The 56,860-nt window shown below is 70.3% G+C and carries 51 protein-coding genes, 1 pseudogene and 1 riboswitch; of the genes and pseudogenes, 45 read left to right on the top strand and 7 right to left on the bottom strand.

The window, feature by feature from the left end; translation table 11 throughout:
* Window positions 1–56 precede the first annotated feature (56 nt).
* Window positions 57–557 (bottom strand): transcriptional regulator BldD, encoded by a 501-nt coding sequence (bldD, locus tag ACFWP7_RS33925; protein WP_067366005.1) that lies wholly within the window; start codon window positions 555–557, stop codon window positions 57–59.
* Window positions 558–810: 253 nt separating this feature from the next.
* Here bldD and pyrR point away from each other — a divergent pair, with 253 nt between their 5' ends.
* From pyrR to ACFWP7_RS33855, 14 genes are all read left to right on the top strand, one after another.
* Window positions 811–1,401, top strand: a complete 591-nt coding sequence (gene pyrR, locus ACFWP7_RS33920; RefSeq protein WP_384389522.1) for a bifunctional pyr operon transcriptional regulator/uracil phosphoribosyltransferase PyrR — start codon at window positions 811–813, stop codon at window positions 1,399–1,401.
* A gap of 92 nt (window positions 1,402–1,493) precedes the next feature.
* Window positions 1,494–2,471 carry an aspartate carbamoyltransferase catalytic subunit gene (locus ACFWP7_RS33915; RefSeq protein WP_384389519.1) on the top strand — a complete coding sequence of 326 codons (978 nt, stop codon included), beginning with the start codon at window positions 1,494–1,496 and terminating at the stop codon, window positions 2,469–2,471.
* Window positions 2,472–2,475: 4 nt separating this feature from the next.
* Window positions 2,476–3,762: a dihydroorotase gene (locus ACFWP7_RS33910; protein WP_384389516.1), complete on the top strand. Its 1,287-nt coding sequence runs from the start codon at window positions 2,476–2,478 to the stop codon at window positions 3,760–3,762.
* Window positions 3,759–4,346 (top strand): hypothetical protein, encoded by a 588-nt coding sequence (locus ACFWP7_RS33905; RefSeq protein ID WP_384389513.1) that lies wholly within the window; start codon window positions 3,759–3,761, stop codon window positions 4,344–4,346. Before ACFWP7_RS33910 ends, ACFWP7_RS33905 begins: the two co-directional genes overlap by 4 nt.
* On the top strand, window positions 4,343–5,485 hold the full coding sequence (gene carA, locus ACFWP7_RS33900) for a glutamine-hydrolyzing carbamoyl-phosphate synthase small subunit (protein ID WP_384389510.1): 1,143 nt from the start codon (window positions 4,343–4,345) through the stop codon (window positions 5,483–5,485). Before ACFWP7_RS33905 ends, carA begins: the two co-directional genes overlap by 4 nt.
* The gene (gene carB / locus ACFWP7_RS33895; RefSeq protein ID WP_384389508.1) at window positions 5,478–8,786 is read left to right on the top strand and encodes a carbamoyl-phosphate synthase large subunit; all 3,309 of its coding nucleotides are present in this window, start codon (window positions 5,478–5,480) and stop codon (window positions 8,784–8,786) included. Before carA ends, carB begins: the two co-directional genes overlap by 8 nt.
* 66 nt (window positions 8,787–8,852) lie before the next feature.
* Window positions 8,853–9,959 carry a quinone-dependent dihydroorotate dehydrogenase gene (locus tag ACFWP7_RS33890; protein WP_384389505.1) on the top strand — a complete coding sequence of 369 codons (1,107 nt, stop codon included), beginning with the start codon at window positions 8,853–8,855 and terminating at the stop codon, window positions 9,957–9,959.
* Window positions 9,956–10,798 (top strand): orotidine-5'-phosphate decarboxylase, encoded by an 843-nt coding sequence (pyrF, locus tag ACFWP7_RS33885; RefSeq protein WP_384389502.1) that lies wholly within the window; start codon window positions 9,956–9,958, stop codon window positions 10,796–10,798. Before ACFWP7_RS33890 ends, pyrF begins: the two co-directional genes overlap by 4 nt.
* Before the next feature lie 309 nt (window positions 10,799–11,107).
* Complete coding sequence (locus tag ACFWP7_RS33880) at window positions 11,108–11,431, top strand: integration host factor (RefSeq protein ID WP_384389499.1); 324 nt, start codon at window positions 11,108–11,110, stop codon at window positions 11,429–11,431.
* Window positions 11,432–11,468: 37 nt separating this feature from the next.
* The gene (gene gmk / locus ACFWP7_RS33875; protein WP_384389496.1) at window positions 11,469–12,026 is read left to right on the top strand and encodes a guanylate kinase; all 558 of its coding nucleotides are present in this window, start codon (window positions 11,469–11,471) and stop codon (window positions 12,024–12,026) included.
* Between the two features lie 36 nt (window positions 12,027–12,062).
* A complete protein-coding gene (gene rpoZ, locus ACFWP7_RS33870) occupies window positions 12,063–12,335 on the top strand; it encodes a DNA-directed RNA polymerase subunit omega (protein ID WP_003982715.1) in 273 nt (90 codons plus the stop codon).
* A 157-nt stretch (window positions 12,336–12,492) separates the two neighbouring features.
* Window positions 12,493–13,695 carry a bifunctional phosphopantothenoylcysteine decarboxylase/phosphopantothenate--cysteine ligase CoaBC gene (gene coaBC, locus ACFWP7_RS33865; RefSeq protein ID WP_384389493.1) on the top strand — a complete coding sequence of 401 codons (1,203 nt, stop codon included), beginning with the start codon at window positions 12,493–12,495 and terminating at the stop codon, window positions 13,693–13,695.
* 349 nt (window positions 13,696–14,044) lie between these two features.
* Window positions 14,045–15,253: a methionine adenosyltransferase gene (gene metK / locus ACFWP7_RS33860; protein ID WP_384389490.1), complete on the top strand. Its 1,209-nt coding sequence runs from the start codon at window positions 14,045–14,047 to the stop codon at window positions 15,251–15,253.
* 120 nt (window positions 15,254–15,373) lie between these two features.
* On the top strand, window positions 15,374–17,521 hold the full coding sequence (locus ACFWP7_RS33855) for a primosomal protein N' (RefSeq protein WP_384389488.1): 2,148 nt from the start codon (window positions 15,374–15,376) through the stop codon (window positions 17,519–17,521).
* Between the two features lie 76 nt (window positions 17,522–17,597).
* Here ACFWP7_RS33855 and ACFWP7_RS33850 read toward each other — a convergent pair whose 3' ends face one another.
* Window positions 17,598–18,146, bottom strand: coding sequence for a hypothetical protein (locus ACFWP7_RS33850; protein WP_384389485.1), 549 nt, complete (start codon window positions 18,144–18,146; stop codon window positions 17,598–17,600).
* A gap of 418 nt (window positions 18,147–18,564) precedes the next feature.
* Between ACFWP7_RS33850 and fmt the strand changes: the two genes are divergently transcribed.
* Both fmt and ACFWP7_RS33840 read left to right on the top strand, forming a co-directional pair.
* Entirely contained in the window at window positions 18,565–19,497 is a 933-nt protein-coding gene (gene fmt / locus ACFWP7_RS33845) for a methionyl-tRNA formyltransferase (RefSeq protein WP_384389482.1), read from the top strand.
* Between the two features lie 219 nt (window positions 19,498–19,716).
* Window positions 19,717–21,141 (top strand): RsmB/NOP family class I SAM-dependent RNA methyltransferase, encoded by a 1,425-nt coding sequence (locus ACFWP7_RS33840; RefSeq protein ID WP_384389479.1) that lies wholly within the window; start codon window positions 19,717–19,719, stop codon window positions 21,139–21,141.
* A 230-nt stretch (window positions 21,142–21,371) separates the two neighbouring features.
* Here ACFWP7_RS33840 and ACFWP7_RS33835 read toward each other — a convergent pair whose 3' ends face one another.
* A complete protein-coding gene (locus ACFWP7_RS33835; protein WP_384389476.1) occupies window positions 21,372–23,543 on the bottom strand; it encodes an MMPL family transporter in 2,172 nt (723 codons plus the stop codon).
* Between the two features lie 134 nt (window positions 23,544–23,677).
* On the opposite strand from ACFWP7_RS33835, the gene rpe reads away from it, so the two are divergent.
* The 9 genes and pseudogenes from rpe to ACFWP7_RS33790 all read left to right on the top strand — a co-directional run bounded on the left by rpe (window position 23,678) and on the right by ACFWP7_RS33790 (window position 31,278).
* Window positions 23,678–24,364 (top strand): ribulose-phosphate 3-epimerase, encoded by a 687-nt coding sequence (rpe, locus tag ACFWP7_RS33830; RefSeq protein WP_384389474.1) that lies wholly within the window; start codon window positions 23,678–23,680, stop codon window positions 24,362–24,364.
* A gap of 78 nt (window positions 24,365–24,442) precedes the next feature.
* A complete protein-coding gene (locus tag ACFWP7_RS33825; RefSeq protein ID WP_384389471.1) occupies window positions 24,443–25,486 on the top strand; it encodes a sugar-binding transcriptional regulator in 1,044 nt (347 codons plus the stop codon).
* 149 nt (window positions 25,487–25,635) lie between these two features.
* On the top strand, window positions 25,636–26,292 hold the full coding sequence (locus tag ACFWP7_RS33820) for a maleylpyruvate isomerase N-terminal domain-containing protein (protein WP_384389469.1): 657 nt from the start codon (window positions 25,636–25,638) through the stop codon (window positions 26,290–26,292).
* Between the two features lie 31 nt (window positions 26,293–26,323).
* Window positions 26,324–26,431, top strand: a pseudogene (locus tag ACFWP7_RS33815) (ribonuclease N); the annotation flags it as partial.
* The gene (locus ACFWP7_RS33810) at window positions 26,428–26,853 is read left to right on the top strand and encodes a barstar family protein (RefSeq protein ID WP_384389467.1); all 426 of its coding nucleotides are present in this window, start codon (window positions 26,428–26,430) and stop codon (window positions 26,851–26,853) included. The pseudogene ACFWP7_RS33815 and the gene ACFWP7_RS33810, both read left to right, overlap by 4 nt.
* Before the next feature lie 168 nt (window positions 26,854–27,021).
* Complete coding sequence (locus ACFWP7_RS33805) at window positions 27,022–28,461, top strand: GuaB1 family IMP dehydrogenase-related protein (protein WP_384389464.1); 1,440 nt, start codon at window positions 27,022–27,024, stop codon at window positions 28,459–28,461.
* A gap of 120 nt (window positions 28,462–28,581) precedes the next feature.
* The gene (locus ACFWP7_RS33800) at window positions 28,582–28,977 is read left to right on the top strand and encodes a hypothetical protein (RefSeq protein ID WP_384389461.1); all 396 of its coding nucleotides are present in this window, start codon (window positions 28,582–28,584) and stop codon (window positions 28,975–28,977) included.
* Window positions 28,978–29,348: 371 nt separating this feature from the next.
* Window positions 29,349–30,815, top strand: a complete 1,467-nt coding sequence (locus ACFWP7_RS33795; protein WP_384389459.1) for an amino acid permease — start codon at window positions 29,349–29,351, stop codon at window positions 30,813–30,815.
* Window positions 30,816–30,825: 10 nt separating this feature from the next.
* Window positions 30,826–31,278 carry an Lrp/AsnC family transcriptional regulator gene (locus tag ACFWP7_RS33790; protein ID WP_365438506.1) on the top strand — a complete coding sequence of 151 codons (453 nt, stop codon included), beginning with the start codon at window positions 30,826–30,828 and terminating at the stop codon, window positions 31,276–31,278.
* 88 nt (window positions 31,279–31,366) lie between these two features.
* On the opposite strand, the gene ACFWP7_RS33785 is transcribed toward ACFWP7_RS33790, so the two are convergent.
* A complete protein-coding gene (locus ACFWP7_RS33785) occupies window positions 31,367–32,107 on the bottom strand; it encodes a GntR family transcriptional regulator (RefSeq protein ID WP_384389457.1) in 741 nt (246 codons plus the stop codon).
* A 211-nt stretch (window positions 32,108–32,318) separates the two neighbouring features.
* Here ACFWP7_RS33785 and ACFWP7_RS33780 point away from each other — a divergent pair, with 211 nt between their 5' ends.
* The 7 genes from ACFWP7_RS33780 (at window position 32,319) to ACFWP7_RS33750 (ending at window position 40,665) form a co-directional block, all read left to right on the top strand.
* Window positions 32,319–33,473 (top strand): ABC transporter substrate-binding protein, encoded by a 1,155-nt coding sequence (locus ACFWP7_RS33780; RefSeq protein WP_384389455.1) that lies wholly within the window; start codon window positions 32,319–32,321, stop codon window positions 33,471–33,473.
* A complete protein-coding gene (locus tag ACFWP7_RS33775) occupies window positions 33,470–34,366 on the top strand; it encodes an ABC transporter permease (RefSeq protein ID WP_384389453.1) in 897 nt (298 codons plus the stop codon). Before ACFWP7_RS33780 ends, ACFWP7_RS33775 begins: the two co-directional genes overlap by 4 nt.
* A complete protein-coding gene (locus ACFWP7_RS33770) occupies window positions 34,354–35,178 on the top strand; it encodes an ABC transporter permease (protein ID WP_384389450.1) in 825 nt (274 codons plus the stop codon). The genes ACFWP7_RS33775 and ACFWP7_RS33770 overlap by 13 nt, the downstream gene beginning before the upstream one ends.
* A 4-nt stretch (window positions 35,179–35,182) precedes the next feature.
* Window positions 35,183–36,274: an ABC transporter ATP-binding protein gene (locus ACFWP7_RS33765; RefSeq protein WP_384389448.1), complete on the top strand. Its 1,092-nt coding sequence runs from the start codon at window positions 35,183–35,185 to the stop codon at window positions 36,272–36,274.
* A gap of 59 nt (window positions 36,275–36,333) precedes the next feature.
* Entirely contained in the window at window positions 36,334–37,809 is a 1,476-nt protein-coding gene (locus ACFWP7_RS33760) for an HAD-IA family hydrolase (RefSeq protein WP_384389446.1), read from the top strand.
* 320 nt (window positions 37,810–38,129) lie between these two features.
* Window positions 38,130–38,918: a carbon-nitrogen hydrolase family protein gene (locus tag ACFWP7_RS33755; RefSeq protein WP_384389443.1), complete on the top strand. Its 789-nt coding sequence runs from the start codon at window positions 38,130–38,132 to the stop codon at window positions 38,916–38,918.
* Window positions 38,919–38,970: 52 nt separating this feature from the next.
* The gene (locus tag ACFWP7_RS33750) at window positions 38,971–40,665 is read left to right on the top strand and encodes a flavin monoamine oxidase family protein (RefSeq protein WP_384389441.1); all 1,695 of its coding nucleotides are present in this window, start codon (window positions 38,971–38,973) and stop codon (window positions 40,663–40,665) included.
* 17 nt (window positions 40,666–40,682) lie between these two features.
* Here the strand turns inward: ACFWP7_RS33750 and ACFWP7_RS33745 are convergent, their stop codons facing one another.
* Window positions 40,683–41,366, bottom strand: a complete 684-nt coding sequence (locus ACFWP7_RS33745) for a DUF5995 family protein (protein ID WP_384389439.1) — start codon at window positions 41,364–41,366, stop codon at window positions 40,683–40,685.
* 173 nt (window positions 41,367–41,539) lie between these two features.
* On the opposite strand from ACFWP7_RS33745, the gene ACFWP7_RS33740 reads away from it, so the two are divergent.
* On the top strand, window positions 41,540–42,664 hold the full coding sequence (locus tag ACFWP7_RS33740; RefSeq protein ID WP_384389524.1) for a glycoside hydrolase family 6 protein: 1,125 nt from the start codon (window positions 41,540–41,542) through the stop codon (window positions 42,662–42,664).
* On the opposite strand, the gene ACFWP7_RS33735 is transcribed toward ACFWP7_RS33740, so the two are convergent.
* Window positions 42,646–44,049 carry a uracil-xanthine permease family protein gene (locus ACFWP7_RS33735; RefSeq protein WP_384389436.1) on the bottom strand — a complete coding sequence of 468 codons (1,404 nt, stop codon included), beginning with the start codon at window positions 44,047–44,049 and terminating at the stop codon, window positions 42,646–42,648. The genes ACFWP7_RS33740 and ACFWP7_RS33735 overlap by 19 nt on opposite strands.
* Before the next feature lie 121 nt (window positions 44,050–44,170).
* Between ACFWP7_RS33735 and ACFWP7_RS33730 the strand changes: the two genes are divergently transcribed.
* Window positions 44,171–45,436, top strand: a complete 1,266-nt coding sequence (locus tag ACFWP7_RS33730; RefSeq protein WP_384389434.1) for an alginate lyase family protein — start codon at window positions 44,171–44,173, stop codon at window positions 45,434–45,436.
* 97 nt (window positions 45,437–45,533) lie between these two features.
* Window positions 45,534–45,995 carry an acyl-CoA thioesterase gene (locus tag ACFWP7_RS33725; protein ID WP_384389431.1) on the top strand — a complete coding sequence of 154 codons (462 nt, stop codon included), beginning with the start codon at window positions 45,534–45,536 and terminating at the stop codon, window positions 45,993–45,995.
* Here ACFWP7_RS33725 and ACFWP7_RS33720 read toward each other — a convergent pair.
* Window positions 45,955–47,166 carry an MFS transporter gene (locus ACFWP7_RS33720; protein ID WP_384389429.1) on the bottom strand — a complete coding sequence of 404 codons (1,212 nt, stop codon included), beginning with the start codon at window positions 47,164–47,166 and terminating at the stop codon, window positions 45,955–45,957. The genes ACFWP7_RS33725 and ACFWP7_RS33720 overlap by 41 nt on opposite strands.
* 137 nt (window positions 47,167–47,303) lie before the next feature.
* On the opposite strand from ACFWP7_RS33720, the gene ACFWP7_RS33715 reads away from it, so the two are divergent.
* The 10 genes from ACFWP7_RS33715 to ACFWP7_RS33670 all read left to right on the top strand — a co-directional run bounded on the left by ACFWP7_RS33715 (window position 47,304) and on the right by ACFWP7_RS33670 (window position 56,823).
* Complete coding sequence (locus ACFWP7_RS33715; RefSeq protein ID WP_384389426.1) at window positions 47,304–48,569, top strand: ROK family transcriptional regulator; 1,266 nt, start codon at window positions 47,304–47,306, stop codon at window positions 48,567–48,569.
* Window positions 48,570–49,173: 604 nt separating this feature from the next.
* Window positions 49,174–49,304: riboswitch (FMN riboswitch) on the top strand.
* Between the two features lie 153 nt (window positions 49,305–49,457).
* The gene (locus ACFWP7_RS33710; protein WP_384389423.1) at window positions 49,458–50,060 is read left to right on the top strand and encodes a riboflavin synthase; all 603 of its coding nucleotides are present in this window, start codon (window positions 49,458–49,460) and stop codon (window positions 50,058–50,060) included.
* Window positions 50,057–50,701 carry a nicotinamide riboside transporter PnuC gene (locus ACFWP7_RS33705; RefSeq protein ID WP_384389420.1) on the top strand — a complete coding sequence of 215 codons (645 nt, stop codon included), beginning with the start codon at window positions 50,057–50,059 and terminating at the stop codon, window positions 50,699–50,701. The genes ACFWP7_RS33710 and ACFWP7_RS33705 overlap by 4 nt, the downstream gene beginning before the upstream one ends.
* The gene (locus tag ACFWP7_RS33700) at window positions 50,698–51,996 is read left to right on the top strand and encodes a bifunctional 3,4-dihydroxy-2-butanone-4-phosphate synthase/GTP cyclohydrolase II (RefSeq protein WP_384389417.1); all 1,299 of its coding nucleotides are present in this window, start codon (window positions 50,698–50,700) and stop codon (window positions 51,994–51,996) included. The genes ACFWP7_RS33705 and ACFWP7_RS33700 overlap by 4 nt, the downstream gene beginning before the upstream one ends.
* A gap of 28 nt (window positions 51,997–52,024) precedes the next feature.
* Window positions 52,025–52,510 carry a 6,7-dimethyl-8-ribityllumazine synthase gene (gene ribH, locus ACFWP7_RS33695; protein ID WP_384389414.1) on the top strand — a complete coding sequence of 162 codons (486 nt, stop codon included), beginning with the start codon at window positions 52,025–52,027 and terminating at the stop codon, window positions 52,508–52,510.
* Window positions 52,511–52,544: 34 nt separating this feature from the next.
* Window positions 52,545–52,817 (top strand): phosphoribosyl-ATP diphosphatase, encoded by a 273-nt coding sequence (locus tag ACFWP7_RS33690; RefSeq protein WP_006378313.1) that lies wholly within the window; start codon window positions 52,545–52,547, stop codon window positions 52,815–52,817.
* A 59-nt stretch (window positions 52,818–52,876) separates the two neighbouring features.
* A complete protein-coding gene (gene hisG / locus ACFWP7_RS33685; RefSeq protein ID WP_384389411.1) occupies window positions 52,877–53,734 on the top strand; it encodes an ATP phosphoribosyltransferase in 858 nt (285 codons plus the stop codon).
* A 14-nt stretch (window positions 53,735–53,748) separates the two neighbouring features.
* Entirely contained in the window at window positions 53,749–54,204 is a 456-nt protein-coding gene (locus ACFWP7_RS33680; RefSeq protein ID WP_384389408.1) for a PH domain-containing protein, read from the top strand.
* Window positions 54,205–54,403: 199 nt separating this feature from the next.
* Window positions 54,404–55,729 (top strand): hemolysin family protein, encoded by a 1,326-nt coding sequence (locus ACFWP7_RS33675; protein WP_384389405.1) that lies wholly within the window; start codon window positions 54,404–54,406, stop codon window positions 55,727–55,729.
* Window positions 55,726–56,823: a hemolysin family protein gene (locus ACFWP7_RS33670; RefSeq protein WP_384389403.1), complete on the top strand. Its 1,098-nt coding sequence runs from the start codon at window positions 55,726–55,728 to the stop codon at window positions 56,821–56,823. Before ACFWP7_RS33675 ends, ACFWP7_RS33670 begins: the two co-directional genes overlap by 4 nt.
* Window positions 56,824–56,860: the final 37 nt, after the last annotated feature.

The following is a 56,860-nucleotide window of genomic DNA, read 5'->3' as shown; positions in this document are numbered from 1 at the left end:
GAACGATGTGTTCCGGCCACCCCGGCGGCACGTTTCTGCTCAAGTGCCGACTGGGATCAGCCCTCGTCGTGGGAGACCGCGCGGCGCGCATCCGCGTCCAGGACGCCCCAGCTGATGAGCTGCTCGGTGAGGACCGAGGGCGACTGGTCGTAGATGACGGCGAGCGTGCGCAGGTCGTCCTGGCGGATCGACAGCACCTTGCCGTTGTAGTCACCGCGCTGCGACTGGATCGTCGCCGCGTAGCGCTGCAGGGGGCCCGCCTTCTCGGCCGGCACGTGGGCCAGGCGCTCAAGGTCCAGGACCAGCTTCGGCGGCGGCTCGGCGGCCCCGCCCGGAGTGGTGCCCGGCAGCAGCTCCTGCACCGGAACCCCGTAGAAGTCCGCGAGCTCGGCAAGACGCTGCACGGTGACGGCGCGGTCTCCGCGCTCGTACGAACCGACCACGACCGCCTTCCAGCGTCCCTGGGACTTCTCCTCGACGCCGTGGAGGGAAAGGCCCTGCTGGGTGCGGATGGCCCGGAGCTTGGCCCCGAGCTGTTTGGCGTATTCGCTGGACATATAGCTCCCCGGACGCTGTATCAACGTGCGGCTCGGCCGCGCGGCTTGTGACTCTGGTGACTCACTGTGAGGTTACGCAGCGTTACTCTCCCCCGTCAAGCCGAATGGTCCGGACCGACCCTTCCGTGGGTGTCACCGGCCATGGCTTGAAGGGGGGTGATCAGGCGCGTTGCCGGGCTGGTAGCGTGGATGGCGCAATTCCGACGTCCTTTAATGATCCGTCCCGTGAGGCGGAGAAGGAGGTCCGTTTCCTATGGACACCGAGCATGACAAGCAGCAGTACGAGGCCGATGCGCGGCCCGTTCTCGAAGGCCCCGACATCGCGCGGGTGCTGACCCGCATCGCCCACGAGATCGTCGAGCGCGCCAAGGGCGCCGACGACGTGGTGCTTCTCGGCATCCCGACCCGGGGCGTCTTCCTCGCCCGGCGGCTCGCCGTGAAGCTGGCGGAGATCACCGGCCGCAAGATCCCGGTCGGCTCCCTCGACATCACCATGTACCGCGACGACCTGCGCATGCATCCACCGCGCGCGCTGGCCCGCACCGAGATCCCCGCCGACGGCATCGACGGCCGCCTGGTCGTCCTCGTCGACGACGTGCTCTTCTCCGGCCGCACGATCCGCGCGGCGCTCGACGCCCTGAACGACATCGGCCGCCCGCGCGCCGTACAGCTCGCGGTTCTCGTCGACCGCGGTCACCGTGAACTGCCCATCCGCGCCGACTACGTCGGCAAGAACCTCCCCACGTCGTTGCGGGAGACGGTCAAGGTCCAGCTCGCCGAGGAGGACGGTCGCGACACCGTGCTGCTCGGTGCGAAGCGGACCTCCACGGGCGGCGAGCAGTAGCCACGCGCAGGCGTACGTCCCTTTCGTACGCCCTCGCACAGCCGCGCGCCCGAAATCTCCCGCGAACTGAACTTCCTTACGGAGCCTGAAAGATGCAGCGTCATCTCATCTCGGCCGCCGACCTCACCCGCGACGACGCCGTCCTGATCCTCGACACCGCCGAGGAGATGGCCCGGGTCGCCGACCGGCCGATCAAGAAGTTGCCGACCCTGCGCGGCCGCACCGTCGTCAACCTCTTCTTCGAGGACTCGACCCGTACCCGGATCTCCTTCGAAGCCGCCGAGAAGCGTCTCTCCGCGGACGTCATCAACTTCACGGCCAAGGGGTCGAGCGTCTCCAAGGGCGAGTCCCTCAAGGACACCGCCCAGACACTCGAAGCCATGGGCGTCGACGCCGTCGTCATCCGGCACGGCGCCTCCGGAGCCCCCTACCGGCTCGCGACGTCCGGCTGGATCGACGCAGTCGTCATCAACGCCGGTGACGGCACCCACCAGCACCCCACCCAGGCCCTGCTCGACGCCTTCACCATGCGCCGCCGACTCGTCGGCCGGGACGCAGGGATAGGGCAGGACCTGGCCGGCAAGCGGATCACGCTCGTCGGCGACATCCTGCACAGCCGCGTCGCCCGCTCCAACGTCGACCTGCTGCACACCCTCGGCGCCGAGGTCACCCTCGTCGCCCCGCCCACGCTGGTGCCGGTCGGCGTCGAGGCATGGCCCTGCGAGGTCTCGTACGACCTGGACAGCACGCTCTCCAAGTCCGATGCCGTGATGCTGCTGCGTGTGCAGCGCGAGCGGATGAACGCGGCGTTCTTCCCGACCGAGCGCGAGTACTCGCGGCGCTACGGCCTGGACGGCGACCGCATGGCGCGGATGCCGGAGCACGCCATCGTGATGCACCCCGGCCCCATGGTCCGCGGCATGGAGATCACCGCCGAGGTCGCCGACTCGGACCGCTGCACCGTCGTCGAGCAGGTCACCAACGGCGTCTCGATCCGAATGGCCGTCCTGTACCTGCTCCTTGGCGGCAACGAGCCCGCCGTCACCCACACCCGTACCGAGGAGAAGTAAGCACATGAGCAAGATCCTTATCCGCGGTGCGCGGGTGCTCGGCGGCGAGCCGCAGGACGTACTCGTCGACGGCCCGGTCATCGAGGCGGTCGGCACCGGGCTCTTTGACGAGGGCGCGGAGGTGTTCGAGGCCGAGGGCAAGGTGCTGCTGCCGGGGCTCGTCGATCTGCACACCCATCTGCGTGAGCCGGGCCGCGAGGACTCCGAGACCGTGCTGACCGGCACGCGGGCGGCGGCGAGCGGTGGCTACACCGCCGTGTTCGCCATGGCCAACACCTTCCCGGTAGCCGACACCGCCGGTGTCGTCGAGCAGGTCTACCGGCTCGGCCAGGAGCACGGCTACTGCGACGTACAGCCCATCGGCGCCGTCACCGTCGGCCTGGAGGGCAAGAAGCTCGCCGAACTGGGCGCCATGCACGAGTCCGCCGCCGGGGTCACGGTCTTCTCGGACGACGGCAAGTGCGTGGACGACGCGGTGATCATGCGCCGGGCGCTGGAGTACGTGAAGGCGTTCGGCGGGGTCGTCGCGCAGCACGCGCAGGAGCCGCGGCTGACCGAGGGCGCCCAGATGAACGAGGGCGTCGTCTCCGCCGAACTCGGGCTCGGCGGCTGGCCGGCGGTGGCCGAGGAGTCGATCATCGCCCGGGACGTCCTGCTCGCCGAGCACGTCGGCTCCCGCGTCCACATCTGCCACCTGTCGACCGCCGGATCCGTCGAGATCGTCCGCTGGGCCAAGTCCCGCGGCATCGACGTCACCGCCGAGGTCACCCCGCACCACCTGCTCCTCACCGACGAACTGGCACGCACGTACAACCCGGTCTACAAGGTCAACCCCCCGCTGCGCACCGAGCGTGACGTGCTGGCCCTGCGTCAGGCGCTCGCCGACGGCACGATCGACATCGTCGCCACCGACCACGCCCCGCACCCGCACGAGGACAAGGACTGCGAGTGGGCCGCGGCCGCCATGGGCATGGTGGGGCTCGAAACCGCGCTGTCCGTCGTCCAGCAGACGATGGTCGAGACCGGACTGCTCGACTGGGCCGGTGTCGCGGACCGGATGTCCGCCAAGCCCGCCGAGATCGGCCGGGCCACCGGTCACGGCCGTCCCGTCTCGGCAGGTGAGCCCGCCAACCTCACGCTGGTCGACACGGAATACCGTGGGACCGTGGACCCCGCGGGCTTCGCCTCGCGCAGCCGCAACACCCCGTACGAGGGCCGTGAGCTGCCGGGCCGTGTCACGCACACCTGGCTCCGGGGCAAGGCCACCCTCGTGGACGGGAAGCTCGCGTGACACCTCAGCTGATGATCGCCGCCGAACAGAAGTCGGCGGAAGTGACCGACTGGGCCGCCCGCGTCGGCTGGCTCGTCGGTCTCGCCCTCTTCGTCGCGCTCCTCTACTGGCTGATGCGCGAGGGCTGGAAGTGGCGCGGCACCCTCCAGGGCGACCTGCCCGAGCTGCCCACCGCGCCGTCGGACCTCGGTCCGGTGAGACTTGAACTGACCGGTCGCTACCACGGCTCCACCACCGCCGGGCAGTGGCTGGACCGCATCGTCGCGCACGGCCTGGGCACCCGCAGCAGGGTCGAGCTCACGCTGACGGACGCGGGCCTTGACGTCGTACGCCCGGGAGCGGCCGACTTCTTCGTCCCGGCCGCGCAGCTCCGCGAGGCCAGGCTCGACAAGGGCATCGCGGGCAAGGTCCTCACCGAGGGCGGCCTGCTCGTCGTCACCTGGGCGCACGGCGACCGGCTGATCGACTCGGGGTTCCGCTCCGACCGCGCGGCCGAGCACAACGAATGGGTCGACCCCCTGAACGACATGATCGACAAGAGCCACAAGGGCGACATGAGCAACGACACGGAAGGCGCACGATGACGACCTCCACCAAGGGAACCGTGAAGATTCCCGCCGTACTCGTCCTGGAGGACGGCCGGGTCTTCCGCGGCCGTGCCTACGGGGCCGTGGGGGAGACCTTCGGCGAAGCGGTGTTCTCCACCGGCATGACCGGCTACCAGGAGACCCTCACCGACCCGTCGTACCACCGCCAGGTCGTCGTGATGACCTCCCCGCACGTCGGCAACACCGGCGTGAACGACGAGGACCCCGAGTCGAAGCGGATCTGGGTCGCCGGTTATGTCGTACGGGATCCCGCGCGCGTGTCCTCCAACTGGCGCTCCCGGCGCTCGCTGGACGAGGAACTGCGCGACCAGGGTGTCGTCGGCATCAGCGGCATCGACACCCGTGCCCTGACCCGCCACCTGCGTGAGCGCGGCGCCATGCGCGTCGGCATCTTCTCCGGCAACGCGCTGCCTGACGAGGGCACCATGCTCGCCGAGGTCCGGCAGGCGCCCGAGATGAAGGGCGCGAACCTTGCCGCCGAGGTCGCGACCAAGGAAACGTACGTAGTCCCCGCGATCGGCGACAAGAAGTTCACCGTCGCCGCCGTCGACCTGGGCATCAAGGGCATGACCCCGCGCCGGATGGCCGAGCGCGGCATCGAGGTGCATGTGCTGCCCGCGACGGCCACGGCCGAGGACGTGTTCGCGGTGAACCCCGACGGGGTGTTCTTCTCGAACGGTCCCGGCGACCCGGCGACCGCCGACGGCCCGGTCGCCGTCATGCAGGAAGTGCTGGCGCGCAGGACGCCGCTCTTCGGCATCTGCTTCGGCAACCAGATCCTGGGCCGCGCGCTCGGCTTCGGCACGTACAAGCTGAAGTACGGCCACCGCGGCATCAACCAGCCGGTGCAGGACCGTACGACCGGCAAGGTCGAGGTCACCGCGCACAACCACGGCTTCGCCGTCGACGCGCCGCTCGACAAGGTGTCCGACACCCCCTACGGCCGCGCCGAGGTCTCCCACGTCTGCCTGAACGACCAGGTCGTCGAGGGGCTTCAGCTGCTCGACCAGCCGGCCTTCAGCGTCCAGTACCACCCCGAGGCGGCGGCGGGCCCGCATGACGCGGCCTACCTGTTCGACCGCTTCGTAGAGCTCATGGAGGGCCAGCGTGCCTAAGCGCACCGATATCCAGTCCGTCCTGGTCATCGGCTCCGGCCCGATCGTCATCGGCCAGGCCGCCGAGTTCGACTACTCCGGCACCCAGGCGTGCCGCGTCCTGCGCGCCGAGGGGCTCAGGGTCATCCTCGTCAACTCCAACCCGGCGACGATCATGACCGACCCGGAGATCGCCGACGCCACCTACGTCGAGCCGATCACCCCGGAGTTCGTCGAGAAGATCATCGCCAAGGAGCGGCCTGACGCCCTGCTGCCCACCCTGGGCGGCCAGACGGCCCTGAACACCGCCATCTCCATGCACGAGCAGGGTGTCCTGGAGAAGTACGGCGTCGAGCTGATCGGCGCCAACGTCGAGGCGATCAACAAGGGCGAGGACCGCGAGCTCTTCAAGGGCGTCGTCGAGGCCGTCCGCGCCAAGATCGGGCACGGCGAGTCCGCCCTGTCCGTGATCTGCCACTCCATGGACGACATCCTCAAGGGCGTGGAGACGCTGGGCGGTTACCCCGTCGTCGTGCGGCCCTCCTTCACCATGGGCGGCGCAGGCTCCGGCTTCGCGCACGACGAGGAGGAGCTGCGCCGGATCGCGGGTCAGGGCCTCACGCTCTCGCCGACCACCGAGGTGCTCCTGGAGGAGTCCATCCTCGGCTGGAAGGAGTACGAGCTGGAGCTGATGCGCGACAGACACGACAACGTCGTGGTCGTCTGCTCCATCGAGAACTTCGACCCGATGGGCGTGCACACCGGCGACTCGATCACCGTCGCGCCCTCGATGACGCTGACCGACCGCGAATACCAGCGGCTGCGCGACATCGGCATCGCGATCATCCGCGAGGTCGGCGTCGACACCGGCGGCTGCAACATCCAGTTCGCGGTCAACCCGGACGACGGCCGGATCATCGTCATCGAGATGAACCCGCGTGTCTCGCGTTCCTCGGCCCTCGCCTCCAAGGCGACCGGCTTCCCGATCGCCAAGATCGCGGCCAAGCTCGCCGTCGGCTACACGCTCGACGAGATCCCGAACGACATCACGGAGAAGACCCCGGCGTCCTTCGAGCCGACCCTCGACTACGTCGTCGTCAAGGCCCCGCGCTTCGCCTTCGAGAAGTTCCCGAGCGCCGACTCCACCCTCACCACGACCATGAAGTCGGTCGGCGAGGCCATGGCGATCGGCCGCAACTTCACCGAGGCACTGCAGAAGGCGCTGCGCTCGCTGGAGAAGAAGGGCTCGCAGTTCACGTTCGTGGGCGAGCCCGGTGACAAGGCGCTCCTGCTGGAAGAGGCGGCCCGGCCGACCGACGGGCGTATCAACTCCGTCATGCAGGCCATCCGCGCGGGCGCCACTCCCGAGGAGGTCTTCGAGTCGACGAAGATCGACCCGTGGTTCGTGGACCAGCTGTTCCTGATCAAGGAGACCGCGGACGAGCTGGCGGCCGCCGACAAGCTGGATCCCCAGCTGCTGGCGGAGGCCAAGCGGCACGGTTTCTCCGACGTCCAGATCGGTGAGATCCGCGGGCTGCGCGAGGACGTCGTCCGCGAGGTGCGGCACGCGCTCGGCATCCGCCCGGTCTACAAGACGGTCGACACCTGCGCCGCCGAGTTCGCGGCCAACACGCCGTACTTCTACTCCTCCTACGACGAGGAGACCGAGGTCGCGCCGCGCGTGAAGCCCGCGGTCATCATCCTGGGCTCAGGACCCAACCGCATCGGCCAGGGCATCGAGTTCGACTACTCCTGCGTCCACGCCTCCTTCGCGCTGAGCGACGCGGGCTACGAGACCGTGATGGTCAACTGCAACCCGGAGACGGTGTCGACCGACTACGACACCTCCGACCGCCTGTACTTCGAGCCGCTGACGCTCGAGGACGTGCTGGAGATCGTGCACGCGGAGACGCTGGCCGGTCCGGTCGCGGGTGTGATCGTGCAGCTCGGCGGTCAGACCCCGCTGGGGCTGGCACAGGCCCTCAAAGACAACGGCGTCCCGATCGTGGGCACTTCGCCCGAGGCCATCCACGCCGCCGAGGACCGCGGCGCCTTCGGGCGGGTCCTGGAGGAGGCCGGTCTGCCGGCTCCCAAGCACGGCACCGCCACCACCTTCGCCGGGGCCAAGGCCATCGCCGACGAGATCGGCTACCCGGTCCTCGTACGGCCGTCGTACGTCCTCGGCGGACGCGGCATGGAGATCGTGTACGACGAGACGCGACTGTCCTCCTACATCGCCGAGTCGACCGAGATCAGCCCCTCCCGTCCGGTGCTGGTCGACCGGTTCCTCGACGACGCGATCGAGATCGACGTCGACGCCCTGTACGACGGCGAGGAGCTGTACCTCGGCGGCGTCATGGAGCACATCGAGGAGGCCGGTATCCACTCCGGCGACTCGGCGTGCGCGCTGCCGCCGATCACCCTCGGCGGGTTCGACATCAAGCGGCTGCGGGCTTCGACCGAGGCCATCGCCAAGGGTGTTGGCGTACGCGGACTCATCAACATCCAGTTCGCGCTGGCCGGGGACATCTTGTACGTCCTCGAAGCCAACCCGCGTGCCTCGCGCACCGTCCCCTTCACCTCGAAGGCGACCGCGGTACCGCTGGCGAAGGCCGCCGCTCGCATCTCGCTCGGCGCGACCGTCGCCGAACTGCGGGCCGAGGGGCTGCTGCCCGCCAACGGTGACGGCGGCACGCTTCCGCTCGACGCGCCGATCTCCGTCAAGGAGGCCGTCATGCCGTGGTCGCGCTTCCGCGACATCCACGGGCGCGGTGTCGACACGGTGCTCGGCCCGGAGATGCGCTCTACCGGTGAAGTCATGGGCATCGACTCGGTGTTCGGTACGGCGTACGCCAAGTCCCAGGCGGGCGCGTACGGTCCGCTGCCGACCAGGGGCCGTGCCTTCATCTCCGTCGCCAACCGCGACAAGCGCTCGATGATCTTCCCGGCGCGTGAACTGGTCGCCCACGGCTTCGAGTTGCTCGCCACGTCCGGTACGGCCGAGGTGCTCAGGCGCAACGGTCTCAACGCCACGGTCGTGCGCAAGCAGAGCGAGGGCGCGGGTCCGAACGGCGAGAAGACCATCGTCCAGCTCATCCACGACGGCCAGGTCGACCTCATCGTCAACACGCCGTACGGCACCGGCGGCCGACTCGACGGCTACGAGATCCGTACGGCGGCCGTGGCGCGGTCCGTCCCGTGCCTGACGACGGTTCAGGCGCTCGCCGCAGCCGTCCAGGGCATCGACGCGCTCAACCGCGGTGACGTGGGCGTGCGTTCACTGCAGGAACACGCCGAGCATCTGACCGCGGGCCGCGACTAGCAGCCCTGAGGGGGACACCGGAAACGGTGTCCCCCTTTTCATGAGGCCCTTCATGAGGACATGATCATGTACAGGATTTTCTTCCGGCTCGTCTTCCAACGGATGGACCCCGAGCAGGCCCACCACCTCGCCTTCCGGTGGATCCGCCTGGCCGCCCGCATCCCCGTGCTCCGCACCTTCGTCGCGGCTGCTCTCGCTCCCCGCCACGACGAACTGCGCACCGAGGCGTTCGGCCTGCGGATGCACGGCCCGTTCGGGCTCGCCGCCGGCTTCGACAAGAACGCCGTCGCCATCGACGGGATGTCGATGCTCGGCTTCGACCACATCGAGATCGGCACCGTCACCGGGGAGCCGCAGCCCGGCAACCCCAAGAAGCGGCTGTTCCGCCTTGTGCCGGACCGGGCGCTGATCAACCGCATGGGGTTCAACAACGAGGGCTCCGCGGCCGTCTCCGAGCGCCTGGCGGCCCGTACGCCCGTCTTCAGGACCGTCGTGGGCGTCAACATCGGCAAGACCAAGGCAGTCCCCGAGGCGGAGGCCGTCGGTGACTACGTGAAGTCGACCGAGCGGCTGGCCCGCCACGCCGACTACCTCGTGGTCAACGTGAGCTCGCCGAACACCCCCGGTCTGCGCAACCTCCAGGCCACCGAGGCGCTGCGACCACTGCTGAGCGCCGTCCGTGCGGCCGCCGACCGCGCGGTCACCGACCGGCGGGTGCCGCTCCTCGTCAAGATCGCGCCCGACCTCGCCGACGACGACATCGACGCGGTCGCCGACCTCGCCGTCGAACTCGGCCTGGACGGAATCATCGCCACGAACACCACCATCGCGCGCGAGGGACTCGGTCTGAAGTCCCAACCCTCCCTGGTCAAGGAGACCGGCGGACTCTCGGGAGCGCCGCTGAAGGCGAGCTCCCTGGAGGTGCTGCGCCGCCTCTACGCGCGCGTGGGCGACCGCATCACCCTGGTGGGCGTCGGCGGCATCGAGAACGCCGAGGACGCCTGGCAGCGCATCCTGGCCGGCGCCACGCTGGTCCAGGGCTACAGCGCCTTCATCTACGAGGGCCCCTTCTGGGGGCGCACCATCCACAAGGGGCTCGCCGCGCGCCTCCGTACGAGCCCGTACGCCACTCTCGCCGACGCCGTCGGCGCCGACGTGAGGAAGTCCGCATGAGCCTGGAACCCTTCGGTGCACGTCTTCGCCGTGCCATGGACGACCGTGGTCCGCTGTGCGTCGGCATCGACCCGCACGCCTCGCTGCTCGCCGACTGGGGCCTCAGCGACGACATCGCGGGCCTGGAACGCTTCAGCCGCACCGTCGTGGAGGCGCTGGCCGACCGGGTCGCCGTCCTGAAGCCGCAGAGCGCGTTCTTCGAGCGCTTCGGGTCGCGCGGCATCGCCGTCCTGGAGAGGTCGGTCGAGGAGGCGCGGGCGGCCGGTGCGCTGGTCGTGATGGATGCCAAGCGCGGCGACATCGGCTCGACCATGGCCGCGTACGCGGAGACCTTCCTGAGCAAGGACGCGCCCCTGTTCTCGGACGCGCTGACCGTGTCGCCGTATCTGGGCTACGGCTCGCTGAAGCCCGCCGTCGAACTGGCCCGCGAGAGCGGCGCCGGTCTCTTCGTCCTCGCGCTCACCTCCAACCCGGAAGGCGGCGAGGTGCAGCACGCGGTCCGCGCGGACGGCCGGAACGTCGGAGCGACCATGCTGGCCCACCTCGCCGCCGAGAACGCGGGAGAGACGCCTCTGGGCTCCTACGGTGCGGTGGTGGGCGCCACGCTGGGCGACCTCTCCTCGTACGACCTGGACATCAACGGGCCGATCCTCGCGCCCGGAATCGGCGCTCAGGGGGCCACCGCGGCCGATCTCGCGGGTGCCTTCGGCGCGGCGGTGCGCAATGTCGTCCCGAATGTCAGCCGGGGTGTTCTGCGTCACGGTCCCGACGTCGTCGCGCTGCGGGAGGTCGCGGAGGGCTTCGCGGAGGAGATCAGGGTCGCTGTGGGGGCCGCCTGAGCCGTCCGAAGTCCTCGCGGCGGTCCTTGGGAGTGCGTTTAGGTGCCTCGGAGGCACTCCGACGAGGGTCTTCGGAGGGTGCCGAGCCTGAATACATCCTCAAATCCGGGGCGATATGTCGGAAATGTTCGACTCCGGAGAGGCTGACCAGGACTTTTCCGCTGTTCTCGCTGACTCTGGCGCACTTGCCCGCTAGTCTCCGACGCAGAGGGAGCGGGCAAGCGTGTTGCTCGTAGCTCCCCAGGTGTGGGGCGACTAGGTTCCTCACCGGTCCGTATCCGACAGTTCGACATCCGAGGTGACGTAGGCGTGGCTCTTCCGCCCCTTACCCCTGAACAGCGCTCAGCCGCGCTCGAAAAGGCCGCCGCGGCTCGCCGGGAGCGGGCCGAGGTCAAGAATCGACTCAAGCACTCCGGCGCCTCCCTTCACGAGGTCATCAAGCAGGGCCAGGAGAATGACGTCATCGGCAAGATGAAGGTCTCCGCTCTCCTGGAGTCCCTGCCGGGCGTGGGCAAGGTCCGCGCCAAGCAGATCATGGAGCGACTGGGGATCTCCGAGAGCCGTCGTGTACGCGGCCTCGGTTCGAACCAGATCGCCTCCTTGGAGCGTGAGTTCGGCGGCGCGGGCGCCTGAGTTCTGGGCACCCCGTGATTGCTGGAATAATCGCTGCATGAGTGAACGTCCGCGGCTGACCGTGCTCTCCGGCCCCTCAGGGGTCGGTAAGAGCACGGTCGTCGCTCATATGCGCAAGGAACACCCCGAGGTCTGGCTCTCGGTGTCGGCGACGACCCGTAAGCCGCGCCCCGGTGAGAAGCATGGAGTCCACTACTTCTTCGTCAGTGACGAGGAGATGGACAAGCTGATCGCCAACGGCGAGCTGCTGGAGTGGGCCGACTTCGCAGGCAACCGTTACGGGACGCCGCGTGCGGCTGTTCTGGAGCACCTGGAAACGGGTGTGCCGGTCCTCCTGGAGATCGACCTCCAGGGCGCCCGACAGGTCCGCGAGTCCATGCCGGAGGCCCTGCTCGTGTTCCTGGCCCCTCCCTCCTGGGAGGAACTGGTGCGCAGACTCACCGGCCGGGGCACCGAACCGCCGGAGGTGATCGCGCGCCGTCTGGAGGCCGCCAAGATCGAACTGGCGGCCGAGACCGAGTTCGATGTCACCCTTGTCAACACCTCCGTCGAGGATGTAGCGCGTGAGCTGCTAGCCTTGGTCGAAGTTGTTTGATCTTTCAGGTCTTTTTCCCTTTTCGGAAGGCAGAGCGTGTCCTCTTCCATCACCGCTCCCGAGGGCATCATCAACCCTCCGATCGACGAGCTCCTCGAGGCCACCGACTCGAAGTACAGCCTGGTGATCTACGCGGCCAAGCGCGCCCGTCAGATCAACGCGTACTACTCGCAGCTCGGTGAGGGTCTCCTTGAGTACGTCGGTCCCCTGGTGGACACCCACGTCCACGAGAAGCCGCTTTCTATCGCCCTGCGCGAGATCAACGCGGGCCTGCTGACGTCCGAGGCCGTTGAGGGCCCCGCTCAGTAGCCGTTGTTTTCATCGGTTTCATCGTTCTCATCGTTCTTCGTCATCCCAGGCCTGGCAGCGCGACTGTCGGGCCTGTGGTGTGTCATGGAGTCGTTCGGCTCGGATTTTTCGGCTCGAGTCGTTCGGCGTCGTACGTTCTCGAGTGTGGGGAGACCCGGTGGACAAGCCCAAGGTCGTGCTGGGGGTCAGCGGTGGCATCGCCGCGTACAAGGCCTGTGAGCTGCTGCGCAGGCTGACCGAGTCCGGGCACGACGTACGCGTCGTACCGACAGAGTCCGCCCTGCACTTCGTCGGCGCCGCCACCTGGTCCGCCCTCTCCGGCCATCCGGTCGCCACCGAGGTCTGGTCGGACGTCCACGAGGTGCCGCACGTCCGCATCGGCCAGCACGCCGACCTGGTCGTCGTGGCCCCGGCGACGGCCGACCTGCTCGCCAAGGCGGCCCACGGCCTCGCCGACGACCTCCTCACGAACACCCTTCTCACCGCCCGCTGCCCGGTCGTCTTCGCGCCCGCCATGCACACCGAGATGTGGGAGCACCCGGCGACACAGGAGAACGTGGCGACGCTGCGCCGCAGGGGCGCCGTCGTCATCGAGCCGGCCGTGGGGCGGCTGACCGGCGTCGACACCGGCAAGGGGCGGTTGCCCGAACCCTCGGAGATCTTCGAGGTCTGCCGACGGGTGCTCGCACGGGGCGTGGCCGAACCGGATCTCGCCGGCCGTCATGTCGTGGTCAGCGCGGGCGGCACCCGCGAGCCGCTCGACCCCGTCCGCTTCCTCGGCAACCGCTCCTCCGGGAAGCAGGGCTACGCCCTCGCCCGTACGGCGGCCGCGCGGGGCGCCAGGGTCACACTGATCGCAGCCAACACCGGACTGCCGGACCCGGCCGGGGTGGACGTCGTACAGGTCGAAACCGCCGTGCAGCTGCGCGAGGCGGTGCTGAAGGCGGCCCCGGACGCCGATGCGGTGGTCATGGCCGCGGCCGTGGCGGACTTCCGCCCGGCGACGTACGCGACCGGAAAGATCAAGAAGAAGGACGGCCGGGAGCCGGACCCGATCGTGCTGGTCCGCAACCCGGACATCCTCGCCGAGATCTCGGCGGACCGGCCCCGTCCCGGCCAGGTGGTGGTCGGTTTCGCCGCCGAGACGGACGACGTACTGGCCAACGGACGTACGAAACTCGAGCGCAAGGGCTGCGACCTTCTCGTGGTGAACGAGGTGGGGGAGCGGAAGACCTTCGGTGCCGAGGAGAACGAGGCCGTGGTGCTCGGCGCCGACGGCAGCGAGACCCCGGTGCCGTACGGGCCGAAGGAGGCGCTGGCCGACATCATGTGGGATCTGGTGGTGCCCAGGCTCGGGTAATGGTGGGGCCCCGCTCGGGTAATGGTGGCGCCCCGGTTCGGGTGGAGGTGGTGCCCCGGTTCGGGTGAAAGGGGAACATCTCAGTCACGTGAAATCTCAGCCACGGGGGAACGCCGCAATTGCCTCAACAGGCGCCACAAGACGCGTAAAAACGGGCGTGGCGACCCTGGCGGAGACCGAGCGTCATGGCGGAGAATGCCCGTGCCGCAGGTCACAGCGCTTCCGCGAAGCGAGACAGATGGGCCTATAGGCGAGTGCGACCGATAAACTGTTCGCGGACGACGCCAGGCGCAGCCCCCGGCCGTCCACCAATGATCAGCCAGCAGCCGCTGCAACCTCAGGGAGCGTTGTGTCCCGTCGCCTGTTCACCTCGGAGTCTGTGACCGAGGGTCACCCCGACAAGATCGCTGACCAGATCAGCGACACCATTCTCGACGCGCTTCTGCGCGAGGACCCGAAGTCCAGGGTCGCCGTGGAGACGTTGATCACGACCGGCCTGGTGCACGTGGCCGGCGAGGTCACCACCAAGGCGTACGCGCCGATCGCGCAGCTCGTCCGCGACAAGATCCTCGAGATCGGGTACGACTCCTCGAAGAAGGGCTTCGACGGCGCGTCCTGTGGCGTTTCGGTGTCCATCGGCTCGCAGTCGCCCGACATCGCGCAGGGCGTCGACACGGCGTACGAGAAGCGGGTTGAAGGCGATGAGGACGAGCTCGACAAGCAGGGCGCGGGCGACCAGGGCCTGATGTTCGGCTACGCGACGGACGAGACGCCCGCGCTGATGCCGCTCCCGATCCACCTCGCGCACCGCCTCGCGCGCCGCCTCTCCGAGGTCCGCAAGAACGGGACGATCCCGTACCTGCGCCCCGACGGCAAGACCCAGGTCACCATCGAGTACGACGGCGACAAGGCGGTCCGTCTGGACACGGTCGTCGTCTCCTCGCAGCACGCGTCGGACATCGACCTGGAATCGCTGCTGGCCCCCGACATCCGTGAGTTCGTGGTCGAGCCGGAGCTGAAGGCCCTCCTGGACGACGGCATCAAGCTGGAGACCGAGGGCTACCGTCTCCTGGTCAACCCGACGGGCCGCTTCGAGATCGGCGGCCCGATGGGCGACGCCGGCCTGACCGGCCGCAAGATCATCATTGACACGTACGGCGGCATGGCCCGCCACGGCGGCGGTGCCTTCTCGGGCAAGGACCCGTCCAAGGTCGACCGCTCCGCCGCGTACGCCATGCGCTGGGTCGCCAAGAACGTCGTCGCCGCGGGCCTCGCCACCCGCTGCGAGGTCCAGGTCGCGTACGCCATCGGCAAGGCCGAGCCCGTCGGCCTCTTCGTCGAGACCTTCGGCACCGCCAAGGTCGACGCAGAGAAGATCGAGACCGCCATCACCGAGGTCTTCGACCTCCGCCCGGCGGCCATCATCCGCGATCTCGACCTGCTGCGCCCGATCTACGCCCAGACCGCCGCGTACGGTCACTTCGGACGCGAGCTGCCCGACTTCACATGGGAGCGGACGGACCGTGTGGAAGCGCTGCGCAAGGCTGTTGGCCTGTAAGGCTGGTTGTGCGGCGAGGCCCGGCGCCCTTGGGGGGTGTCGGGCCTCGGTGTTTCTCGGTGGTTCATCACGATCCCGGGGCGCGCGGCGCTGTCAGTGGGATCTGGTAGGAATGTTGCTGTGAGCAGCGCGGATGGGGATGGTGAGGGTGGTGCGGAGGGTGCGCCGCCCGAGCAGCTTGCGTTGATTCGGGAGAGTGTGCGGAAGGCCGCGGCGCCCAAGGCGAAACCGCGGACGTGGCGGGGGGCCGCGCTTGCCAAGGAGCTGCCTGTCGCGCGTGTGCTCGTCGACAAGGGCGTGCTGCATCTCGACCGGTACTTCGACTACGCCGTGCCCGAAGAGCTCGATGCGCAGGCGCAGCCCGGCGTGCGGGTGCGGGTGCGGTTCGGGGCCGGGCGGCATCGGGTGCGGGAGGGGCGTCGTGAGGGCGGGGGGCTGATCGACGGGTTTCTCGTCGAGCGGCTTGCCGAGTCGGAGTACGCGGGGCCGTTGGCCGCGCTGGCTCAAGTCGTTTCGCCCGAGCCGGTGTTGAGCGCGGAGTTGCTGGGGCTCACGCGCGCGGTCGCCGACCGTTATGCGGGCAGCCTCGCTGATGTACTGCAGTTGGCTGTCCCGCCGCGCAACGCTCGGGCGGAGGGCAAGGCTTCGTCTGCGCCGCTGCCGGTTCCCGGGGTGCCCGAGGTGGGGTCCTGGGCGCGGTACGGGCGGGGGGCGGCCTTTCTGGAGGCGCTCGCGGCGGGGGGAGCGCCGCGTGCGGTGTGGAATGCGCTGCCCGGGCCCGGTTGGGCCGAGGAGCTGGCGCGGGCCGTGGGTGCGACGCTCGCCTCGGGGCGGGGCGCGCTCGTGGTCGTGGCGGACGGGCGGGCCGTCTCGCGCGTCGACGCCGCGCTGACCTCGCTGCTGGGGGAGGGGCGGCACGCCGTGCTGACCGCGGAGGCCGGGCCGGAGAAGCGGTACCGGGAGTGGCTTGCCGTGCGGCGTGGGTCCGTACGGGCCGTCGTGGGAACCCGGGCCGCCATGTTCGCGCCCGTGTGGGATCTGGGGCTCGTCGCCATCTGGGACGACGGGGACGGCAGCCACAGTGAGCCGCACGCGCCTCAGCCACATGCGCGAGAGGTGCTTCAGCTGCGGGCCGCTCATGACAAGTGTGCCTTTCTGCTGGGGAGTTGGAGCTGCACGGTCGAGGCCGCGCAGCTGGTCGAGAGTGGCTGGGCGCTGCCGCTGGTCGCGGAGCGCGAGCAGGTGCGGGGGGCCGCGCCGCTGGTGCGGACCGTGGGGGACGGGGATCTCGCGCGGGACGAGGCGGCCCGGGCCGCCCGGTTGCCCACGATCGCCTGGCAGGTGGTGCGCGAAGGGCTGCGCCACGGGCCGGTGCTGGTGCAGGTGCCTCGGCGGGGTTACGTACCGCGGATGGCGTGCGCCCAGTGCCGGGCCGCCGCGCGGTGCCGGCACTGTGCGGGGCCGCTGGAGTCACAGGACGCGGGGGCGCTGCGGTGTACGTGGTGTGGGCGGGACGAGGCGGCCTGGCACTGTCCTGAGTGCGGTGGGTTCCGGCTGCGGGCACAGATCGTGGGCGCGCGGCGGACCGCGGAGGAACTGGGACGGGCGTTTCCGGCCGTCCCCGTGCGGACGTCGGGGCGGGAGCAGGTCCTGGACACCGTGGCGGGTGCGCCCGCGCTCGTCGTGAGCACGCCGGGGGCCGAGCCCGTCGCCGACGGCGGATACGCCGCCGCGCTGCTGCTCGACGGCTGGGCGATGCTCGGGCGGCCCGATCTGCGGGCCGGTGAGGAGGCGCTGCGGCGCTGGATCGGCGCGGCTTCGCTGGTGCGTCCACAGAGCGCCGGGGGGACCGTGGTCGTCGTCGCCGAGCCGACGTTGCGGCCCGTCCAGGCGCTCGTACGGTGGGATCCCGTCGGGCACGCCGTCCGCGAACTCTCCGAGCGCGCCGAGCTCGGGTTTCCGCCGGTGTCGCGGATGGCGGCCGTGTCCGGTACGCCGGAGGCGCTGGCGGGGTTCCTCGCCGCGGCCGAACTGCCCGCAGACGCCGAGGTGTTGGGGCCCGTGCCGATGCACGTCACGGAGACGGGGCGGCCTCGGCGGGTCGGGGGGCCGCCCCCGGGCGAGCACTGGGAGCGGGCCCTCATCCGGGTGCCGCCCGGCAGCGGGGCCGCGCTCGCCGCGGCGTTGAAGACCGCACAGGCGACGCGGATGGCTCGTGGGGGGAGCGAGCCCGTACGGATTCGGATCGATCCGCCGGACATCGGGTGAGCGTGTGCAGGGAAGGGCGTCGGTTTGGGCTGCCTCCCAGGCCTGGTGGCGCCGGGAGGCAGACGGGGACAGGGGGTCAGCCGTTGCGCGGCCCCGGGAACGCGGTGGGCCGCACTTCCTCACGGAAAGTGGAGCTGCCCGCCGTCGGCTGGGTCGGCATGGAGCGGGCGGCGGGAACCGTCGGTACCGGCACCGTGGGGATGCCGGTGTTGACGGCGACGGTGTGGTTGCCCGCAGGCTCCGTGGCGCGCTCCGCCTCCGCGGCGGCCTGGGCGGTAGCCCGGCGGGCGCCGTAGCGGCGGTGCACCGCCTGCTTGGTGACCCCGAGGGCCGAGCCCACCGCGTCCCACGAGAAACCCAGTGAGCGGTCGAAGTCCACGGCGGCCGTGACCAGGGTCTCGACGCTGTCCCGCAGCTCCTGGGCGAGGCGGACGGTCGGGGCGGGGGCGCGTCCGTAGACGACGAAGCCCGCGGAGGGGCCGGAGCGGCGCGGGCGGTAGACGTTGCCCAGCTGGGCGGTCAGCGTGCGCAGTGCGTCCACCTGCCGGCGGACCCGCTCGATGTCCCGCACCAGCAAGTGCAGGCTGGCCCGAGCCTGGGCGTCGTGGGTTGCGTGGTCGGCCATGAACAAGCCTCTCGAACAGGCGTTGAAAAGGATCGGGCCGCGATTGCGGCCCGTTGTGGTCAACTCTTTCTTGACCAACGCGTTGAGGGGTGAGTGGTAACGCTGCGGGGGCGTAAGGGCATATGCACGGGGCGCGAGGTGGGACGTACGCCCCCGGTGGATTGTTGACCCGTCAAGGGACTTTGCTCGGCACGTGTGTTCCCTCCCGGACTGCCTGTGCGAGTGGGATGTCGGGTGCGGTATCTCCTGCGCGAGTCGGCTGACGCCTCGCGCGAGCGGCGCGTCCTGCGCGGGTCGGGCGCCCCCGCGCACCCGGCCGCCCGCCCCGCATAGACTGGTGCGCTGCCCCGCAACCCCGCCGCTCCCTGCGGGTGTGCAGGGTCTGAAGTGCTCCCGTCCGAGAGGTCAACCGCCACCCATGAAGCTGGTCTTCGCAGGTACCCCCGAGGTCGCCGTTCCCGCTCTGGACGCCCTGATCGCCTCCGGGCGGCACGAGGTGGCCGCCGTTGTCACGCGACCCGACGCGCCGGCCGGGCGGGGGCGTCGGCTTGTCGCGAGTCCGGTCGCCGAGCGCGCGGAGGAGGCCGGGATCGAGGTACTGAAGCCGGTGAAGCCGCGGGACGAGGAGTTCCTGGCGCGGCTCCGGGAGATCGCGCCCGACTGCTGTCCCGTTGTCGCGTACGGTGCGCTGCTGCCCCGCGTCGCGCTGGACATCCCGGTCCACGGGTGGGTCAACCTGCACTTCTCGCTGCTGCCCGCCTGGCGCGGTGCCGCACCCGTGCAGCACTCGATCATGGCGGGGGACGAGATCACCGGCGCCTCCACCTTCCTCATCGAGGAGGGGCTCGACTCCGGACCCGTCTACGGGACCGTCACCGAGGAGATCCGGCCCACCGACACCAGCGGGGACCTGCTCACCCGGCTGGCCTTCGCCGGTTCCGGACTGCTTGCCGCGACCATGGACGGGATCGAGGACGGCAGCCTGAAGGCCGTCCCCCAGCCCGTCGACGGCATCACCCTGGCGCCGAAGATCAGCGTCGAGGACGCCCACGTCGACTGGTCGGCCCCGGCGCTGCGCGTCGACCGGGTCGTCCGCGGCTGCACCCCCGAGCCCGGTTCCTGGACCGTCTTCCGGGGCGAGCGGCTCAAGCTCATCCAGGTCGCCCCGGTCACCGACCGCACCGGCCTCGCCCCGGGCGAGCTGTCCGTCGGCAAGAACAATGTGTATGTGGGGACCGGTTCGTACGCCGTCGAGCTGCTGTGGGTCCAGGCCCAGGGCAAGAAGCCGATGCGCGCCGCCGACTGGGCGCGCGGCGTGCGCATCGCCTCCGGGGAGAGGGTCGGGGCCTGACCCGGCACCCGCCGAGACGCCGAGGCGGGTCCTGTCATCACGCCGAGGCAGCAAGGCCGGTCCTGGGCATCGCCCCAAGATGCCGAGGCGGGTCCTGGCACCGCCCCGAGACGCCGAAGCGGGACCTCGCATCATCGCGAGGCACCGTCGGAGCCCGGCGTCAGCCCCGCGGCGTACGCTGGTAGACGCACCTTTTCCCGAATCCGGAGCACCTTTTTCGTGAGTGAGCAGTCCCGTCGGCCGCGCAAGCCCGGCAAGCCCTATCGCCGCCCCCAGAAGGACCCCGTCCGCATGCTCGCCTTCGAGGCGCTGCGGGCCGTGGACGAGCGGGACGCGTACGCGAACCTCGTACTGCCCCCGTTGCTGCGGAAGGCGCGCGAGAAGGGCGACTTCGACGGGCGGGACGCCGCGCTGGCCACCGAGCTGGTGTACGGGACGCTGCGCAGGCAGGGGACGTACGACGCCGTCATCGCCGCGTGTGTCGACCGGCCGCTGCGCGAAGTGGATCCGCCGGTGCTCGATGTGCTGAGCCTCGGTGCTCATCAGCTGCTCGGCACCAGCATCCCCACCCACGCCGCTGTCTCCGCCTCCGTCGAGCTCGCCCGCGTGGTGCTCGGCGACGGACGGGCCAAGTTCGTCAACGCCGTCCTGCGGAAGATCTCGCAGCAGGACCTCGACGCGTGGATCGAGCAGGTCGCGCCGCCGTACGAAGACGACCCCGAGGACAATCTCGCCATCGTTCACTCGCACCCGCGGTGGGTCGTCTCGGCACTGTGGGATGCGCTCGGCGGAGGCCGCGCAGGGATCGAGGATCTGCTCGAGGCCGACAACGAGCGGCCCGAGGTGACGCTCGTCGCCCGCCCCGGCCGGTCCACCGCCGGTGAACTCCTCGACGTGCTCGGCGAGGAGTCCGCGCTGCCGGGGCGCTGGTCGCCGTACGCCGTACGGCTCTCCGAGGGCGGCGAACCGGGTGCCATCGACGCCGTACGCGAAGGCCGTGCCGGTGTGCAGGACGAGGGCAGTCAACTCGTCGCGATCGCCCTGGCGAACGCACCGCTCGACGGGCCCGACAAGGTATGGCTGGACGGGTGCGCCGGCCCCGGTGGCAAGGCCGCCATGCTGGCCGGGCTCGCCGCCGAACGCGGTGCCCTGCTGCTCGCCTCCGAGAAGCTGCCGCACCGCGCCGGTCTTGTGGCGAAGGCGCTCGCCGGGAACCCCGGGCCGTACCAGGTCATCGCTGCCGACGGGACCCGTCCGCCGTGGCGGTCCGGCACCTTCGACCGCGTGCTCATGGACGTGCCCTGCACCGGGCTCGGCGCCCTGCGTCGCCGTCCCGAGGCCCGCTGGCGGCGCCGCCCCGAGGACCTGGAGCGCTTCGCGCCGCTCCAGCGCGGGCTGCTGCGCACAGCGCTCGACTCCGTGCGTGTCGGCGGCGTCGTCGGTTACGCGACCTGCTCGCCGCACCTCGCGGAGACCCGCGCCGTGGTCAACGACGTGGTCAAGCAGCACGCCGCCGAGCTCATCGACGCCCGCCCGCTGCTGCCCGGCGTACCGGCCCTGGGTGACGGTCCCGACGTACAGCTGTGGCCGCATCTGCACGGGACGGACGCGATGTATCTGGCGTTGATCCGCCGGACCGGATGACCGTGTGAACCCTCCGTCCGGTCAATCCCGGGCGGAGAGCAGCTCCTGTTCCCCGGTTCGTTCCGCTCGTGCCGGTGGGCCGGTCCGTTGCTGGACGGTGCGGGCCGTTGCCAGGAGTGCGGCGCTGAGGGTCGGGCCGAGCGCGTATCCGTCGGGACACCTGTCCCCAGGGAGGGCGCGTTCGTCGACGGGCTGCTCGCACAGGGCGCGGGAGACGTCGGCGGAGTGACCTAGTCCGGCCGCGAGGCCGGTTGCGGCGCCTCCGAGGATGCCACCGCGGGCGGCGGCTCTCCGCCGTCCTCGTGCGCCCGCCGGTGCGGCCACCACACCTGCGGTCCCACGTCCAGGAACAGGGACGTGACCAGCACCGAACGCACGATGAAGGTGTCGAGCAGGACGCCGAGCGCCACCGTGAAGCCGAGCTCCGCGAACGCCACCATCGGCAGCGTGCCCAGCGCGGCGAAGGTGCCCGCGAGGACCAGGCCGGCGGAGGTGATGACCGCGCCGGTCGCGGTCAGGCCCGTCACCACGCCCTTGCGGGTGCCGTGCCGGTCCGCTTCCTCACGGATACGGGTGGTCAGGAAGATGTTGTAGTCGATGCCCAGGGCGACCAGGAAGACGAAGACGAACAGCGGGAAGTCCGTCGACTCGCCCGCGTAGTCGAAGATGTGCCGGAACGCCAGAGCGCTGATGCCGAGCGCCGCCGCGAAGGACAGCACCACCGTCCCGATGAGCAGCAGAGGCGCAATCAGGGCGCGCAGCAGCCCGCACAGGATCAGCAGGACCACGACCAGCACGAGCGGGATGATCAGGATGTTGTCGTGGGTCGTTGCCCTGTCCATGTCGAGCAGGGACGCGGTGCCGCCGCCGACCTGGGCCTGGGCGTCGGGGACCGTGTGGACGGCGTCCCGGACCCGCTCCACCGTCTGTTTCGCGGCCTCGCTGTCGGCGGGGGCGGTCATGGTGGCCTCGAAGAGGACCTTGCCCTCGAACTCGGGTTTCGTGCCGGGTGGCAGACCGAGGGAGTCCGGTACGACACCGGAGGTGGCGGCCACCGCCCGGCCGACCTCCTCGGCCTGGGCGCGGTTGCTGACGATGACGAGCGGATCGCCGCTGCCCGCGGGGAAGTAGCGCGCGGACACCTCCTGGCCGACGATCGAGTCGGGCTTGCCGGTGAAGGCGTCGGCGTTGCTGATGCCCTCCGCGCGCAGCTGGATCAGACCCAGCGAGAGCAGGACGAGCGCCGCCGCCGTGACGCCCCAGATCAGGCGCGGGCGGCGCGCGATACGGCCTCCCATGCGTGCCCAGACGCCCCGCTCGGTCGGATCGGCGGAGCCGAAGTGCGGGATCACCGGCCAGAAGATCCAGCGGCCGAAGATCACCAGCAGGGCGGGGAACAGCGTCACCATGGCGACCAGCGCGACCGCGACACCGATCGCGGCGACCGGGCCGAGCCCGCGCGTCGAGTTCATCTCGGCCGCCAGCAGCACCAGCATGCTCAGGACGACGGTGGCGCCCGAGGCCAGCACGGCGGGGCCCGCGCGGTGCAGGGCCAGAGCCATGGCCTCGTGGCGGTCCTCGTGGCGGCGCAGTTCCTCCCGGTAGCGGGCGACCAGGAGCAGGGCATAGTCCGTCCCCGCGCCGAAGACGAGCACCGTGAGGATCCCCGCGCTCTGGCCGTTGACCGTCAGGCCCGCGTGCTCGGCGAGGAGGTAGATCAACGCCTGCGCGGTGAACAGCGCGGCGATCACCCCGAGCAGCGGGACGATGATCAGGGTGGGGCTGCGATAGGTGAGCAGGAGCATCACGATGACGACGCCCAGCGCGGAGAGCAGCAGGGTGGAGTCGATGCCTTCGAAGGCCTTGGAGAAGTCCGCGGACGTACCGCCCGGGCCGGTGACGTGCACCGCCAGCCCCTCGCCGCCCTTGCCGGTCACGTCACGGATCGAGTCGACCGCGGGAGCGATCTCCTCCCAGCCCTTCTCGTCCATCGTGATGGGGACGAGGATCTGGGCCGCGCGCGGCCCGGTCTCCCGGTCGTAAACCGGCCCCCGGGTCTCCGCGCCGCGGATGCCGTGCGCGGTCAGCTGCTTGATCCGGGCCGCGTCCTCGGCGATCCGCGTCCGGTCCTGTGCCGTGAGTCCGTCCGCGCGGGCGTACACGACGACGGCGGGGATCTGCTCCGGCCTGAAGTCCTCGGAGATCTGCAGGACCTGGGTGGACTCGGCGGAGCCGGGCAGCCAGGAGGCAGCGTCGTTGTCCTGGGCGTCGGTGAGCTTCTGGGCGAACGGTGCCGTGAGAACCAGCAGCAACAGCCACAGGCCCACCACCGCCCACTTGCTGCGCCGACCGCAGACGAGCCAGGCGATTCCCCGCCGTTGCGTTACCTGTCGGTCCGTCATGGCCGCCCCCGTAGCCCTGTCTGGAGCCTGTGGGCCGCCCAGCATGGCATGTGGCGCCGTGGCACAACATCCGCAGAACGGCCTAGGTCTGGACCGAGGCGAGCAAGGGGCCCGGAGCATGGCAGTCTTGGGGCATGGCCGTGCAGATCAACCCCAGCATCCTGTCCGCCGACTTCGCCCGCCTTGCCGAGGAGGCAAAGGCGGTGGAGGGGGCCGACTGGCTCCACGTCGATGTCATGGACAACCATTTCGTACCGAACCTCACGCTGGGTGTGCCGGTCGTAGAATCCCTGGCCCGTGCGACGGACACGCCGCTGGACTGCCATCTGATGATCGAGAACGCCGATCGGTGGGCACCTCAGTACGTAGAAGCGGGTGCCGGTTCCGTCACCTTCCATGTGGAGGCGGCCGCCGCGCCGGTGCGGCTCGCCCGCGAAATCCGTGCCATGGGTGCCCGTGCCTCCATGGCGCTCAAGCCCGCGACGCCGATCGAGCCGTACGAGGATCTGCTTCCCGAGCTCGACATGCTGCTGATCATGACGGTCGAGCCGGGATTCGGCGGTCAGGCCTTCCTCGACATCATGCTCCCGAAGATCCGGCGCACTCGCGAGTTGATCAGCAAGCACGGTCTTGAGCTCTGGCTCCAGGTCGACGGCGGAGTTTCGGCGTCGACGATCGAGCGATGCGCGGAGGCCGGAGCGGACGTTTTTGTCGCCGGATCGGCCGTGTACGGGGCATCCGACCCGGCCCAGGCGGTACGTGCATTGCGCACGCAGGCTCAGGAGGTGACGGCCCAGGCATCGTGGGCTTGCGGCCACTGACCGAAGGGAACGTGAACGCCGCCCATCTGGGCTGATCAAGTACGCCGGATCTGCGAGGATGAACGGCGAATCCAGAGTGTGAACAGCAGTGAGGAGATCGCCGTGTCGGGTATGTCGACGGGCCGGTCAGCCATGCGGATGGGACCCGCAGAGCTGGTGCAGGCGGCGGCCATGGCCCGCCGCTTCTACCTTGAGGGCAAATCCAAGATCCAGATCGCCGAGGAGTTCGGCGTGAGCCGCTTCAAGGTGGCCCGGGTCCTGGAAACCGCTCTCGAACGGGATCTCGTGAGGATCGAGATCCGCGTCCCCGCGGAGTTGGACGCGGAGCGCTCGGACGCGCTGCGCGCCCGTTACGGCCTGCGGCACGCGGTCGTGGTGGAGTCGCCGGCCGAGGCCCAGGAGTCGCCCGACCCCGAGAACCTCGGCGAGGTCGCCGCGGACCTGCTCGGCGAGCTGGTCAACGAGGGCGATGTGCTCGGCCTCGCTTGGGGCCGCTCCACCATCCACATGGCGGCGGCCCTCGACCGGCTCCCGCCGTGCACGGTGGTGCAGCTGACAGGGGTGTACGACGCCGGGACCGCCGAGCGCGGTTCGGTGGAGGCGGTACGGCGTGCCGCCCAGGTGTCGGGCGGCGACGCCCACCCCATCTACGCGCCGATGCTGCTGCCCGACGCGGCGACCGCGGCCGCGCTGCGCAGCCAGACCGGGATCGCCCGTGCCTTCGAGTACTTCGACAAGGTCACGGTCGCCTGTGTGTCCATCGGTTCCTGGGAGGCGGGCATCTCGACGGTGCACGACATGCTCACCGAGGAGGAGCGCGCCCACTACGCCACCCTCGGTGTCGCCGCGGAGATGTCCGCGCACCTCTTCGACGCCGAGGGGCGCCGGGTCGGCCGGGACCTCGGTGAGCGCTGCATCACCGTCGAGACGGACCGGCTGCGCCGTATCCCCGAGGTCGTCGCGATCGCCGGCGGTCGGCGCAAGGCCGCCGCGATCGACGCGGTGCTGCGGTCCGGGCTGGTCACCAGCCTGGTGACGGACACGTCCGCCGCGGACTACCTGATGACGGCGGGAACGACACCGCGTCCGGCGCTGAACCGAGAGGATCCCGACGGGATCTGACGGCTTGTACGAGGCATCGCGCGCGGGGTGGCCACGGGACCAACCCTCCCCACGCGCGGGGAGGGTTGGTCCGGCCTCCTCCCGGCGCTGCCGGCCGGTTGTTCCCCACCCGCTTGTCCGCCCTGGCCGCGCCGCACTACCTTGCCGATGTGGATCTCTTCTCACGCTCCTGGACAGCGTTGCGCACGGCGGTCGCCGAGCTCCCGGACGAGGACTTCGCGCGGCCGTCCGGCTGTACCGGCTGGCTCGTACGGGACCTGGTGTGCCACCTGGTCATCGACGCCCAGGACGTCCTGATCACCCTCGTGAGCCCCGCTGAGACGGAACCGACCCGCGACGCGGTCACCTACTGGGAGGTCACCGGAACGCCGCCGACCGGTGACGACCCGCTCGACGCGCTGACCGTACGGCTGGCCGCCGCGTACCAGGAGGCCTGGCTGCTCAAGTTCCACCTCGACGACGTCGGCTCCGCCGCAGGCCGCGCCGCGGAACTCGCCGACCCGGGCCGGCGGGTCAGCACCCGCGGCGAGGTTCTCACCGCGGGCGACTATCTTTCCGCGTACGTCCTGGAGTGGACGCTGCACCACCTCGACCTGGTCGCACACTTCCCGGATGCGGCCGGCCCGCCCGCGGAGGGGCTCGCCCGGACCCGCGAGCTGCTGGAGAAGATCGCCCCGGCCCCCTTCCCCGCGTCGTTCTGCGACAAGGACGCGCTGCTGGTCGGCACCGGGCGGCGTGCCCCGACCGACGCGGAGACGGCCGAACTGGGCGAGCTGGCGGCGAAACTCCCGCTCATCCTCGGATAGACGCCGAACAGCCGTGGACGGCGAGGCCAAAACTCCCGGCGAGAGCGATCGGGAAGCGTGCCGCATTGTCAGCGGGCAGGGCGGCGAGATCTACTACACCGATGATCACAACGAATCAGTCAGGGCGGTGCTGACATGACGGACAACCCGCTCGCGCCGGTGCTCGAAGGAAGCGCACCCTCCGGTGTCCTCTCCTGGCCCGCTCAACTGCCCGTGGAGCGGGCTCTCGAAGCCGCGCGGAACGCCGGCTGGGAGACCTCGGTCCTGGACCTCGCCGGCGTCTCGGACAAAACCGGGTTGATGGCGGCGTGTGCCACCGCGCTGCGCCTGCCGGACTGGTTCGGCGCCAACTGGGACGCTCTCGCCGACTGCCTCGGCGACCTCGAATGGTGGCCCACTCCGCACGGCCGGCTGATCCTCGTACAGGACTGGCAGGAGTATGCGGCGGCCTCGGCCGCGGACTGGCGTGTGCTCCAGGAGATCTTCGCCGACTCGGCTGCCCACTGGCGCGGGACGGACACCCCGCTGGCCGTGGTGATGGCACTGGCGGAGCCCCGGTAGCGAGCGGCCCCCGGCCTGCTGTCGGAGGAAGTCACCAACCGGCACACCCCTGTCTGGAGGATCGGCCCGGGCGGCATACACACCGCGTCATGGGAGAATGAAGTACGTGCTCTTCCCCCTGGCTGACCTGTCCGGGGGCCACCTCTGATCGACCGGGATGTGCAGCACGTGCGTTTCCTCAATGACATCCAGCCCCCGTACGACCTGACGTACGACGATGTGTTCATGGTGCCCAGCCGCTCCGCGGTCGGCTCGCGTCAGGGTGTGGACCTCGCTTCCCCCGACGGCACGGGCACCACGATCCCGCTGGTCGTCGCCAACATGACGGCGATCGCGGGCCGCCGGATGGCCGAGACCGTCGCCCGTCGCGGCGGGCTCGTGGTCATTCCCCAGGACATCCCGATCGAGGTCATCACCGAGGTCGTCTCCTGGGTCAAGGGACGCCACCTGGTGCTCGACACCCCGATCATCCTCGCCCCGCACCAGACCGTCGCCGACGCGCTGGCGCTGCTGCCCAAGCGTGCGCACAACGCGGGCGTCGTCGTGGACGAGGAAGGCCGCCCTGTCGGCGTGGTCACCGACGCCGACCTCACCGGTGTCGACCGCTTCACCCAGTTGTCCGAGGTCATGTCCAAGGACCTGCTTCTCCTGGACGCGGACATCGAGCCGCGTGAGGCCTTCAACAGGCTGGACCACGCCAACCGCCGCTACGCCCCCGCCGTCGACAAGGACGGCAGGCTCGCGGGCATCCTCACCCGCAAGGGCGCCCTGCGTGCCACGCTCTACACGCCGGCCACCGATGCGAACGGCCGGCTGCGCATCGCCGCCGCCGTCGGCATCAACGGTGATGTCGCGGGCAAGGCCAAGCAGCTCCTCGACGCGGGCGTCGACACGCTGGTCATCGACACGGCCCACGGGCACCAGGAGTCGATGATCAGCGCCCTCAGGACGGTGCGCGCGCTCGACCCGCGGGTGCCGATCGCGGCCGGCAACATCGTCGCCGCGGAAGGTGTGCGCGACCTGGTCGAGGCGGGCGCGGACATCATCAAGGTCGGTGTGGGCCCCGGCGCCATGTGCACCACCCGGATGATGACCGGTGTCGGCCGACCGCAGTTCTCGGCGGTGAAGGAGTGCGCGGCCGAGGCCAAGAAGTACGGCAAGCACGTGTGGGCCGACGGCGGTGTACGGCACCCGCGCGACGTCGCGATGGCGCTGGCTGCGGGTGCGTCCAACGTCATGATCGGCTCGTGGTTCGCGGGCACGTACGAGTCCCCGGGCGACCTTCAGCAGGACGCCAACGGACGTCTGTACAAGGAGTCGTTCGGCATGGCGTCCGCCCGCGCGGTGAAGAACCGCACCAGCGACGAGTCGTCGTACGACCGCGCCCGCAAGGCGCTGTTCGAGGAGGGCATCTCCACCTCGCGCATGTTCCTCGACCCGTCCCGCCCGGGCGTCGAGGACCTGATCGACTCGATCATCGCGGGCGTCCGCTCCTCCTGCACCTATGCGGGTGCCAACTCCCTGGAGGAGTTCGCCGAGAAGGCGATCGTGGGTATCCAGAGCGCGGCCGGCTACGCCGAGGGCAAGCCGCTGCACGCCAGCTGGTAACGGCGCGTTTCCTCGTTCTCGTCCGGCCCCCGTGGTGCGACCGCGGGGGCCGTCGGCGTTGGACCTCCCTCTGCGTCAGGCCATCTTGACGTCAGGCTTGCTTGACGCGACGCTGAGTGCATGACGACACCACAGAGCATCGAGCCGCAGTACACCCTGCTGACCGCCGTGGCCCGTCTCGACGAGCTGCGGGTACGGGAGTCGCTCGCCGGAGCCGGGAGCGACGCCGAGGCGCTCGACCGGGCGGGGCTCCTGGAACTTCTCGCGCTGAGCGAGGTGGTGGCCCGCAAGGCGGCGTACGGGCGTCAGCTCACCGTTCGTGCGGCGCGCGAGGCCGGTGCCTCCTGGTCGCAGATCGGCGCGGCCCTCGGCACCAGTAAGCAGGCCGCCTGGGAGGCGCACACGCGCTGGATCGACGCGCAGGCGGCGTCGTACGGGCAACCCGGGCAGCTGGGCTTCGACGAGGACGACGCGTCGCGGGCGCGGGCCGTCGCAGGGGGGCCGGAGGAGGGCTGACCGCGGCGCGCTCATCGGCTCGCGGAGCCCGACCAGGGACTTGAGGGCGCCCCCCGCTCGTCGGCTTGCGTGGCCATGCCCAGGGGCTGAAGGGGGCTGGCGTTCACCGGCTCGCGGGGCCGCGCGCAAGGGGTGAGAGGCGCTCCGCACAGCCATCGAGAGGCCCCGCGCAACGAACACCCGCCGGACTGCGATGAACGCAATGATCTTGCGGAGGTGCGCAAGGTTGCTGCATTACGCCCGTGAAGCCCGGGCTCGTAGGGTCAAGCGCTGTACTGAGTGCGGCGGGGACTCCGCTCGGCGGGTCCCTGCTGTCAGGGGTGCCGCCCGTTCCCGCCTCTTCCGGCCGGCAGCGATGAAGGAGCCAACGCGTGCTCGACCAAGGCGCACCCCCGCAGTCCCGCCCCTCGTCCGCCCCGCCGTCCCCGGGCATCGGCGCACGCCTCATGCGCCGCAAGCCGGTGGAACGCCTGGTCGCCGAGGGCGGCCAGGGTGAGGGAGGGTCGCTGCGACGCTCCCTCGGGCTGTGGCAGCTGACCATGATCAGCATCGGTGCCACCCTCGGCACCGGCATCTTCGTGGTCCTCGGGGAGGCCGTCCCCAAGGCCGGCCCCGCGGTCACCCTCTCCTTCGTGATCGCCGGCCTGACGGCGCTGTTCTCCGCCTTCTCCTACGCCGAGCTGGCGGGCACCATCCCGGTCGCCGGATCCTCGTACTCGTACGCGTACGCAACAATGGGCGAGCTGATCGCCTGGATCTGCGGCTGGTGTCTGGTCCTGGAGTACGGCGTGTCGGTCGCCGCCGTGGCCGTCGGCTGGGGCGAGTACCTGAACGAGCTGCTCGACGGGACCATCGGCGTCACCATCCCGGACGCGCTCTCCGCGCCGCCCGGCGACGGGGGCATCTTCAACCTGCCCGCGCTGATCGTCGTCCTGCTCGCGATGGCGTTCCTGCTCGGCGGCGCCCGGGAGTCGGCCCGCGCCAACACGATCATGGTCGTGGTGAAGATCGCCGCGCTGCTGCTGTTCTGCGCGATCGGCATCCAGGGGTTCCGGTCCGGCAACTACGAGAACTTCATGCCGCTCGGCATGGCGGGCGTCAGCGCCGCCGGGGCCACGCTCTTCTTCTCGTACATCGGCTTCGACGCCGCCTCCACGGCCGGTGAGGAGGCGAAGAACGCGCAGCGCGACCTGCCGCGCGCGATCATGCTCTCGCTGATCATCGTCACGGCGCTGTACGTCCTCGTCGCAGCCGTCGCCGTCGGCGCGATGCCCTGGCGCCGGTTCACCGACTCGGAGGCGGCGCTCTCCGGGATCATGGAGGACGTCACGGGCGACGCCGTCTGGGGCACGCTGCTCGCAGCCGGAGCGGTCATCGCCATCGCCAGCGTCGTCCTGACCGTGCTCTACGGCCAGACCCGCATCCTCTTCGCCATGTCCCGCGACGGACTCGTGCCCAAGGTCTTCTCGCGCGTTCACCCGAAGAGCGGTGTGCCGCGCGCCAACACCCTCATCGTGTCGGTGTTCTGCGGAGTGCTCGCCGCCGCGATCCCACTCGGTCAGCTCGCCGACGCCACCAGCATCGGCACGCTCTTCGCCTTCGCGCTGGTCAACATCGCGGTCGTGGTGCTGCGCCGGACACGTCCGGACATGCCGCGTACGTTCCGGGTGCCGCTGTCGCCGGTGCTGCCCGCGCTGGGCTTCGCGTTCTGCGTCTGGATGATGGGCAGCCTCGACACCGTGACCTGGGTGGTCTTCGGGGTCTGGATGGCCGTCGGGCTCGTGTTCTACTTCAGTTACGGCTACCGCCGGTCCCGTATCGCCACCGTAGAGAAGTGAACCACCCGCAGTGCTGAACAATCTCGACGAACGCATCGTGCACGCCCTCGCCGAGGACGCGCGGCGCTCCTACGCCGACATCGGGCAGCAGGTCGGTCTGTCCGCGCCCGCCGTGAAGCGCCGGGTGGACCGGCTGCGTTCCAGTGGGGCCATCACGGGGTTCACCGTGCGGGTGGATCCGGCCGCGCTGGGGTGGGAGACCGAGGGGTTCGTCGAGATCTACTGCCGGCGCAACACCTCGCCGGAGACCATTCAGCGGGGCCTTGAGCGGTACCAGGAGGTGGTGGCCGCGTCCACGGTCACCGGGGACGCGGACGCGGTGGTGCAGGTCTTCGCCTCGGACATGCGGCACTTCGAGCGGGTGCTTGAGCGGATCGCGGGGGAGTCGTTCGTGGAGCGGACGAAGTCGGTGCTGGTTCTGTCGCCCTTGCTGCGCCGATTCTCTTCCGGGTCGCCCACGTAGTCGCTCCGCTGGGGGCGAGTGGGGGCTGGTCGCGCAGTTCCCCGCGCCCCTGAGGGGCGCTTCCGCCGACGGCGCCTGCAGGTCGCCGTTACTCCGCCGTTTTCCTGGCCAAGGCGTTGTTTCCTATCGAGTTGTGCACGCTGAAGCTCACCGCGTCCGAGCGGTAGCGGTCGTCGGACCACTCCACCGGGCGGCCTTCGCGGGTGGTGGTGATGCGGCGGACCCGGAGCAGGGGGCTGGTGCGCCGGACGTCGAGGAGGTCGGCGTCCTGGGCGCCCGCCGCCACCGCGTCGATGAGGTGCTCGCCGTAGGCGAAGACCAAACCCGTCTCCTCGAAGAGGCGTTGGGTGACGGAGGGGCAGTCGGGCTCGATGGCCTCGACGGCGCGGGAGATCCAGTCCGCGTAGACGGTCCGCTCCAGGAGGACCGGCTCGCCGTCCAGGCCGCGGACGCGGAGCACGTGCAACACGGTGGTGCTCTCGCGCAGTTGGAGCCGTACGGCGTCCTCCGCCGTCGCTGGGCGGTACTCCTGCGTCACCACCTCGCCGGTGGCCTCCCGCCCCATCGCGCGCGCCCACTGGGCGAAGCTGCGCAGCTCGGCGAAGCTCTGGCTGCGGCGGCCGGCCAGGACCACGCGGCGGGCGCCTTGGCGTGAGCCGATGAGCCCCTCGGCGGTCAGGGCCGCGACCGCCTGGCGGACCGTGCCGCGCGAGACGGCGTACTGCGCCGCGAGGTCCGTCTCCGCCGGGAGCAGACTGCCGACCGTGTACTCCTCGCGGTCGATCGCCCGCCGCAGCGCCTCGGCGATCTCCTCGTGTCGCGCCGGCATGCTTCCCCTCTGATCAGGTTTCTGTGCACAGAGTAATCACCCTAGTCGAGGTGTGGAACTGACCCGTGTGGGTGGGGATTGTCCAAGGAATCAGGGGTCAGGGTTATTCCAGTGTTTACGAACAGGACATCATCGGCGGGCCTACTGAGGCCAACTTGTTCAGACAAGTTATCCGTTCCACCACACCCTCGTGCGTAATCCTGGAGTGACCGTGTCCGTGTTCCTGCCGAGGACCGCAGTCCTCACCGGCGGCCTTGCCGTCGTCGTCGCACTGGCCCTGAGCGCCTGTGGCGCGGCCCCCGAAGAGTCGACCACCGCCGACGGCAAGAGCGCGGCCACCGCGACCTCGGCCGACGCCTTCGGCGGCCTTGACGCCCTGGTGACGGCGGCGAAGAAGGAGGGCACGCTGCAGGCCATCACCCTGCCCCGCGACTGGGCCAACTACGGCGCCCTCATCGACGGCTTCGAGAAGAAGTACGGCATCAAGGTCGAGGTCGAGAACCCGGACGGCTCCAGCCAGGACGAGATCAACGCCGTCACCTCCCGCAAGGGCCAGGACCGCGCCCCCGACGTCCTCGACCTCGGCAGCTCCTTCGCTCTGAGCGCCGCCCAGCAGGGGCTGCTCGCGCCGTACGAGGTCGCCTCCTTCGGTGACATCCCCGAGGGCCAGAAGGACCCGAAGGGCCAGTGGTACAACGACTACGGCGGCTACATCTCCATCGGCTGCGACGCCAAGCGCGTCAAGACCTGCCCGACCACCTTCAAGGATCTGCTGAAGCCGGAGTACAAGGGGCAGGTCGCCCTCAACGGCAACCCCACCAAGTCGGGGTCGGCCTTCGGCGGCGTGTACGCGGCGGCCCTCGCCAACGGCGGCTCCTTCGACGACATCCAGCCCGGCCTGGACTTCTTCGCCGAGCTGAAGAAGAACGGCAACTACACGCCGGTCGAGTCGACCCCGGCCACGGTCGAGAAGGGCGAGACGCCGATCAGCATCGACTGGGACTACCTGAACGCCGGTTACGCCGCGGAGTTCCAGTCCAAGGGCGTCGACTGGAAGGTCACGGTCCCGGAGGACGGCAAGTTCTCCCAGTACTACTCCCAGGCCATCAACAAGGACGCCCCGCACCCGGCGGCCGCCCGCCTGTGGGAGGAGTACCTCTACAGCACCGAGGGCCAGAACCTCTGGCTCGAAGGGTTCGCCCGCCCGGTCCTGATGACCTCCATGGAGAAGGCCGGCACGCTCGACAAGACCGCCGCCGCCAAGCTCCCCGAGGTCTCGGGCACGCCGACCTTCCCGACCGAGGACCAGCAGGCCAAGGCCAAGGAAGTCCTGGCCCAGGGCTGGGGCAAGGCCGTTTCCGGATGACCGCCACTCTCCCCCCGGTCGACGTGGTGCCCGCCGCTTCCTCGAAGCGTGGGCGCCGCGTCGGCGGCTGGCTCCCCGTTGCCCCGCTGCTGGTCTTCGTGGCGATCGCCTTCGGGATCCCCGCCCTGGCCATGCTGAACGGCGCCTTCACCGTCAAGGACCAGGCCACCGGCGCCACTTCGTACAGCGCGGCCAATCTGACCGACTCGCTTCAGGGCGCCTACTTCACCGCCCTGGTCGGCAGCGTCAAGCTGTCCGCCGTCTCCGCGGGCATCGCGACCGTCCTTGGACTGCCGCTCGCCCAGGCCGTGGTGACCTCCCGCTTCCGCGCGCTGCGGGAGGCCGTGCTCACGGCGTCCGGCGTGCTCGCCAACTTCGGCGGCGTCCCACTGGCCTTCGCGTTCGTCGCCACCCTCGGCAACGCGGGTGTCCTGACCCGGCACTTCGGCCTGACCGACAAGGGCTGGAGCCTCTACAGCTTCTGGGGTCTGGTCATCGTCTACCTGTACTTCCTGATCCCGCTGATGGTCCTCACCATCACGCCCGCCCTCGACGGACTGCGCTCCCAGTGGCGCGAGGCCGCGCAGAACAACGGCGCCACCTCCACGCAGTACTGGCGGCACGTGGCCCTCCCCGTCCTCGCGCCCTCGCTGCTCGGCGGACTCGTGCTCCTCTTCGGCAGTGCCTTCGCCGCGTACGCCACCGCGGCGGCCATGGTGGGCAGCTCGGTCCCGCTGGTCACCCTGCAGATCGCCGACGCCATCTCCGGCAACGTCCTGGTCGGCCAGGAGAACGTGGCGCTCGCCCTCAGCCTCGACATGGTGCTGATCGCGGGCGTGGTGATGGCCGTGTACCTGCCCCTGCAACGACGGAGCGCGCGATGGCTCGCCTGAACCTCTGGCGGTGGGTCGTGCTGGCCCTCGCCGCGCTGTACTTCCTGGTGCCGCTCGCCGCGTCCGTGATCTTCACCGTGGACGTGCCGGGGCAGGGGATCACCTTCGACGCGTACAGCCAGATCGTCTCCACCGAGGGCTTCACCTCCAGTCTGCTGCTCTCCCTCGAACTGGCCCTCGCCACCATCGCCGTGGTGCTGCTGCTGATGGTGCCCGCGATGGTCGCGCTGCGACTCGGCGCGCCCCGGCTGCGGCCGGTCGTCGAGGTGGTGTGCTCACTGCCGCTGGTCGTCCCGCCGATCGCGTTCGTCGCCGGGATCTCCACGGTCCTCAAGTGGGGCCCCGAACACCTCTCCCGTACGCCGCTGTTCCAGACCTTCGTGGCGATCCAGAACCCGAGCTTCCCGTTCGTCCTCGTCCTCGCGTACGTCGTGATGGCGCTGCCGTTCGTGTACCGGGCGCTGGACGCCGGGCTGCGGGCCGTCGACGTACGCACGCTCGTCGAGGCCGCCCGCAGCTGCGGCGCGCCCTGGCCGCAGGCGTTGGTCCGGGTCGTCCTGCCCAATCTGCGTGGGGCGCTGCTCAACGCCTCCTTCCTCACACTCGCGCTGGTCCTCGGCGAGTTCACGGTCGCGCAGCTGCTTGGCTTCCAGCCGTTCGCCGTGTGGATCTACAGCGTCGGCGGCTCGCAGGCGCAGCTGTCCGTCGCGGTGTCCGTACTCAGCCTGCTCGTCACGTGGGCGCTGCTGCTCTCGCTCGCCGTGTTCGGCGGCCGCTCCCATAAAGCATCCGCTTCGGCCTCCCGGGGATGAACCCATGACTGTCACCACCCTTCAGAAAACGTCCGAGAAGGCCGAGAAAGCCGCCACCGTCGAATTCCGGGGCCTGCGCCGTGAGTTCGGATCGACCGTGGCCCTCGACGGTCTCGACCTCACCGTGCAGCCCGGTGAACTCCTCGCCCTGCTCGGTCCGTCCGGCTGCGGCAAGACCACCGCACTGCGCATGCTCGCCGGGTTCGAACATCCCGACTCCGGCGAGGTGTTGGTCGACGGCGAGGACGTCACGCGCGTGCCCGCGCACCGCCGCGACGCCGGGATGGTCTTCCAGTCGTACAGCCTCTTCCCGCACCTGAGCGCGTTGGACAACGTGGCCTTCGGACTGCGGATGCGCAAGGTCCGTACGTCCGAACGGCGCTCCCGCGCGGCCGAGTTGCTCGACCTGGTCGGCCTCGCCGACAAGGGGGAGAACTTCCCCCACCAGCTCTCCGGGGGCCAGCAGCAGCGCGTCGCGCTGGCCCGCGCACTCGCCCTGCGCCCGCGGGTACTGCTGCTCGACGAGCCGCTCTCCGCCCTCGACGCCAAGGTGCGGCTCAGCCTTCGTGAGGAGATCCGCCGGCTTCAGCAGGAACTCGGCATCACCACACTGTTCGTGACACACGATCAGGAAGAGGCCTTGTCCATGGCGGACCGCGTCGCCGTGATGCGGGCCGGGCAGCTCGAACAGTGCGCCACGCCCGCCGAGTTGTACGGGCGGCCGGCCACCCCGTTCGTCGCCGAGTTCGTCGGCACGATGAGCCGGATTCCGGGACACCTGGTCGGAGGACTGGTCGAGTTGCTCGGGCAGCGGCTTCCGGTCGACGGAGAGGCGCCCGTCGTGGCGGAGGGAGACGTGGTGGATGTGCTGGTACGCCCCGAGGCCGTACAGGTGCGGGCGGACGACGCGGGTGACGCCCAGGTCGTCGCGACCGCGTTCCTCGGGGCGGCCACCCGGGTCACCGTGCGGCTCGCCGATGCCACCGAGGTCAAGGCCGATCTGCCGACGCACGAGGCCGCGGAGCTCGCATCAGGGGCGGCCGTGACGGTGAGCCTGCCGGAGCGGCCGGTGCTGGTCGCCGCGCGCGCCAACTGAACCACCCCCGGTCGAGCTCACCCCCACGGGCCCCAGTTGAGTGAAGGAAAGAGAGTTCCGTGACCCACCGCACCACCCCCCAACTCACCCTCCAAGCCGTTCTGTTCGACATGGACGGCACGCTCGTGGACACCGAGCGGCTGTGGTGGGCGGCGGTGGAACAGGTGGCCGACGGGCTCGGGCGAAGACTGACAGGGGCCGACCAGCCGGAGGTGCTCGGGCACCCCGTCGAGTACACCGCGGCCTGGCTGGGCGGGATAACCGGGGCCCCGGCGGAGGCGGTCGCCGCCGAGCTGCACCGGGAGTTCGCCGACCGCGTCCGCACCGGCATCGTGCCCCGCCCCGGCGCGCTCGCCCTGCTCGACGCCCTGGCCCGTGACGGCGTACCCACCGCCCTGGTGACCGCGTCGCCGCGTGCGATCGCCGACACCGTTCTCGAAGCCCTCGGCGCCGGGCGCTTCGCCGTCTCCGTCACCGCCGACGACACCGAGCACACGAAGCCCGCCCCCGATCCCTACCTCGCCGCCTGTCGCGCCCTCGGCGTCGACCCCGCCGCCTGCGTCGCCGTCGAGGACACCCAGACGGGCGTCAGCTCCGCCGAGGCGGCAGGCTGCGCCGTGCTCGCGGTGCCCTCGCTCGCGCCGATCGGCCCCGCCCTCGGACGTACCGTCCTCAGCAGCCTGGAAGAGGTGACTCCGGCGCGGCTGCGAGCCCTGGTCGCCCCGACCGAGCTGCGGGTGATGAGCTGGAACCTCTGGTACGGCGGTACGAAGGTCGACGACCACCGGGAGAAGCAGCTCAAGGTCATCGCGGAGACGGGCGTGGACGTGGTCGCCCTCCAGGAGACGTACGGCAATGCGGCGCAGGAACTCGCCGACGCGCTCGGCTGGCACCACCACCGGGCCGGCGACAACCTCGGCATCATCAGCCGGTACCCGATCACCGCCCGCCTCGGTGACCCGGACGTCGGTTTCTACGGAGGCACCGGGGTGCGGATCCGTCTCGACGGCGGGCAGGAGGTGGCCGTCTGGAGCGCCCACCTCGACTACACGCCGTACGGGCCGTACGAGGCGCGCTTCGAGGGGCTTCCGGCGGGTGAGCTGATCGCCCACGAGGGTGTGCGGCTTGCCCAGATGCGGGAGATCCTCCGCGGGATCGCGGAATCTTCGGATGTCGGTACGCCTGTGCTTCTGCTGGGGGACTTCAACGCTCCTTCGCATCTGGACCGGCCCGATGTCGAGTGGCCTGTCACGAAGGCGGCGGAGGAGGCGGGGCTGCGTGACTCGTATCGCGAGGTTCACCCCGATCCGGTGCGGGATCCCGGGCATACCTGGTCCCCCGTACACGCCGAGCACGAGGACGGGAGCGGGCGGGCCGAGCCGCAGGATCGGATCGACTATGTGCTGTATCGGGGGCTGCGGGTGATTGACTCCCGGACCTTCGTTTGCGGTTCGCCGCGGGCGTGGCCCGACGTGGCGGGTAACGCCTGGCCTTCGGACCATGCGGCGGTGATCACGACGTTCGGGGTGGGGTAGGGGTTTCCTCGCCCCCTCCGCCCCTTCCCGTCCCGTTCCTGGGGGTCGCCGCCCCCAGACCCCCGCTTCGCGCTGAAGGCGCTCGTCCTCAAACGCCGGACGGACTAAAAACCTATGGCGCCCCCAGGAGCAAGGGACGGGTAGAGGCGGAGAGGCGAAAAACACCTCACCCACCTCCGCGCAACGAATCGCCGCCACCCCACCCCCCCACGCAATGATTCGTCCGCGCACGCGCAACGGCTCCGCCTTGTCCCCTGAGCACCCCCGCCCGTACGGTCTATGAGGCCCCCCAAACCCCTCCGTACCGGCAAGGAACACGCATGCGCACAGCCCTGCTCCAGAGCTCCGGCCGCCCCGGGTCGGTCGTCGGGAACCTGAAGGTCCTCGACGAAGCCGCGGGCCGTGCCGCGGCGGCGGGAGCCGGGCTGCTCGTGGCTCCGGAGATGTTCCTGACCGGGTACGCGATCGGCGACGACATCGCCCGCCTCGCCGAGGCCGCCGACGGCCACTCCGCGGACGCGATCGCCGAGATCGCCGAGCGCCACGGTGTGGCCGTCGCGTACGGCTACCCCGAGCGCTCCGGGGAGGCGGTCTTCAACTCGGCCCAGTTGATCTCCGCGGACGGCACCCGGCTCGCGAACTACCGCAAGACCCACCTCTTCGGCTGCTTCGAGCAGGCCCACTTCACGCCGGGGGAGCAGCCGGTGGTGCAGACCGAGCTCGACGGGCTGCGGGTCGGGATCATGATCTGCTACGACGTGGAGTTCCCGGAGAACGTCCGGGCGCACGCCCTCGCCGGCACCGACCTCCTGCTGGTGCCGACCGCGCAGATGCACCCGTTCCAGTTCGTCGCCGAGTCGGTCGTGCCGGTGCGCGCCTTCGAGAACCAGATGTACGTCGCGTACGTCAACCGGACAGGTCAGGAAGGGGAGTTCGACTTCGTCGGGCTCTCGACGCTGGCCGGGCCCGACGGGGTCGCCCGGGCCCGCGCGGGCCGCGCCGAGCAACTGGTCCTCGCCGACGCCGACCCCGTCTTTCTCGCGGCCTCGCGCGAGGCGAACCCGTATCTGAAGGACCGCCGCCCCGGTCTCTACGGGTCCCTCGTCTGAGTCCGAGCCTCGCCTTCCCCCGAAAAGCTTTCGCGCAAGGAGTCCGTACCCCATGACGTCCACCGTGCCCAACGCCGTCCAGCACGCCGACGTGCAGCAGCCGCCGATCACCATGTTCGGCCCGGACTTCCCGTACGCGTACGACGACTTCCTCGCGCACCCCGCGGGCCTCGGCCAGATACCCGCGACCGAGCACGGCACGGAGGTCGCGGTCATCGGCGGCGGGCTGTCCGGCATCGTGGCCGCCTATGAGCTGATGAAGATGGGGCTCAAGCCCGTCGTCTACGAGGCCGACCGGATCGGCGGACGGCTGCGGACGGTGGGCTTCGAAGGGTGCGATCCCTCGCTCACCGCCGAGATGGGCGCGATGCGCTTCCCGCCCTCGTCCACCGCCCTTCAGCACTACATCGACCTGGTGGGTCTGGAGACCCGGCCGTTTCCCAACCCCCTCGCGGAGTGCACGCCCTCGACCGTCGTCGACCTCAAGGGCGAGTCGCACTACGCCGAGACGGTGGACGACCTGCCGCAGGTCTACCGTGACGTCGCCACCGCCTGGAACGCCTGCCTCGAAGAGGGCGCCGACTTCTCCGACATGAACCAGGCCATGCGGGAGCGCGATGTCCCGCGCATCCGCGAGATCTGGTCCCAGTTGGTCGAGAAGCTCGACAACCAGACCTTCTACGGCTTCCTCTGCGACTCGGAGGCCTTCAAGTCCTTCCGGCACCGCGAGATCTTCGGTCAGGTCGGCTTCGGGACGGGCGGCTGGGACACCGACTTCCCGAACTCCATCCTCGAAATCCTGCGCGTCGTCTACACCGAGGCCGACGACCACCACCGCGGCATCGTCGGCGGCTCCCAGCAGCTGCCGCTGCGGCTGTGGGAGCGCGAGCCGGAGAAGATCGTGCACTGGGCGTACGGGACGTCGCTGGCCTCGCTGCACGGCGGCGCCCCGCGCCCGGCCGTGACCCGCCTGAACCGCACGTCCGGCAACCGGATCACCGTGACGGACGCGAACGGCGACATCCGCACCTACCCGGCGGCGATCTTCACCGCCCAGTCCTGGCTGCTGCTCTCCAAGATCGCCTGCGACGACTCGCTCTTCCCGATCGACCACTGGACGGCGATGGAGCGGACCCACTACATGGAGAGTTCGAAGCTCTTCGTGCCGGTCGACCGGCCGTTCTGGCTCGACAAGGACGAGCACACCGGGCGTGACGTGATGTCCATGACGCTCACCGACCGTATGACACGCGGGACTTACCTCCTGGACGAGGGCCCGGACCGGCCTGCCGTCATCTGTCTCTCGTACACCTGGTGCGACGACAGCCTGAAGTGGCTGCCGCTGTCGGCGAACGAGCGGATGGAGGTCATGCTGAAGTCGCTCGGCGAGATCTACCCGAAGGTCGACATCAGGAAGCACGTCATCGGCAACCCGGTGACCGTGTCCTGGGAGAACGAGCCCTACTTCATGGGCGCGTTCAAGGCGAACCTGCCCGGCCACTACCGTTACCAGCGGCGCCTGTTCACGCACTTCATGCAGGACGCGCTGCCTGAGGACAAGCGGAGCATCTTCCTCGCCGGTGACGACATCTCCTGGACCGCGGGCTGGGCCGAGGGCGCCGTGCAGACCGCGCTGAACGCCGTCTGGGGCGTCATGCACCAGCTGGGCGGGGGGACCGACCCGACGAACCCCGGGCCCGGCGACGTCTATGACGAGATCGCGCCGGTGGAGCTTCCGGAGGACTGACGTCGTGGGCCGGCTGATCAGTCCGGCAACGGCGTCAGCAGCATCCGTCCGGCGAAGCCCACCGCCGTGTCGAGGCGGTCGGCCAACTCCTCGGCGAGATCCGGGAGTCCGCGCAGCGCCCACAGCGCCCGGGCGGCCGACCAGGTGGCCTCGCGGGCCCGGTCCAGGCTCCACGCGCCGAGCAGGTGAGTCAGCGGATCGGCGATCTGGAGGAGGTCGGGACCCGGCATCAGCTCCTCGCGGATGCGCTCCTCCAGCGCGACGAGGAGATCGCCCACGCGGTCGAACTCGTCCTCCAGCTCGGCCGGTTCGCAGCCGAGCGTACGACAGGCGTCCACGACCGCGAGCGCCAGATCGTGTCCGATGTGCGCATTGATGCCCGCGAGCGCGAACTGCAACGGACGTACACCGGGATGCCGCCGGAACTGCAGCAGTGGCCGCCAGCAGGCGGGCGCATCTCCCTCCTCGGCCACCCGCAGATAGCGCTCCGCGAACCGCACGTCCAGCGTGATCGCGGCCGCCGGGTCCGCGAACTCCCCGGTGTCCAGGCGCCGGTCGACCTCCTCGGTGACGGCGAGGTAGACGCGGTTGAACACCGCGATCCCGTCCCGCTCGGGGAGGGCCGCGTCCAGGGTGCGCATCCGGGAGACGACTGTGTCCACGGTGTACACGGGATGGGTGAAGTGCTCCAACAACGCCATGGGGGCAGCGTCCCAGTCCTAGGCTGGCCGGAGTACCGCCGGGCCGGACGCTTCCCCAGAACGGGGGAACACGTCCGTGGCGGGAGTGGGGGGAGCAGTACGTGTCAGGCTCACGTGCCCAGCGAGCGGTCACGCGGAGGGCCGAGCGCAGGCGCGCCGCCCGACGCGGTGCCATGGTCGCGGCGGCCACGGTCGTGGTCGCGGTCGGCAGCGTCACGGGGATGATGTCCGCACTCGGCGACGGCCGCCCGTCCGACGACGCCAAACCCCTGGTGACCCGCGCGCCCAGCCTCCTGCCGCTGCCCGCCGTACCGACTCCGTCGCCGACCAGGACCTCGGCCTCACCGGCACCGTCCCCGTCGAGGTCGTCCCCGTCACCGAAGCCGAGCCCGAAGCCCTCCGCCGGCAAGGAGGATCCCGCGACCGTAGCCGCCTCCGCCGGGCTCTACCGACACCCCGAGTCCCAGGTGCTCGACTGGGTCGCGGCCCATCCGGACGACTCCCGGCGCTCGGTGATCGAGTCCCGGATAGCCGATCGACCGGCTGCCGTCTGGTTCGCCGACTTCACGCCGTCCACCATCACCGCGCGGGTCAGGGCGGTCACCTCGGGCGGCGCAGCACAGGGCCGGGTCCCGGTCGTCGTGGCGTACACGATCCCCGGGCGCGACTGCGGCGGTGCCTCGGAGGGCGGGGCACCCGACCTCGACGCGTACGACGCCTGGATCGACAACTTCGCGGCAGGGCTCGGCTCCCGCGAGGTCATCGTCATCCTGGAGCCCGATTCGGTCGCCCAGGCCGACTGCCTCTCCGTCGGCCAACGCGCCGACCGCTTCGCCTCGTTGGCCCGTGCCGGCCGCGTCCTCAAGGCCGCCGACCCCCGGGCCCGCGTCTACTACGACGCCGGCCACTCCGCCTGGAAACCGGCCGCCGCCCAGGCCGCCCTCCTCGAACAGGCGGGCGCCGCCTCGGCCGCCTCCTCCGACGGCATCTTCACGAACGTGTCCAATTTCCACCGTACGAGCGCGGAGGTCACGTACGCCCGAGAGGTGCTGTCCGCTCTCGGTGGCCCGGCGAGCCTGGGCGCTGTCATCGACACCAGCCGGAACGGCAACGGCGCCCCGGCCGACGGCGAGTGGTGCGATCCGGCGGGCCGCAGGATCGGACAGGAGCCGACCCTGAACACCGGAGAGGCACGGATCGACGCCTACCTGTGGGTGAAGCTGCCGGGCGAGTCGGACGGCTGCAAGGGCACGCCGGGGACCTTCTCGCCCGGCTACGCCTACGACTTGGCGACCTGAGAGTCCTTGTCGGAGTCCTTGTCGTACGACGAGGTGCCCTCGTCGGGCAGCGGCTCCTGTGTCTTGAGGTGAGCGGGAGCCAGTGCCCGCAGTGCGTGGTAACCGATGATCACGACGAGCGTGCCGAGGGCGATGCCGCTCAGCGAGAAGGTGTCCGTGAAGGTGATGGTCACGTTGCCGACGCCGATGATGATGCCCGCGGCGGCCGGCACCAGGTTCAGTGGATTTCGCAGGTCCACCCGGGCGTTGAGCCAGATCTGGGCGCCGAGCAGGCCGATCATGCCGTACAGGATGACGGTGATGCCGCCGAGCACGCCGCCCGGGATCGCCGCCACGATCGCGCCGAACTTGGGGCAGAGGCCGAAGAGAAGGGCGAAGCCCGCGGCGGCCCAGTAGGCGGCCGTCGAGTAGACGCGGGTCGCGGCCATCACGCCGATGTTCTCGGAGTAGGTGGTGTTGGGCGGGCCGCCGACCGCGGTGGAGAGCATCGACGCGACGCCGTCCGCGGAGATCGCGGTGCCCAGCTTGTCGTCCAGCGGGTCGCCGGTCATCTCGCCGACCGCTTTGACGTGGCCCGCGTTCTCGGCGACCAGCGCGATGACGACGGGCAGCGCCACGAGGATCGCCGACCACTGGAAGGACGGGCCGTGGAAGGTGGGCAGGCCGATCCAGTCCGCCTTGCCGACGGCGGAGAGGTCGAGCCGCCAGTGGTCGGTGAGCCTGCCGCTCGCGTCCACCGAGTGGATGCGGCCGAAGATCCGGTCGAGGGCCCAGGAGAGCCCGTAACCGAAGACGAGGCCCAGGAAGATCGCGATCCGTGACCAGAAACCACGCAGGCAGACGACGGCCAGAGCGGTGAACGCCATCACAAGGAGCGCCGTCCACTGGTCCTGGGGCCAGTAGGTGGACGCGGTCACCGGCGCCAGGTTGAAGCCGATCAGCATGACGACCGCGCCGGTCACGATCGGCGGCATCGCGGCGTGGATGATCCGCGCGCCGAAACGCTGTACGGCCACGCCCACCAGGAACAGCGCGACGCCCACGACGAACACCGCGCCGGTGACCGTCGCGCTGGTACCGCCCTGCGCGCGGATCACCGCGGCGACGCCCACGAAGGAGAGCGAACAGCCGAGGTAACTGGGCACGCGGCCGCGGGTCGCCAGCAGGAAGATGACGGTCGCGACGCCGGACATCATGATCGCGAGGTTCGGGTCCAGGCCCATCAGGACGGGTGCGACGAAGGAAGCCCCGAACATGGCCACCACGTGTTGGGCTCCCAGCCCGAACGTGCGCGGCCAGGAGAGTCGTTCGTCGGGGCGGACGACCGCTCCGGGGGCGGGCGTCCGCCCGTCGCCGTGCAGTTTCCAGCGCACACCGAGGTCCATGGAGTGGGTTCGCTTTCTCTGTACGTGAATCTGTCCGGACCATTGTCACGGCTAGCCAGCGGCCCTACGCTCGCACGGTCCCACTCATGAACTGTGTTCACGTTTATGATCGGAGTGACTGATGAGTGCAAGCCCTCGACTGGGCGTGCTCCTCGCGGCCGTGGTCACCTTGGCGGCCGTCGTCGCCCCCTCCGCGGTGGCCCAGGCCGCGCCGAAGCCGCCGAAGACCGCGGTCCTCGACGGGGCCCGGCTGGAGCAGACAAAGGCGCGCCTGGACCACGGCGATCCCCAACTCCGGCGCACCGTCAAGAACGTGACGGCCCGCGCCGACAACTGGCTGGACCAGGGTCCCTGGACGGTCGTCGACAAGCCGAGACCCGCCCCCAGCGGCGACGTCCACGACTACCTCAGCCAGGCCCCCTACTGGTGGCCCTCCCAGCCCAGGACCGCCGACAACCCCTGGGGTTGCCCCTACGTCCAGCGTGACGGCCAGCGCAACCCCGAGGTCGACACCGGCACGGACCGGCAGGACGTCGAGAAGGTCTTCGACTCGACGTACGACCTCGCGCTGGCCTGGTACTACACCGGCAAGAAGCAGTATGCCGAGAAGGCCGCCGCCGTCCTGCGCACCTGGTTCCTCGCCCCCGGCACCCGGATGAACCCGAACCTGAGCCACGGGCAGTTCATCCCCTGCAAGTACGACGGCCGGGCCATCGGCATCATCGACTTCTCGCAGTCCTACACGAGCGTCCTGGACGCCATCGCGATCCTGGATACGGGTGCCCCCGGCTGGTCGAAGACCGACCGCTCCGAAATGCTCGCCTGGAACACCGACTTCCGCGACTGGCTGGCCGACAGCGCCTTCGGCAAGGAGGAGGGCGCCGCCAAGAACAACCACGGCACCTTCTACGACATGCTGCTCGCCGGTCTGGCGTACGCGACCGGCGACAAGGACCTCGCGCGAAAGACCGTCCTGGACGCGCGCGGCAAGCGGATCGACCCGCAGATCGCCGCCGACGGCAGCCAGCCCCAGGAGCTGGCCCGCACCCGCAGTTGGCACTACTCGACCTTCGACCTGGTCGCCTACACCCGGCTCGCGGCGATAGGCCAACACGTCGGCGTGAACCTGTGGTCGTACAAGGGGCCGGACGGCCAGAGCCTGTTCAAGGCGGTCGACTATCTGCTGCCCGCCGCGACGGGGGCCGCGCCCTGGACCTACCCGGAGCTGGAGTTCTACCGCTTCGCGGCGAGCGACATCGTGCAGGCGGCGGCCGACGCCGGTGACAAGGCCGCGCGAGCGGCGGTGCGGAAGCTCGAAACGCCGCCCGGCGGGGACCTGTGGGCGCTGCGTCCCGCCGCCGAGCAGCTGGACTCGATCGCGGGCTGAGCCTCCGCCGTACGGGGCCCTGAGCAGGGGTTCCTGAGCGGTTGCTTAGGATGGGGTGACCCCACCGCCCCGTCCGGCACCCTCAGGAGCCCCGCCCGTGACAGCCGAAGCCCCGACAGCCCCCGCTCTCGTATACGGGCGGCTCATCCCCGTCACCGTCCACTTCGACGACCTCGACGCGCTCGGACTGCTGCACAACGCCCGCTACCCGGTGATGGCCGAGCGAGCCTGGACGGCCTTCTGGAACGAGCGCGGTTTCCGCGGCTTCGAGGGCGACTGGGAGGCGGCGGGCGACTTCTGCAACGCGGTCAAGGAGCTGCAGATCAGCTATGACGCCCCGGTGCAGCGGCCGGGTGCGTACGCCGTCCACCTCTGGCTGGAGCGGCTCGGGAACACCGGACTGACGTACGGCTTCCGCTTCTGCTCGGGCGATGGCGCGGTGACGTACGCGCACGGCACCAGGGTCCTCGTCAGGCTGGACGCCGGGACGCTGCGCCCGACGCCCTGGAGCGACCGGTTCAGGGCCGTGGGCCGGGAACTGCTGCGGCCGGCGGACTGACCTTCGGGCGGTCCCGGTCCCCAGCCCGCAGGACACCCGCGAACGCGGCGAGCCCGCCCGCCAGGACCGTCACCAGGCCGAAGGACACCATCAGGCTCGTCGCCTGCGCCAGCGTGCCGATCGCGCTCGGCGCGATCAGACCCGAGGTGTACGTGATGGTGGCGACGCCGGCGATGGCCTGGCTGGGGTTGGGGCCGCTGTGGCCCGCTGCCGCGAAGCAGAGCGGGACCACGATCGCGATGCCGAGGCCGAGCAGCGCGAAGCCGGTCATCGCGACGGCCGGGTGGTCCGCGACGACGATGAGCAGCCCGCCGAGTACGGCCAGGACGCCGCTCGCCTGGACGGTGCGTACCGCGCCGAAGCGGTTCACCACCGTGTCGCCCACGAGCCGGGCCACCGCCATGGTCAGCATGAAGCCGGTCGTCGACGCCGCGGCGAGACCGGCCGAGCTGCCCAGCTCGTCCTGCAGGTACACCGCCGACCAGTCCATGCTCGCGCCCTCCGCGAACACCGCGCAGAACCCGATTGCGCCGATCAGCAGCGCCGACCGTGGTGGCAGTGCGAACCGCGGCGGCGGCTCCTCGTCCTCGGCGGCCTGCAGATCGAGCACCCAACGGCAGGCGACCAGACCGAGGACGGTGAGGGTCGCGGCAGCCAGTGCGTGGTGCACGCGCGCGTCCGATCCCAGGTGGGCGGCGAGCGTGCCCGCCGCCGAGCCGGTCAGGGCGCCCGCGCTCCACATGCCGTGCAGGCTGGACATGACCGACTTGTTGAGCCCGCGCTCGACCTCGACGCCCAGTGCGTTCATGGCGACATCGGCCATGCCGGCCGTGGCGCCGAAAGTGAACATCGCCAGGCAGAGGCTGAGCAGGTTCGGCGCCTGAGACGGGAGAAGCAGGGCAAGCGTCCAGAGGGCGAGCAGGCCGCGCAGGGCCGTGCGCGAACCGAAACGGTGGCTGATCCGGCCGGCCAGCGGCATCGAGACGGACGCGCCGAGCGCCGTGAAGGCGAGCGCGAACCCCAGCTGGCCGGTGCTGAGCCCCGCATGGTCCTGGATCCACGGCACGCGGGTCGCGAAAGACCCGGTGACCGCGCCGTGCACCGCGAACACGGCGGCCACGGCGTATCGCGCGCGCTTCAACTCGCGCATGTCGTAGACCACTTCACTCATGGTGCCGCTGCCCTCCCGGACGTCCTCCCCGCACTGTTGGCGTAAACTATCAGGAACCCTGCCTGATAAATAGAGAATTTACGGCCGGGGAACCGGACAGGGGCTCCGCGCCCTTGCTGATCTGGAAGGATCCCGGCATGCCCGCATCTCCGAGCACCGCCCGGGCCATCAACGACCGGCTCGCCCTGCAACTCATGCAGCAGGAGGGCCCTTTGACGGCAGGGCAGTTGAAGCAGCTCACCGGACTGTCCCGTCCCACCGTCGCCGACCTCGTCGAGCGCCTCACCGTCGCCGGGCTGATCGCGGTGGTGGGGGAGTCGGGGTCGCAACGGCGCGGCCCGAACGCGCGCTTGTACGGGATCGTTGCCGACCGAGCACACCTGGCCGCCCTCGACGTCCGCACCGAGGGCGTCTCCGTCGTCGTCTCCGACCTCCTCGGCACCGAACTCGCGCGGGCGTCGGTGCCCATCGCGGACGACACGGGCACCGGGCCCGCCGTCGAGCAGGCGGTCGCGCTGGTGGAGCGCACCGCCAAGGAGGCGGGGGCCGAGCGGCTGCACACCGTCGGTATCGGCGCTCCCGGCCTCATCGACCCCGTCACAGGCGAGCTCCGTGACTCCAGCGGCCTCCCCGAGTGGCACCGCAGGCTCGTCGCGGCCCTCCAGGAGCGCCTCCCCGGCGCTCGCGTCCTGGTCGAGAACGAGACCAACCTCGCCGCTCTCGCCGAACAGCGCGACGGAGCCGCCCGTGACCGTGACACGTTCGTTCTGCTGTGGCTCGGCCATGGCACCGGCGCGGCCGTCGTCCTCGACGGCGCCCTCCGCCGCGGTGCCTCCGGCGGTACCGGCGAGATCGGCTTCCTGCCGGTACCGGGGACCGCGAAGCTGCCGTCGGCGACGGAGTGCGACGGCGGCTTCCACTCCCTCGCCGGGGCGGTGGCGATCGCGGGGCTCGCGGCGGAGTGCGGCGTCGTGGCGCAAGGGATGGCGCATGAGCCGTATGCGGCGGCGCTGGTGAGGGAGGCGGTGGGAGCGGTTGTGGATGCGCGTGCGGGCACGCGTGTGCGTGCGGGCACCGGTGCAGGCACGGGTGCGAGTGGGGGTGCCGCGGTTTCGGGAACTCCCGCTTCCCGTTTCCTCGACGCCCTCGCCGACCGGCTCGCCATCGGTGCCGCTTCCGTCGTCGCCGTGCTCGACCCCGGTTGCGTCGTCCTGGGCGGCGAGATCGGGCAGGCGGGTGGGGGCGTGCTCGCTTCGCTCGTCGAGGGGCGGCTCGCGCGGATGTCGCCGTTGCCGGTGGAGGTGCGGGCAAGTGCGCTGGGCGGGAGCGCGGTGCTGCGCGGCGCACTGCTGACCGCGCGCGAGGGCGCCCAGGACGAGTTGTTCGCGCCGCAGGCTCGGTAGGGGTTCGTGGCGCCGGCCCGGTAGGGCTTGCGCGCGGCCCGGGTTGGTGGGGGTTGCCGGGCTGGTAGACGTTCTGTGTCGCCGGGTCGGTGGGAGTTGTCGGGCCGCTACGGTTTTCGCGCCGCCGGGCTGGTGGGGGTGCCGGGCCGCCAGTGGTCCCGCGCCGCAGGGCCGACAGGTTTTTGCGCGCCCTCCGTCCCGGCCCCGGTCGGGCTCGTCATCCCAGCGCCGGGGCGACGGCTCGGGCGGCCCGGATGGCTCGGGCGGGTCGGATTGAAAGGCCCGGCGGCGGGGCAAGGGCCTCCGTCACCGCCGCCGGGCCGCTCGGGGGGCGGATGCGACACGTCGTGAACGCTCAGCCGTATCGCCGAGCCATGATCGCGACCCTAGGAGGACTAGACCAGTGAGGTCAATAGGTATGGACCAGCCTCGGCTCTGCGGGGTGTCCCGGAGGGCCAAGTGCGCGCGGTACCAGCCGAGTTGACCGGTCTTGTCACCCCTTGTGTCTCCTTGGAAGTCCATCCACACGGCCTGTGAGTCAGCCCACAGTTGTTCGCCCGCATGGGCGTCGATCAGACGTGGCACACTGGCCATGTACCAGAAGCAGCGCACTCCGGGGTCGGTGAAAGTCCGAACCGGCGGTTACAGTCCGCGACCCGGTCGCTTCCAGCGGCCGGTTGACCAGGTGAAATTCCTGGACCGACGGTTAAAGTCCGGATGGGAGGCAGTGCGCGGCGGGCGGGCATTCGTGCGCGCTGCCGTTTGTTTCGACTTGTCCTGACGGGACGAGTCCCATTCGGCATCGTTCCCGGTGTCGCAGTCCGTTTCATTCTGTCGTCATCGACAGGCCCCGGAGTCCGTGCCCTATGAGGCAGGAGGACCCGGGAAGTGTTCACCGGAATCGTCGAAGAGCTGGGTGAGATCACCGCCGTCGAGAATCTCGGCGACGCCTCACGCTTCCGACTTCGTGGCCCTGTAGTCACCGAAGGTGCGCAGCACGGCGACTCCATTGCCGTCAACGGCGTGTGTCTCACGGTCGTCGAACACGAGGGCGACGAGTTCACCGCCGACGTCATGGCGGAAACCCTGGACCGCTCCAGCCTCGGCGCCCTGTCCGTAGGCTCCCGCGTCAACCTGGAGCGCCCCACCGCGGTGGGTGCACGCCTCGGTGGGCACATCGTGCAGGGCCACGTCGACGGCACGGGCGCGGTCCTCGCACGCACGCCGTCCGAGAACTGGGAGATCGTGAAGGTCTCGCTCCCCGCGGACCTCTCCCGCTATGTGGTCGAGAAGGGCTCCATCACGGTCGACGGCATCAGCCTGACCGTCGTCGAGGCGGGCCCCGACTACTTCACCGTCAGCCTCATCCCCACCACCCTCGCGCTGACCACGCTCGGCCTCAAGCAGCCCGGCGACCCGGTCAACCTCGAGGTCGACATCATCGCCAAGTACGTGGAGCGCCTCCTCGGCAGCAAGGAGGCCACGCGGTGAACTGGCTCAACTCCGAGGCATTCACGCTCTTCGGCCAGCACATCAAGTGGTCGGACATGATCGGCAACACGATCGGTCTGATCGCCCTCGCGCTCGGCTGGCGCCGCTCCATATGGACCTGGCCGGTGCAGTTCCTGTCCGGCGTCATCCTCCTCGCGGCGTTCGCCACGGCGCACCTCTCCGGCAGCGCCGGCAAGCAGGTCGTCGTCATGGTCGTCGCCGCGTGGGGCTGGTGGCAGTGGAACCGCGGCAAGGGGCAGGCTCAGGACGGCTCCATCGCCGTACGGTTCGCCACCTGGCGCGAGCGCGGTGCGCTGCTCGGCGCCGCCGCCGTGGGCACCCTCGCGGTCGGCCTCCTGTTCAAGGCGTACCCGACCCTCTCCTGGGACCCGTGGCCGGACGCCTACATCTTCGTCGGCACCATCGTCGCCATGTACGCCCAGGCCCGCGGCATGGTCGAGTTCTGGTTCGCCTGGCTGCTGGTCGACCTGGTCGGCGTCCCGCTCAACTTCGCCAACGGTTTCGCCTTCTCCGGTTTCGTCTACGTCCTCTACGGCGCGCTCGTCCTGTGGGGCATGCGCGACTGGTGGCTGCGCTCCCGCAAGGCCGGGCAGCCCGTCCTGGAAGGAGCCCCGGCATGAAATCAGCGCCGGTCTGGTACAGCGGGGGGCACGATCAAGATGCCTCGGACTTCGCCCTCGACCCCGTCGAGAAGGCGATCGCCGACATCGCGGCCGGCCGCCCGATCGTGGTCGTCGACGACGAGGACCGGGAGAACGAGGGCGACCTCGTCATCGCCGCCGAGAAGGCGACCCCCGAAATCGTCGCCTTCATGATGAGCGAATGCCGCGGCCTGATCTGCGCCCCCATGGAGGGCGACGAACTCGACCGGCTCCGGCTCCCGCAGATGGTCGACGACAACACCGAGTCGATGAAGACGGCGTTCACCGTGTCGGTCGACGCGTCCGCCGCTCACGGTGTGACCACCGGCATCTCGGCATCCGACCGTGCCACCACTCTTCGGCTCCTCGCGGGCGGCAGCGCCGAGGCGGACGACTTCGTCCGCCCCGGCCACGTCTTCCCGCTGCGCGCCAGGCCCGGCGGAGTCCTGGTCCGCAACGGCCACACCGAGGCGGCCGTCGACCTGGCACGCCTCGCCGGCCTGCGCCCGGCCGGCGCGATCGTCGAGATCGCGGGGGAGGACGGCCGTATGCTCCGCCTCCCCGAACTGATCCCCTTCGCCCGCAAGCACGGCCTGACGATCATCTCCATCGAGGACCTGATCGCCTACCGGCGCGCCGCCGAGCCCACCGTCCGCCGCGAGGCCAAGACCCAACTGCCCACCGCCTTCGGCGAGTTCACGGCGTTCGGCTATCGTTCCACCCTCGACGGAGTCGAGCACGTCGCCCTCGTCCACGGAGACATCGGCGACGGCGAGGACGTCCTCGTCCGCGTCCACTCCGAGTGCCTCACCGGCGATGTCTTCCACTCGCTGCGCTGCGACTGCGGCCCCCAGCTCCAGACCTCCATGGAGCGCATCCAGGCCGAGGGCCGGGGCGTCGTCGTCTACCTGCGCGGCCACGAGGGGCGTGGCATCGGCCTCCTGTCCAAGCTGCGCGCGTACGAGCTCCAGGAGCGCGGCCGGGACACCCTCGACGCCAACCTGGAGCTGGGCCTGCCCGCCGACGCCCGCGACTACGGCGCGAGTGCCCAGATCCTCGACGACCTCGGGGTGACCAGCGTCCGCCTGATGACCAACAACCCGGACAAGACCGACGCGCTCGTCCGGCACGGCCTCAAGGTCACCGGCCGGGAGCCGATGCCCGTACAGGCGGGCGAGCACAACCTCCGCTACCTGCGCACCAAGCGGGACCGGATGGGCCACGACCTGCCCTGGCTGGACACGGCCACCGTGTCGGCCTGCAGCAACCAGTAAAAGCACAAGAACAGCACTGAGGAGAGACGTGAGCGGCAAGGGTGCACCTGAACTGTCCGTACGCAACTGCGGCGACCTGCGCGTCGCGGTCATCGCGGCACAGTGGCACGAGAAGGTGATGGACGGCCTCGTCGACGGCGCGCTGCGCGCCCTGCACGAGCTGGGAATCGACGAGCCGACCCTCCTTCGGGTCCCCGGCAGCTTCGAGCTCCCGGTCGTCGCCAAGGTCCTCGCGGGCCGCGGATACGACGCCATCGTCGCGCTGGGCGTCGTCATCCGCGGCGGCACCCCCCACTTCGAGTACGTGTGCCAGGGCGTCACCCAGGGCCTCACCCAGGTCTCCCTCGACACCGGCGTCCCCATCGGTTTCGGCGTGCTGACCTGCGACACCGAGGAACAGGCCCTCGACCGCGCGGGCATCGAGGGCTCCAACGAGGACAAGGGACACGAGGCGGTGACGGCCGCCGTGGCGACCGCGGCCACCCTTCGCTCAGTATCCGAACCCTGGCGTTAGCGGATGCGCGTAAGCGCGTAGGGTGAGAACCACCATGTCCAATAAGACGTTCGAGGAGCTCTTCACCGAGCTCCAACACAAGGCCGCCACCGGCGATCCCGCCACTTCGCGCACCGCCGAGCTGGTCGGCAAGGGTGTCCATGCCATCGGCAAGAAGGTCGTCGAAGAGGCCGCCGAAGTATGGATGGCCGCCGAGTACGAGGGCAAGGAAGCCGCCGCCGAGGAGATCTCGCAGCTGCTCTACCACGTCCAGGTGATGATGGTCGCGCGCGGGATCTCCCTCGACGACGTGTACGCCCACCTCTGAGCCGCAGCCCCGCACCCCCGCACGTACGAACGAAACAACTAGCAAAGGAAGCCGACCTCATGCTGCGCATCGCCGTCCCCAACAAGGGTTCCCTGTCAGGACCTGCGGCGGAGATGCTGCATGAGGCCGGCTACCAGCAGCGCCGGGAGTCCAAGGAACTGCGGATCGTCGACCCGGAGAACGAGGTCGAGTTCTTCTACCTCCGCCCCCGCGACATCGCGATCTACGTCTCCTCCGGTCGCCTCGACATCGGCGTCACCGGACGCGACCTGCTCATCGACTCGGGCGCCGGCGCCGAGGAGATCCTCCCGCTCGGCTTCGCCCGCTCCACCTTCCGTTTCGCCACCAAGCCCGGCACGGCGAACTCCATCGAGGACCTCGCGGGCAAGACCGTCGCGACCTCGTACGAGGGCATCGTCGCCAAGCACCTCGCCGACCACGGCATCGACGCCTCCGTCGTCCACCTCGACGGCGCCGTCGAGACCGCGATCGAGCTGGGCGTCGCCGAGGTCATCGCGGACGTCGTGGAGACCGGCACCTCGCTGCGCAACGCGGGCCTCGAAGTGTTCGGCGACCCGATCATGAAGTCCGAGGCGATCGTGATCCGCCGGGTCGGAGCCGACGCCTCCGAGGACGCCGAGCCCAAGGTGCAGCAGTTCCTGCGCCGCCTCCAGGGCGTCCTGGTGGCACGGACGTACGTGATGATGGACTACGACTGCCGCGCCGAGCACCTGGAGAGGGCGGTCGCGCTCACTCCCGGCCTGGAGTCGCCGACCATCTCGCCGCTGCACAACGAGGGCTGGGTCGCCGTCCGCGCGATGGTGCCGGCCAAGGAGTCCCAGCGGATCATGGACGATCTGTACGAGCTCGGCGCGCGGGCCATCCTGACCACGGCCATCCACGCCTGCCGGCTCTGAGGGACCTCACGACCATGTCCGAACTTCCCGCTCTGCCCGTCACATTCCGGCCGTCCCGAACCCGGGCCGTCCTGGTCTGCGCCGGCGTGGCGATCCTTGTGGTCCTCACCACAGTCGTGCTGCTCCTGGAGCAGCTCGGCCCGGGCGAAAAACTCAGCTTCATCTTCACCGGGGCCCTGATCTTCGGGGTGCTCCTGATGCTGGCCCGGCCCAAGGTCGTCGCCGACGAGAGCGGCGTCACCGTCGTCAACATCGCCAGCAGCAGGCGCCTGGCCTGGGCGGAGATCCTCCAGGTCAACCTGCGCCCGGGCGACCCCTGGGTGTTCCTCAACCTCAGTGACGGCACCAGTCTGCCCGCGCTCGGCATCCAGCCGGGCATCGCCAAACACCGCGCGATCAAGGACGCTCGCGCCCTTCGAGCCCTCGCCGAAGCCCGCTCCACGGGTCACCCCGAGGAACATCAGGGCTGACTCTCAGCCTTCCACCCTGCCGCACGGGCCCCTGTCTTGATTAATCTGTTGGCGGAGGCGTTTTCATCGCGCCTCCGCCGCTGATGTGCCAGCCGGTATTCAGAGGCCCCCAGCTACCCGAGGAGTGACTCCCTCCAGCGATGGACGGATCGTCCTGTAGTACCTGCGCCGCCCCCTTCCGACATATCGAGGCGGCGGCATGATCATCCCTCTGCTGCTCCTTGGGGCGGCATTCCTGCTCATTCTCGCCAACGGATTCTTCGTCGCGGCGGAGTTCGGCCTTGTCACGGTCGAGAAGCCCGACGCCGAGAAGGCGGCCGCCGAAGGCGACCGACGGGCTGCGACAGTCGTCAACTCGCTCAAGGAGCTGTCCTTCCAGCTTTCCGGCACCCAGCTCGGCATCACCATCACCTCACTCGTCGTCGGCATGCTCGCCGAACCGGCGCTCGCCGAGCTGCTGCACGGACCGTTCGCCGCGACCGGCCTGCCCGAGGGCGCCGTGCCCGGCGTCGCCGTGGTGGTCGGCATGCTGCTGGCCGCGGCCGTGCAGATGGTCATCGGCGAACTCGTGCCCAAGAACTGGGCCGTGTCCAAGCCCCTCCAGGTCGCCCGCTTCGTCGCGGGCCCGCAGCACATGTTCGCCCGCACGTTCCGCCCGGTGATCGCCGCACTCAACGCGGTGGCCAACCGGCTCGTACGAGCCCTGGGCGTCGAGCCCGCCGAGGAGCTGGCCTCCGCCCGCACCCCCGGCGAACTCATCTCCCTCGCCCGGCACTCCGCACAGGCCGGCGCGCTGGAGCAGGACACCGCGGATCTCTTCGTACGCACCATGTCGCTGGCCGATCTGACCGCGCAGCACGTCATGACGCCGCGCGTGAAGGTCAGCGCCCTGCAGTCCTCGGCGACCGCCGAGGACGTCGTCAACCTCACCCGGGCCACCGGCCTGTCCCGCTTCCCCGTCTACCGCGAGCGGATCGACGAGATCGTCGGCATGGTCCACCTCAAGGACGCCCTCGCGGTGCCCTCGCGCGACCGGCTGCGGACCCCCGTCGGCCGGATCGCCCAGGCCCCGCTGCTCGTCCCGGAGACCCTGCCGGTGCGGCCGCTCCTGGAGCAGTTGCGCAGCGAGCAGCCGATCGCCGTGGTCGTCGACGAGTACGGCGGCACGGCGGGCGTCGTCACCCTGGAGGACATCGTCGAGGAACTCGTCGGCGAGGTCCGCGACGAGCACGACGGGCAGGATCTGCCCGAACTCGCGGCGGCGCCGCCCGAGGACGGAAAGCCCGCGTGGGAGGCCGACGGCAGCTGCCGGGTCGACGTCCTGAAGCGCATAGGCCTCGACGTGCCCGAGGGCCCGTACGAGACCGTGGCGGGCCTTGTCGCCGATCTGCTCGGCCGTATCCCGGCCGCCGGTGACAGGGCCGAACTGCCGGGCTGGCGGCTGCTGGTGCGCCAGGTCGGGCACTACCGCGCCGAACGCGTCCGCCTCGTGCGGACCGCGCCTGTCGCGGAGGCCGTCCGATGAGCGTGCTCCAACTCCTCTTCGCCGCCCTGCTGGTGCTCGCCAACGGCTTCTTCGTCGGCGCCGAGTTCGCGCTCGTCTCCGTACGGCGCAGCCAGATCGAACCGCTGGGGACCGCGCGGGCGCGACAGGTGCTGTACGGCCTGGAGCGACTGCCCCAGATGATGGCCGCGGCCCAGTTCGGCATCACCGTCTGCTCGTTGACGCTCGGCGCGGTCGCCGAGCCGACCGTCGCACAGCTCCTTGAGCCGCTCTTCGAGGCGGTCCACATGCCGCACGGCGTGATCCACCCCCTCGGATACGTCATCGCGCTCGCCTCGGTCGTCTTCTTCCACCTCGTCATCGGCGAGATGGTGCCGAAGAACCTGGCGATGGCCGCGCCCGAGAAGACGGCGCTGTGGCTCAGTCCGGGACTGGTCGCGTTCGCGCGGCTGTGCCGGCCGGTCACCGTCGGCCTCGGGGCCTGTGCGCGGGTGATCCTCAAGCTGTTCCGCGTGGAGCCCAGGGACGAGGTCGAGGCGGTCTTCACCAGTGAGCAGCTCAACCGTCTCGTCGAGGACTCCGGGCAGGCGGGTCTGCTGGACCCCGAGGAGCAGGAGCGCCTCGAGGACGCCCTGGAACTGGGCTCCCGCCCGGTCACGGACGTCCTCCTCGACTCCGGCTCCCTGGTGACCGTGGGTCCCTCGGTCACCCCGGGCCAGGTCGTCGCCCTCACCGCCCGCACCGGGTACTCCCGTTTCCCGGTGGTCGCGGAGAACGGCGCCTTCATGGGCTACCTGCATGTGAAGGACGTACTGGACCTGGAGGAGTCGGACCGGGCGGTGCCCCAGCAGAACTGGCACCACATGACGACCCTGCGGGCCGAACTCCCTCTCGACGATGCCCTCACGGTGATGCGCCGCGCTGCGACGCACCTCGCCCAGGTCGCCGACACGTCCGGCAAGGTCCTCGGCCTTGTCACGCTGGAGGACGTACTGGAACTCCTCGTCGGCGAGGTACGGGACCCGGCGCACCGGGAGGTTCCGGCGGCGCCGGTACGGGTCTCGGAACCGCGAGCGAGCGGAGCCCCGGAGGAGGCCCAGGCACTGGCGAGCTGAGCACCGGGTCGCGCAGTTCCCCGCGCCCCTTCAGGGG

The organism is Streptomyces sp. NPDC058470 (assembly GCF_042721055.1).
Taxonomy (GTDB): domain Bacteria; phylum Actinomycetota; class Actinomycetes; order Streptomycetales; family Streptomycetaceae; genus Streptomyces.
The sequence above is the reverse complement of the archived record's forward strand: the minus strand, read 5'-3'. Positions and strand labels throughout refer to the sequence as shown.

Bases quoted from the DNA above. Each gene is read 5' to 3' on its own strand.
- bldD (WP_067366005.1), bottom strand. From the start codon at position 557: ATGTCCAGCGAATACGCCAAACAGCTCGGGGCCAAGCTCCGGGCCATC.
- pyrR (WP_384389522.1), top strand. From the start codon at position 811: ATGGACACCGAGCATGACAAGCAGCAGTACGAGGCCGATGCGCGGCCC.
- ACFWP7_RS33915 (WP_384389519.1), top strand. From the start codon at position 1,494: ATGCAGCGTCATCTCATCTCGGCCGCCGACCTCACCCGCGACGACGCC.
- ACFWP7_RS33910 (WP_384389516.1), top strand. From the start codon at position 2,476: ATGAGCAAGATCCTTATCCGCGGTGCGCGGGTGCTCGGCGGCGAGCCG.
- carA (WP_384389510.1), top strand. From the start codon at position 4,343: ATGACGACCTCCACCAAGGGAACCGTGAAGATTCCCGCCGTACTCGTC.
- ACFWP7_RS33890 (WP_384389505.1), top strand. From the start codon at position 8,853: ATGTACAGGATTTTCTTCCGGCTCGTCTTCCAACGGATGGACCCCGAG.
- pyrF (WP_384389502.1), top strand. From the start codon at position 9,956: ATGAGCCTGGAACCCTTCGGTGCACGTCTTCGCCGTGCCATGGACGAC.
- gmk (WP_384389496.1), top strand. From the start codon at position 11,469: ATGAGTGAACGTCCGCGGCTGACCGTGCTCTCCGGCCCCTCAGGGGTC.
- ACFWP7_RS33850 (WP_384389485.1), bottom strand. From the start codon at position 18,146: ATGGCCGACCACGCAACCCACGACGCCCAGGCTCGGGCCAGCCTGCAC.
- fmt (WP_384389482.1), top strand. From the start codon at position 18,565: ATGAAGCTGGTCTTCGCAGGTACCCCCGAGGTCGCCGTTCCCGCTCTG.
- ACFWP7_RS33835 (WP_384389476.1), bottom strand. From the start codon at position 23,543: ATGACGGACCGACAGGTAACGCAACGGCGGGGAATCGCCTGGCTCGTC.
- rpe (WP_384389474.1), top strand. From the start codon at position 23,678: ATGGCCGTGCAGATCAACCCCAGCATCCTGTCCGCCGACTTCGCCCGC.
- ACFWP7_RS33810 (WP_384389467.1), top strand. From the start codon at position 26,428: ATGACGGACAACCCGCTCGCGCCGGTGCTCGAAGGAAGCGCACCCTCC.
- ACFWP7_RS33800 (WP_384389461.1), top strand. From the start codon at position 28,582: ATGACGACACCACAGAGCATCGAGCCGCAGTACACCCTGCTGACCGCC.
- ACFWP7_RS33785 (WP_384389457.1), bottom strand. From the start codon at position 32,107: ATGCCGGCGCGACACGAGGAGATCGCCGAGGCGCTGCGGCGGGCGATC.
- ACFWP7_RS33775 (WP_384389453.1), top strand. From the start codon at position 33,470: ATGACCGCCACTCTCCCCCCGGTCGACGTGGTGCCCGCCGCTTCCTCG.
- ACFWP7_RS33770 (WP_384389450.1), top strand. From the start codon at position 34,354: ATGGCTCGCCTGAACCTCTGGCGGTGGGTCGTGCTGGCCCTCGCCGCG.
- ACFWP7_RS33765 (WP_384389448.1), top strand. From the start codon at position 35,183: ATGACTGTCACCACCCTTCAGAAAACGTCCGAGAAGGCCGAGAAAGCC.
- ACFWP7_RS33755 (WP_384389443.1), top strand. From the start codon at position 38,130: ATGCGCACAGCCCTGCTCCAGAGCTCCGGCCGCCCCGGGTCGGTCGTC.
- ACFWP7_RS33750 (WP_384389441.1), top strand. From the start codon at position 38,971: ATGACGTCCACCGTGCCCAACGCCGTCCAGCACGCCGACGTGCAGCAG.
- ACFWP7_RS33745 (WP_384389439.1), bottom strand. From the start codon at position 41,366: ATGGCGTTGTTGGAGCACTTCACCCATCCCGTGTACACCGTGGACACA.
- ACFWP7_RS33740 (WP_384389524.1), top strand. From the start codon at position 41,540: ATGGTCGCGGCGGCCACGGTCGTGGTCGCGGTCGGCAGCGTCACGGGG.
- ACFWP7_RS33735 (WP_384389436.1), bottom strand. From the start codon at position 44,049: ATGGACCTCGGTGTGCGCTGGAAACTGCACGGCGACGGGCGGACGCCC.
- ACFWP7_RS33730 (WP_384389434.1), top strand. From the start codon at position 44,171: ATGAGTGCAAGCCCTCGACTGGGCGTGCTCCTCGCGGCCGTGGTCACC.
- ACFWP7_RS33720 (WP_384389429.1), bottom strand. From the start codon at position 47,166: ATGAGTGAAGTGGTCTACGACATGCGCGAGTTGAAGCGCGCGCGATAC.
- ACFWP7_RS33715 (WP_384389426.1), top strand. From the start codon at position 47,304: ATGCCCGCATCTCCGAGCACCGCCCGGGCCATCAACGACCGGCTCGCC.
- ACFWP7_RS33700 (WP_384389417.1), top strand. From the start codon at position 50,698: ATGAAATCAGCGCCGGTCTGGTACAGCGGGGGGCACGATCAAGATGCC.
- ACFWP7_RS33690 (WP_006378313.1), top strand. From the start codon at position 52,545: ATGTCCAATAAGACGTTCGAGGAGCTCTTCACCGAGCTCCAACACAAG.
- hisG (WP_384389411.1), top strand. From the start codon at position 52,877: ATGCTGCGCATCGCCGTCCCCAACAAGGGTTCCCTGTCAGGACCTGCG.
- ACFWP7_RS33680 (WP_384389408.1), top strand. From the start codon at position 53,749: ATGTCCGAACTTCCCGCTCTGCCCGTCACATTCCGGCCGTCCCGAACC.
- ACFWP7_RS33675 (WP_384389405.1), top strand. From the start codon at position 54,404: ATGATCATCCCTCTGCTGCTCCTTGGGGCGGCATTCCTGCTCATTCTC.
- ACFWP7_RS33670 (WP_384389403.1), top strand. From the start codon at position 55,726: ATGAGCGTGCTCCAACTCCTCTTCGCCGCCCTGCTGGTGCTCGCCAAC.